Origin of the sequence: Streptomyces sp. NPDC090445, assembly GCF_044769385.1 — a bacterium.
Taxonomy (GTDB): domain Bacteria; phylum Actinomycetota; class Actinomycetes; order Streptomycetales; family Streptomycetaceae; genus Streptomyces.
In genome coordinates, this window is the sequence record NZ_JBIVXV010000012.1 from 169,651 (window position 1) to 227,321 (window position 57,671).

Sequence of the window (57,671 nt, forward strand, 5' to 3'; positions counted from 1 at the left end):
CACGCACGCCCGGCGCGGCCAGCAGCTGGGCCGGTACGTCATCGGCGACCTGGGGCGGGCCGTGCCCGGCCGCTGCCCGTGCGGCAGCCACGCCCCGCGCTTCGAACTGCAGGGCCGCACCGGCGACGTGATGCGGGTGGCTACGTACTCCCTCAACCACCGCCGCTTCGTGTCCCTGGCGGAGGAGCAGGGCGGCCACCGCGGCGAGCTGCAGATCCTGCTCGGCAACGGGGAGGCCCGGGAGCGGCTGACGGTGCGCGTGGAGCGGACCGCCGGGACGGACCCGGAGCGGCTGCGCGAGGTCTTCCTGGCCGGCTACCCGGAGCTCCGCTCGGCGGTGTCGGAGCGGCTGCTGGACCTGGCGGTCGAGCCGGTCGACGGCGCGTCGCTGGACCGCAGCCCCACCAGCGGCAAACTCCGCTCCGTGGTGGACACCCGCCGCTAGGCTCACGTTGCCTGACCTCTGTGGAGAACAACGGGTTGTGATCCAGACCACCGCGACGCGAAGGTGGAGGCCGGCGAGGTAGCTCCAGGGCGTTCAGCTGCCCGCGCTGTGGCACCTCCTGCAGCGCGGGCGGCCAGGACGCCGCCGAATGGCGCACCCCGAAGGACGGAGAGGCAGATGACTGGCGGGACGGGACAGGCGGATCCGGAGCCGGCCGCCTGGCCGGGCTATCGCTCGGCGCCGCCCCGCTTCGGCGGTCCCGGGCAGCGCCTCGTCTTCCCCGCACCCGTCCCCGCCGGGCTGCGAGCGCTCGGGGACGAGGTCCGGGCCGCGCCGTGGCCCGTCCGGCCGGCGTTCCGCTCCTCACGGGTCGCGCTGCTCGACACACTGTGCCGGTGGCAGACCCTGCGCGTGCTGGCGTACCTGCGGGTGCTGGCCGCCGGAGCCCGGTCGGCGGCACCGTCACTCCTCCGCGACCTCGCGACGCCACCCGACCAGGGAACCGCCGCCGATCCGGACACGGCTGCGCTGCTGGCCAGACTGGAACAGGCAGCCCTGGAGCTACCGCCGGCACTGCTGGACGCGGTCGTGTGCGATGCCGGCGGGCTGCTCGCGGACAACCGGTTCGCGGCGTCTGTCCTGGCCGCCGGCCTGACTGCGGACTCGCGCCCCGCGGACACGGACGAGGCGGTCTCCCGTGCGGTGGTACTGACCAGCTACTGGTACGAGCTGCCCGCCCAGCGGGGCGGCTTGGCGCTCGCCTGGAGCACCACCGTGTTCGCCCGCTCCTGGCTGTGGTGGTCGGCGAACTTCACTTACGGGGATCCCGCCGGCGGCATCGGCATCACCAGCGACCCGCGTCCACCCCGGCCCGCTGCGAGCGCTCTTCCCGACTGGGCACAACCCCTGCTCGCCCAGGCCGAACGGGCCGAACGGGCCGACCGCTGACGACACGTCCGCGCACGCAGGCAAGGTCAGCCGGCGTCGGGGCCGTCGGCCGTGATGCGGCGGCGGACCTGGTCCTCCTGGGCCAGGCGCCGCAGCAGTTCGAGGACGGGGGCGGAGAGGGCGAAGACGACGACCGCCTGCTCCGCCAGCGCCGCCGACTCCCGGAAGGCGGCGGCGCGGCGCAGGTCGAGGCGGGCGATGGAGTCGGCCAGCTCGGCGTAGGGGAGGAGGCCGTCGGGCCGGTAGCCGGCGTCGAGCCGCCGGAGCTGCTTGAGCGCGGTGGTGAGCCCCCGGACGTGCGGGGAGGCGGCGGGGACCTGCCAGTCCATGGCCGCGATCAGCTTCTCGACGTCCGCTTCGGCGGCCGCCTCGGCCTCGGCCTCCTGGCCGGAGTCCCCGGCCGGGGCCTCGGCGACCGGTACGGGCAGGGCGTAGCTGATCGCGCCGAGGGCGGCGTCGGTGGTGTCGGCGCGGTCGACCGCGGCGAGCACCTCGCGGGTGGCGGCGATCGACAGCCCGCCCAGGCTGGTGAGCGCCTTGATCAGGCGGAGCCGGTGGACGTGCTCCTCCCCGTACTCGGCCAGGGTGGCGGCCGTGGCCCGGCCGGCGGGCAGCAGCCCTTCCCGGCGGAAGTACTTGATGCTGGCGACCGGCACGCCTGTGCTGCGGCTGAGCTCCGAGATCCTCATGGGCTACCTCGCTGTGGTGCGGCCGGGCTTCCGCCGCCGTCGATTGGACACTCCAAGAAGATACTGCCACTATCTAGTACTGGATACCTTGAATATCCAACTACTCCATGTAATCACCCTGGAGCCGCCATGTCTTCGCCCCAGTCGTCCGCCCCGTCGTCCCCTGCCCCCTCCGAGCCCTCCTCCGTCCTGCGCAGCCCGCGGCTGTGGCTCGGCACGGGCGCGATCCTCGCGGTGGTCTCGACGCTGTTCGCGCTGCTGTACGTCGGCGGCAACGTCAACCCCAAGGGCAACCTGCGCGACCTGCCCGTCGCGCTGGTCAACAGCGACCGGGGCGCCGACTCGGGCGGCAAGCACGTCAACTTCGGCGAGCAGGTCGTCACGGGGATCCAGAAGTCCGCGTCGGCCGGCAAGAGCATCTCCTGGCAGGTGCTCAGCCGCGAGGAGGCCGACAAGCGGCTCGGCCAGGGCAAGCTCTACGGCGCGCTCGTCGTGCCGGAGGACTTCACCACGTCGGTGTCGGCCCTGACCGCACCCCCCGCCCAGACACAGGCACAGGGGCAGGCACAGGGGCAGGCACAGGGGCAGGCCAAGCCCCAGGGTCAGGTGCAGGCCCAGCCGCAGGGCCAGGGGCAGGCCCAGCCGCAGCCGGTCCGCCCGAAGCTGACGGTGCTGACCAACCAGTCGGCCGGCAGCTTCGGCTCCTCCATGGCCTCCCAGGCGTCGCAGCAGGCCGCCCACGCCGCCTCCGCGCAGCTCGGCAAGGAGCTCCTCTCCCGCGTGTCCGCGCAGAGCGCGGCCGCCGCCCAGCTCCCCCCGTCCGCCAAGCTGATGCTGGCCGACCCCGCCGCCGTGGAGGTCGCCGACGGCCACCCGGTCGGCGCGCGCAGCGCGATGGGCCTGAGCGCGTTCTACTACGCCCTGGTGCTGCTGGTGTGCGGCATGCTCGGCGCCAACGTGATCAACTCCCAGGTCGACAACGCGCTCGGCTACCTGCACACCGACTACGGCCCGATCCGCCGCCGCACCCCGGTCCGGCACACGAGCCGCGTGCGCACCCTGGCCATCAGCGCGGTCCTCATGCTGGGACTCTCGGTCGTCATGGGCTCGCTGGTCGAGGCCACCACCGTGGGCCTGCTGGACATGGACGCCTCCCACCTGGGCCTGCTGTGGCTGTACTCGGTGGCCACCATCGCGGTCGTCGGCATCAGCGGCCTCGCCCTGCTGGCCGCCTTCGGCACGCCGGGCATGCTGGTCTCCACCATCGTCTTCATCGCGATGGCCGTTCCGTCCTCCGGTGCGACCGTGCCGCTGGAGGCGCTGCCCGGGGTCTTCCGTACGCTCGCCGAGTTCGAGCCGCTGCGGCAGCTCACCGGCGGTCTGCGCTCCATCCTCTACTACGGCGCGCAGGCGGATGCGGGCCTCACCCGGGCCTGGGCCGCGATGGGGATCGCGCTCGCCGTCTCCCTGGTCTTCGGCTTCGGCACCACCCGCCTCTACGACCGCAGGGGCCTGCACCGCATCCCGCAGCCCGCGCGGTCCGCGGACGCCGCCCCGGCCCCCGCGGCCGCCTGACCGGACGACCGGCTGTATGTCGGGCCGCGCCCTTCCCCAGGGCGCGGCCCGACGCGCGTTCACGGCTCAGCCGCGGGGCGTCCAGAGCTCGACCAGGCGGGCCGCCTTCCATGCCAGGCTCCCCCAGCTGCCGTTCACGGTCAGCACGGCGACGGCGCACGTGGGGAAGGACTCCCCGAGACGGGCCACCAGCGGCTCCGGCCCGTCACCGCAGAGCCCCACGGCGAGCTCGTGCACGGCCGGGTTGTGGCCGACGACCAGCAGCCCGGTCAGCTCGTCGGCCTGTTCCCCGAGTACGCCGAGCAGTTCCTCGGCGTCGGCCCCGTACAGCCTGTCGTCGAAGACGGTGGGCGGCGGGTCGGCGAGCGCGGGGAGCATGAGCTGCCACGTCTGCCGGGTCCGCCGCGCGGGCGAGCACAGCGCCAGGCCCACCGCGAACCCGGATTCGGCGAGCCGGTGCCCCATTCTCGGGGCGTCGGTCCGTCCCCGGTCCGCGAGTTCGCGTTCAAAGTCCTCGACGTCCGCGGTCTCTCTGGGCACCGCCTTCGCATGGCGGACCACCACGATCCGGCGCTCGATGTCCGGCACCGTCCACACCTCCCAAGCCCGGCCCGCCGGTCACCCGCGCGGCCCCCGTTCCGGGCGCTGCTCGTCTTCGGCGGTCCGGGTCCGGAACCGCCCCCCTGCGCCTTCCCCGGCCGGCACCGCCGCAAGCGCGGCCGAACGGGGGACCCGGACGCCGTCCTGAACCCGACCCCGAACGCGCGGCGCCGGGCATGCGGTCGGACGCCCGGGTCCCGACGGACCGGACCGGGCGTCCGACGCGGATGCGGTGGCTGGGGCGGGCCGGCTACCAGCCGCCGGTGCCGATCTCGGTGCGGTCCTCCAGGCCCTTGCCGTTGCCCGCGTAGAGGTAGAGCTTCCCGGTCTGACGCGGATCCGCATCGACCGCGGCGAGGTCCGGGCGGCCGTCGCCGCTGAAGTCGGCACCCGCGTAATCCGAGATGCCGTTCCAGCCGCCCGAACCGATCTCCACGCGGTCGCCCAGCATGTTGAGGCCGTCCCGGCCCGTGTTCGGGTAGAGGTACAGCTTGCCGCTCTCCACATGGACCGCGACCAGGTCCTTGCGGCCGCCCCTGTTGAAGTCACCCCCGACAGCTCCGCCATCCCCGGGTCGAGGGGGACGTCGTCGACGACGGACTTGTTGCGGACGGGGAGGTAGGTGCCGTGTCCGGAGAAGTAGGGGTAGGGATCTTGCGGTGGTGCACACCGCTCGGCGTGAACTCGAAGCCGATGTAGCTGGTGCGGCTGTCGTCGGCCCACTTCTCGAACAGGACCACGTGCCGGTTGGCCGGGGAGCCGTTGTTCAGCAGGGCGTCGCCGGGCTTCAGCTCGTTCTTGGATATGCGCTCGGTCACGCCGCGCGGGCCGAAGGTGTCCGTGGTGAGCGAGGCCCCGAGCTTCCACGCCATGGAGACGCAGCCGGAGCAGTCCATGCGGTGGCCCTGGTAGTAGTCCGTCCAGCTGTACTTGAGGCCCTTGCCGACCCAGTTCTTGGCCCGGCGGATGGTTTCGGTGCGGCTGATCTTCGGTGCGAGCACGCTCGGCTTCGGCGCGAGGCCGCTGGGCCCCCGTGCCTCCACGGGGGTGACCTCGCCTGGCCGCCGCCGCCCGTGTCCGCCGGGGCCCCCGCGGCCTCGGCGGTGACGGGAGCGGTGACGGGAGCGGGGGCGACCTGCGCGGGGGGGCGCGGCGGTCGCGGCGGTCGCGGCCGGGATGCTCGCGGCCAGGGCGCCGCCGGTGAGCGCGCACACCGGCGCGGTGGCGATGGCCGTCTTGCGGACTGGCACGTTGTTCGACAAAGCACTCTCCTGGGTGAAGTGGTCCGGGCACGCCCGATGAGCGGCGATGCCCGGCGAACAGGCCTGTGTCCAGCGGGATTTCGGCCCGCCGGGCACCGCCGGCTCGCTGCCACACCCTCTCGATCACCACAGGTGCTTCACATCCTGCTGAGGTGTCGTTCGAATCTGCCTCGATCGATGATGGTCCGTCATCCCCGCGCAGGAGCAGGCAAGGAGAGCGGGGACGGTCTGTACGGCGAAGCGCGTACTGCTCTCGATGCAGCGTTTTCTCGCCAGTCCCCCGCGTCACGGCCACGGACCGTGCCGAAGGCGTGGTGCCGCCCCCGGACCGGGCGACCCGGTTGGGCCCGTTTGCCTCAGGCGGGGTATGCAGAATCGATTAGCTGCATGGCGTTCGGAAGGACGGGGCCGCCCGTCGCTTACCGTGACCGGGCACCGCTCCACAGCCGCCCCCGGCCAACGTCAGACCCCCTGGAAGGTGATCGAGGCATGAGCCAGTCCACCCGGGCCGCCGGCCGCGGACTCGACGCCGCCGGCGGCACCGCCGCGCCGGCCGTCGCCGGGGCCGCCCAGAACATCCGCTTCCTCGCCACCCACACCCTGCCCGCCTTCGTTCGCGGGTTCGTCAACGCCCGCCCCACCGTCATCAAGATCTATGCCGCCGTCGGCCAGCCCGCCTGGTCCGCGGCCACCCTGCGCGCGCTGCGCGCCCGCCACGGCGGGGCGCCCGTACTGCTCAAGGGCATGTCCGGGCCCATGCTGGTCCTCCTCGACGAGCCCGAACTCCGCCGGTTCTACGCCGAACCCGTCCGTACGCTGGCCATGGACTCCCCCGACAAGACCGCCGGCCTGTCGATCCTGGAGCCCACCGGGGTCATCTGCTCGCACGGCGAACTCCGCGAACAGCGCCGTACGATCAACGACGAGGCCGTGGCCGCCGCCGAGCCGGTCCACCCCTGCGGCCGGGAGTACCTCGCCGTGGTCGCGGACGAGGCCCGGCGGCTCACCTCCCGCAGCGTCCTCGACACGCCGACGCTCGAACGCGCGCTGCAGCGGGCGGCCCGCCGCATCGTCCTGGGCGACGCGGCCGCCGACGACCGGCAGCTCACCCAGTGGCTGTTCTCGCTGCGCAACGAGGGCAACTGGATGGGCAAGCGCAAGAAGCAGGCCCAGGCGGCGCGGAAGCTGTACGCCCAGGCCAACGCGCGGATCGCGGCGTACGCGGCCGAGGCGCCCGCGCACACCCTGGCCGCACGGGCCCTCACCCACCCGGACCCGGACGGCACCCTCGACCCGATCGGCCAGACCCACCACTGGTTCCTCGCCCTGGACGGGCTCGCGCCGGTCGCCGCCCGCACCCTGCTGCTCATCGCCACCCACCCGGCCGAGCAGGACGCCGTCCTCGCCGAGGTGTCCACGGCCGGCGGTCCGCTCCTGCCCCGGCTGCAGGCCTGCGTCCGGGAGTCGCTGCGGCTGTTCCCGCTGGTCCCGGACCTGGTACGGGTCACCCGGGCCGAGACCACCTGGCGCGGCGTGTCCTACCCGGCGGGCACGTCGGTGCTGGTGCCCGCCCTGTTCCACAACCGCGACGCGTACCGGGTCTCCGCGCCCGACGCGTTCGTGCCCGGCCGCTGGCTGGCCCCGGGCGCGACCGGGATCCTGCAGTTCGCGCCGTTCAGCCACGGCGGCGGCCGCTGCCCCGGCGAGAACCTGGGCCTGCTGGTCACCACCGCCCTGTGCGCCGAGCTGCTGCGCACCAACCGCCTCACCGGGGCCCGGCCCGCACTGCCGTCCTCGGGGCCGCTGCCGCTGATCGTGGACACCGCCGGCATCCGCCTCGGCCTCGTACCCCGCTGACCTCCGCCGACCTCCGCCGACCTCCCCCGACGCCACCCGCTCGCTCCTTCCCGCTCTTCGATCGCCGAGCCGGAGACCGCCGGCCCGGCCGAGACCACGAGGCCCCGATGACCGACACCGCCCGCACCGCCCGCACCGCCGCCCCCGCACGCCCCGAGACACCGCCGCAGCCCAGCAGTTGGGTGACCGCGCCCTACGGGCCCGCCGGACTGCTGGAGCGCCTCGGCTCGGCCGCCTTCGCCGGGATCAACAGCCGCTGGGAATGGCACGAGCTCCCGCTGCCGCTGGCCCTGCTGAACCTGCGGACCCTCCGCGAGGACCTGCGCCGCAAGAACCTGTACGACACCTTCGGCGCGGGCGGCGAACGCCCCCGCCGGGCCACCGACCACCTGCAGCCCTACCGGTCGTACGACGGCTCCGGCTGCGACCCGTACGACGAGGACATGGGGCGGGTCGGCACCCGGCTCGACCGCAACGCGCCGCTGGAGATGGCCTACCCGGAGACGGACGCGGAGCTGATGACGCCCAGCCCGCGGGAGATCAGCCGTCAGCTGCTGGCCCGCCGCTCCTTCGTGCCGGCCACCACGCTGAACCTGCTCGCCGCGGCCTGGATCCAGTTCCAGATGCACGGCTGGGCCAACCACGGCGACAACACGTCCGTGGAACCCTTCACCGTGCCCCTGGCCCAGGACGACGACTGGGAGGCGCAGGGCGGCACGTGCCCCATGCGGATCAACCGGACCCAGCCCGACCCGGTCGCCCACGCCACGCCCGACGCCCCGCCCACGTACGAGAACACGGTCACCCACTGGTGGGACGGCTCCCAGCTCTACGGCAGCGACGAGGAGCGCTGCCGCTCGCTGCGCACCGGCGAGCACGGCAAGCTCACCCTCGGCGAGGACGGGCGGCTGCCCGCCGACCCCCGCCCGGGCCGGGACTGCCTGGACTGGACCGGGATGAACAGCGACTACTGGGCGGGCCTGTCGGTGCTGCACCACCTGTTCACCAAGGAACACAACGCGATCTGCGACATGGTCCGCTCCTACCACCCCACCTGGGACGACGAGCGGATCTTCCAGACCGCGAGGCTGGTCAACAGCGCCCTCATCGCGAAGATCCACACGGTGGAGTGGACGCCCGGCATCCTCGACACGCCCGCGCTGCACTTCGCGATGAACACCAACTGGTACGGCATGCTGCCCCGCTGGGTGAGCAAGCGGTTCGGCCGGATCGGCTCGGGCGAGATGCTCAGCGGCATCCTCGGCTCGCCCACCGACCACCACGCCGCCCCGTACTCGATGACGGAGGAGTTCGTCTCCGCGTACCGGCTGCACCCGCTCATCCCCGACGAGCTCGCGATCCACGACCACCTCGGCGGCCGGCTGCGCCGCACCATCGGCTTCGACGAGATGCAGGGCCGCACCACGCGGAAGGCCGTCGACGAGTTCGGGATGAGCGACCTCCTCTACACCTTCGGCACCTCCCACCCCGGCGCCCTCGTCCTGCACAACCATCCCGACGCGCTGCGCAACCTGGTCCGGCTGTCCGGCGAGCACATCGACCTCGGCACCGTCGACATCCTGCGCGACCGCGAGCGCGGCATCCCCCGCTACAACGCCTACCGGCAGATGCTGCGCAAGCGCCCGGTGGCGTCCTTCGAGGAGCTGACGGGCGGGCACCCGGACGACACACCGCTGATCAGGGACCTCTACGAGGGCCGGCTCGACCGGGTCGACACCCTCGTCGGCAATCTGGTGGAGCCGCGGCCCGAGGGCTTCGGCTTCAGCGACTCGCTCTTCCGGATCTTCATCCTGATGGCCAGTCGGCGGCTCAAGAGCGACCGCTTCTTCACCACCGACTACCGGCCGGAGGTGTACACCGCCGAGGGCCTGGAGTGGATCGACCGGAACAGCATGGTCAGCGTGCTGCTGCGGCACCACCCCGAACTGGCCCCCTCCCTGGACGGCGTCGCCAACGCCTTCGGCCCCTGGAAGACCGTCTGAGGCACCCTCCCGCCCGGCCCGCAGGCACCCCTCCCCTCCCGGCCTGCAGGCACCCTCCCTCCCGGCTTGCGCAGCCACCGCGGCCGGCATCGCACGCGGCCCGTCGGTCACCGTACGCGGCCCGGCGGCCACCGTGCGTACGGGCGCCCGGTGGGCCGTGCGGGGCGGGCGGGGGGACCATGGGGGGTGTGGAGGATCGTCGTCCGGATCCGGTCCGGGTGGGTGGACCATGCGTGAGCAGACCTCGATAGAGGAGCTGATCAGCGGCGCCGCGCAGGACGCCGGCGGCTGGCTGGGCGCCCTGCCGGTGGCCCAGGTGGCCACGGGCTCCGACGGCCGGATCGTCCGCTGGAACCACGCCGCCCAGGAACTCCTGGGGTACCCGCCGCCCGAGGTGCTGGGGCGGCACATCGCCGACCTGCTGCACCCGGGCGCCGACCGCAGCCTGGGGCGGGCCCTGTGGGAGACGGCCGCCACGGGGCGCGGGGTGATGGGCACGGTGACCGCCTGGCACCGCGAGGGGCATCCGCTGGAGCTGGAGATCTGGGCGTGCCCGGTCCCCGACCGGAAGGGCTCGACGTCGGCGGTGCTGGTGTTCGCCGCCGACGCCCACGCGGCGCGCCGCGTCCGCGGGTCGTCGGCGGTGTGGGAGGGGCTGTTCGCCCGGTCGCCGGTGGGAATCGGCGTCCTCGACACCCAGTTGCGCTTCCTGAGCGTCAATCCGGCCCTGGAGCGGATGAACGGCCTGCCGGAGTCCTCCCACATCGGGCGGCGGCTCGCCGAGGTGCTGCCCGAGGTGAACGCCGCCGAGATGGAAGAGGCGATGCGGGAGGTCCTGGACACCGGGGAGCCGCTCCTGGACCGGCGGCGCAAGGGGCGTACACCGGCGGACCCGAGCCACGACCGGGTGTGGTCGTGCTCCTACGTCCGTGTCGAGGACCCGATGGACCGGCCGATCGGCGTGATCGCCACACTGGTGGACGTCACCGAGCAGCACCGCGACCACACCGCCGCCGAGGTGGGCCGGCGCCGGCTCGCCCTGCTCAGCGAGGCCAGCGTACGGATGGGGGCCAGCCTGGAGCTGGAGCGGACCGCGCAGGAGCTCGCCGACCTCGCCGTGCCGCACCTCGCCGACGTGGTGACCGTCGACGTCCTGGAGAGCCTGGCCCGCGGAGGCGAGCCGGGCCTGGGCCTGACGGCGGGTGCGGAGCTGCGGCGCCTGGGCAAGTCCCCGCTGGCCGGCCGGGCCCTCGGCGATGTCGTCGCCCCGATCGGGAGGACCCTCGTGTTCCCGTCCGGCGCCCCGTACACGCAGGCCCTGAGCGTCCGCCAGCCGTACGTCCTCGCCCGCTTCGACCAGCGGGCCGTCGCCCTCGCCGCCCGCCGCACCGACAGGCCGGCGCAGCTGCTCAAGGCGGGGGTGCACTCGTTCATGATGGTCCCCCTCGTCGCCCGCGACCTGGTCCTGGGGGTGGCCACCCTGTACCGGATGCGGCCCATCGGCCCGTTCGGGTCCGACGACGTCGTCCTCGCCGGCGAGCTCGCCGCCCGCGCCGCCATCAGCATCGACAACGCCCGCCTCTACCAGCACGAGCACGAGACCGCGGTGCTGCTGCAGCGCAGCATGCTCCCGCAGCACATCACCGCGCCGACCGGTATCGAGGTGGCCCACCGCTACCTGCCGGCCAGCGACATCAACGAGGTGGGCGGGGACTGGTACGACGTCCTCCAGCTCCCCGACGGCAGGGCCGCCCTGCTGATCGGCGACGTCATGGGGCACGGCATGCCCGCGGCCGCGGTGATGGGCCGGCTGTCCGCCAGCGTCCGGGCGCTGGGGCGCCTCGACCTGCCGCCGACGGACATGCTGCACCAGCTGGAGGCGGCCCTCGCCGACCTCGCGGAGCCGATGCTCGCCACCTTCCTCTATGTCACCTGCGACCCGCGCACCGGCGATTGCACCGTCACCCGCGCCGGACACCCCCCGCCCGTGGCGGTCCAGCCGGACGGCCGCACCTGGGTCGTCAGCACGCCGCCCGGCGTCCCGCTGGGCGTCGGCGGGATCGACTTCACGACCACCCGCCTGCCGCTGCAGCCGGGCTCCCTGCTGGTCCTCTACACGGACGGGCTCATCGAAGCCCGGGGCACCGACATCGACGACCGGCTCGGGGAGCTCACCCGGCTGCTCGCCGAACCCAACCGCCCCCTGGACCACCTGTGCGACACCCTCGTCACGGGCCTGGTCCCCGCGTCCGCGGACGACGACATCGCCATCCTCATCGCCCGCATCGGCGTCTGACCGGCGGCGACCGGCGGCCCCGGGGGAGCGGCCGCGGTCGCGCCCGGCCCGGGCCTAGACGAAGTCGACGTCGCAGACGCTGACGAAGAACTCGCCCTTGGAGCCGGGGCCGGCGTCACCGCCGCCCCAGATGTTGACGATGGCGTGCCGTCCCTGGCGGAGCGGCAAGGCCTCGGTGGTGTACTGCAACTCCCGGTCGGCGTGCGTGCCGCTGCCGTGGTACTCGACCATGAACGGCACCGGCTCCAGCGCCTCCCACGAGATGCCCTGCGCCGGGTCCCAGCCCTCCTTGGTGATGAACCACTGGTGCGTCCACTTCGGGCCCAGGTGGTTCTGCTCGTAGCGGTAGGTGAAGGTGTGCGCCGCCACGTCGGACTTCATCGTGGTGGCCGGCCAGTCGCCGAACCCGTTCGCGCTGGGCAGGTCCAGTCCCCTGAAGTCCGGGTTCGCGGCCGACGCCACGTCCGCGCCGCGGAAGAACTTGCGGTACTCCAGGTAGCCGCGGGCCTCGTTCCACGGCGGGTTCGCGGCCGTGTCGGGCGGGACGACCTCCTGCCAGGTGGTGGAGCTGTTCAGCCGGCGCGCTTCCTGGCAGATCGGCGCGTTGTCGCCGTCGCGGATGGCGCGGATCGCCCGGCTGACCGGGAACTGCTGGCTCCCGTGCCGTGCGTCGACGCGCTGCTGCTCGTCCGCCGCTCTCGCGGGGACGGGCACGCTGTAGGGCCGGGAGTTGGACGTGTCCACACTGATCTCGTCTGTGAACCGCCCCCAGCTGCCGTCGGCGTTCCGGGCGCGGATCCTCACCCGGTACTCCCGGGCCGGGGTCTCCCCCAGGCACACCCAGTGCCGGTTCGCCGACTGCCAGTGCGGGTACCAGGCGGCCCAGTACAGGTCCACCGTCTGTGCCACCCGGCCGTTCAGCCAGACCTCGTAGTGGTGGGGATAGTCCGGGCGGCCGCCGTTCCAGTCGGACGGCTCGGCGGTGCCCTGGTCGGGGGAGTTCTCGCCGATCTTCCAGGTGAGGGAGATGCCCTCCAGCTTGACGTCGCCGTCGTCGCGGTGGGTCGCCATCGCGCGCAGGCCTTCGGGGTGGGGCTGCTGCACCACACGGACTCCTCGGTTCGCGGCAGAGGGGAAGCAGGGGGCCTGCCTCCCCGCCGGACCGGCCGGACCGGCCCGACCCTGCATGCATACCCTCCGTGACGATCGACTACACAGGGTGAATGAATGCTTTTCGGGGCGGCCCCCGACAGGGGGCGTCGGCCCGGCCGGCCGGGCAGCAGGGCGAGCCGCGGCCGCGGCCGCGGTCACCGTGCGCGGGTGTCGCGCCGGTCGATGAGTGCGGCCAGGCCGTCGAGGATGCGCTGCAGGCCGAACTCCCACGCCTGGTCCTGCCCGTTGGACTCGACCGCGGACGCCAGGGCTGCCGTGAGCGCGGGAAAGCGGTCGCCGTGCGCCTGCATCAGCTCGCCCAGGATGGCGCCCAACTGCGCTTCGGCGTCACCCGCGGGGCCCGCGGCCCGGGCCTGCCGGGTGAGGGCCCGGATGTGACCGGCCAGCAGGGCGGCGGCGTCCATCCGCTCGGCTCCGCTCAGCCCCGTGCCGTCGAGCGCGGCGACGGCCCGCTCCAGCCAGGACAGCTCCGCGGGCCCCATGACCCGCGGCCCGACGGTGGCCTCCAGGACCCAGGGGTGCCGGGCGAAGCCCTCGGCGAGTCGGCGGGCCCATTCCTCCAGCTGCCCGCGCCAGCCGCCGGACGCCCCCTCCGGCACGGGGCAGGGGCCGATCGCGGCATCGGCCATCAGCGCGACCAGTTCGGCCTTGCCCGGCACGTACCGGTACAGCGCCATCTTGGTCACGCCGAGGTGCGCGGCGACCCGCTGCATGGACACGTCGGCGAGGCCGTCCGCGTCGGCGATCTCGATACCGGCCCGCGCGATGCGCTCCAGGTCGAGCGTCGGCCTGGGGCCCCGCGCGCGCTTGGGGTGCGGACCCCACAGCAGCCGCACCAACTCGGCGTGCCGACCATCCATTCCCGCCGCTCCTCTCCTGCGTCCTGCGCTTGCCGAACCAACTGCGTCTACGGTACACAGTAATTATCCGTGTCCGTGGGACACAGTTTCAGTTTTCAGTTTCAGAGCGGAGAAGACCGACCGTGAAGAAGACCCGGAACAAGACCGTCCTCGTCTCCGGCGCGAGCATCGCCGGCCCGGCCCTCGCCTACTGGCTGGGACGCCACGGCTTCGAACCCACCGTCGTCGAACTGGCTCCGGCCCTGCGCCCGGGCGGTCAGGCCGTCGACTTCCGCGGCGCGGCACACCTGACCGTGCTGGAACGGATGGGCCTGCTGTCCGAGTTGCGCCGCATCCAGACCGGCGGCAGCCCGATGCGCTTCGTCGACGAGCACGGCCGAACGCTGCTGCACCTGCCCGCCGCGTTCGCGGGCGGCGAGCTGGAGGTGCTCCGCGGAGTCCTGGCCCGTGTGCTGTACGAGCACAGCCTCCCCCACACCGAGTACGTCTTCGGCGACTCGGCCACCCGCCTCACCGAGTCGGCCTCCGGCGTGCGGGTCGACTTCCGCAGCGGCACCTCGCGCGAGTTCGACCTGGTCATCGGGGCGGACGGACTGCACTCCAACGTCCGGCGCCTCGCCTTCGGGCCGGAGGAGGACTACGTGCGCCACCTCGGCTATTACGCCGCCACGTGGCAGTTGCCCATGCCCGGCCACCTGGAAGTGGCGAAGGGCTCGGTCGGGTACAACGTGCCCGGGCGGCTCGCCTCCGTCGGCGCCGACCACCGGGACCCGGCGCGGGCAAGGGCCTTCTTCGTCTTCGCCGCGCCCGAGCTGTCGTACGACCGCCACGACACCGCGCAGCAGAAGCGGCTGATCGAGAACGCGTTCTCCGGTCTCGGCTGGGAGGTGCCCCGACTGCTCGACTCACTGCGCCAGGCCCCCGACCTGTACTTCGACTCGATCAGCCGGGCGGACGTCAGCACGTGGTCCGCGGGGCGGGTGTGCCTCCTCGGCGACGCGGCCTGCGGGGCCACCATCGGCGGCATGGGCACGGGAACCGCGGTGGTCGCCGCGTACGTGCTGGCCGGTGAGCTCGCGCGGGCCCGGGACGACCACCGGGCGGCCTTCACCCGGTACGAGACCAGGCTCCGGGCGTACGCCGAGGGCTGCCAGGCCGGCGGCGACCGCACCGGCAAGTTCCTCGCCCCCGGCACCGCGACCGGCATACGGCTGCGCAACACGCTGCTGTCCCGCCCCCTGCTCATGAGCTGGATGCTGAAGACGGGTGAGCGCGTCAGCAGCACGGTGGACCTGCCGGACCATCCCGCCGAGCCGGGCCACGTCAGCCGGGCCGGCCGACTTCAGTGCCCTCCAGCGCCGGTTCGGCTCGGAGCCGTGGGGGAGCAGCTCCGAGCCGACGGCCTCGGGCCGGCCGACACCCGGCCCGAGGCGGACATCGCCCGGGACATCGTCACCGCCGGCCCGTCGGCCGGCCCGTCGGCCGACCCGGGCGACAGCGAGGGGCCGGTGTCGAGCGGTCGGTTCTGAGCCCGGTCAGGGCTTCACGTACGCCGCCAGGTGCTCGCCCGTGAGGGTGGAGCGGGTGGCGACCAGATCGGCAGGGGTGCCCTGGTAGACGATCCGGCCTCCGTCGTGGCCTGCGCCGGGACCGAGGTCGATGATCCAGTCGGCGTGTGCCATGACCGCCTGGTGGTGCTCGATGACGATGACCGACTTTCCGGAGTCCACCAGCCGGTCGAGCAGGCCGAGGAGTTGCTCGACGTCGGCGAGGTGCAGGCCGGTGGTCGGCTCGTCGAGGACGTAGACACCGCCCTTGTCGGCCATGTGCGTCGCCAGCTTGAGCCGCTGCCGCTCGCCGCCCGACAGGGTGGTGAGCGGCTGGCCGATGGTGAGGTAGCCGAGCCCGACGTCGGTGAGCCGCTGCAGGATCCGGTGCGCGGCCGGGGTGTGGGCTTCGCCGGCGGCGAAGAACTCCTCGGCGTCGGTCACCGGCATCGCGAGCACCTCGCTGATGTCGCGGCCGCCGAGGCGGTACTCCAGTACCGCAGGCTGGAACCGCTTCCCGTCGCAGTCCTCGCAGGTGGTGGAGACTCCGGCCATCATCGCCAGGTCGGTGTAGATGACGCCGGCGCCGTTGCAGGTGGGGCAGGCGCCCTCGGAGTTGGCGCTGAACAGCGCCGGCTTCACCCCGTTGGCCTTGGCGAAGGCCTTGCGGATCGGGTCGAGGAGCCCGGTGTACGTGGCCGGGTTGCTGCGCCGGGAGCCGCGGATCGGGCTCTGGTCGACGGAGACCACGCCCTCGTCGGCCGGGATGGACCCGTGGACGAGGGAGCTCTTGCCGGAGCCGGCGACGCCGGTGATGACGGTGAGGACCCCGAGCGGGATGTCCACGTCGACGTCGCGCAGGTTGTTCGCCGTGGCGCCGCGGATCTCCAGCGTGCCGGTGGGCTCGCGGACCGCGTCCTTGAGGGCGGCCCGGTCGTCGAGGTGGCGTCCGGTGACGGTGCCGCTGCCCCGCAGCGCCTCGACGGTGCCCTCGAAGCAGACGGTGCCGCCCTCGGTGCCGGCGCCGGGGCCGAGGTCCACGACGTGGTCGGCGATCGCGATCGCCTCCGGCTTGTGCTCGACGACGAGCACCGTGTTGCCCTTGTCCCGCAGGCGCAGCAGCAGGTCGTTCATGCGCTGGATGTCGTGGGGGTGCAGGCCGATGGTGGGCTCGTCGAAGACGTACGTGACGTCGGTGAGGGAGGAGCCGAGGTGGCGGATCATCTTCACGCGCTGGGCCTCGCCGCCCGACAGCGTGCCCGACGGCCGGTTGAGGGAGAGGTAGCCCAGGCCGATCTCCGTGAACGAGTCGAGGGTGTGCTGCAGCGCGGTGAGCAGCGGGGCGACGGAGGGCTCCGCCATGCCGCGGACCCACTCGGCCAGGTCCCGGATCTCCATCGCGCAGGCGTCGGCGATGCTGATCTCGCCGATCTTCGACGAGCGGGCTCCCTCGCTGAGCCGGGTGCCGTCGCATTCGGGGCAGGTGGTGAAGGTGACCGCCCGTTCCACGAAGGCGCGGATGTGCGGCTGCATCGCCTCCTTGTCCTTCGACAGGAACGACTTGTGGATCTTGGGGATGAGTCCTTCGTAGGTGAGGTTGACGCCGTTGACCTTCACCTTGGTCGGCTCGCGGTAGAGGAAGTCCTGCATCTCCTTCTTCGTGAACCGGCGGATCGGCTTGTTCGGGTCGAGGAAGCCGGATTCGGCGTAGATCCCGACGGTCCACACGTTGTCCGACTTCCAGCCGGGGATGGTGAACGCGCCCTCGGCGATCGACTTGGAGTCGTCGTACAGCTGGGTGAGGTCGATGTCGGAGACCGTGCCGCGCCCCTCGCAGCGCGTGCACATGCCGCCGGTGCGCTCGTAGGTCGCCTTCACGGTCTTGGTCTTGGCGGCGCCGCGCTCGACGGTGAGCCCGCCGCTCGCCCGGACCGAGGCGGTGTTGAACGAGTACGCGCTGGGCGGGCCGATGTGCGGCTTGCCGAGTCGGCTGAAGAGGATGCGCAGCATCGCGTTGGCGTCGGTGGCGGTGCCGACGGTGGAGCGGGGGTCGCCGCCCATGCGCTGCTGGTCGACGGTGATCGCGGTGGTGAGGCCGTCGAGGACGTCGACCTCGGGCCGGGCCAGGGTGGGCATGAAGCCCTGGACGAAGGCGCTGTAGGTCTCGTTGATCAGCCGCTGCGACTCGGCGGCGATCGTGTCGAAGACCAGCGAACTCTTTCCGGAGCCGGAGACCCCGGTGAAGACCGTGAGCCGGCGCTTCGGGATCTCGATGCTGACGTCCTTGAGGTTGTTCTCGCGGGCGCCGACCACGCGGATCAGGTCGTGGCTGTCGGCGGCGTGCTGCGCGGGCTGCTTCGGGTTCTTGCTCGTGGCCATGCTCTCGGTTGTCTCCATCTCTGAGGCCGTCCGGCCCGGTCGGACGGTCAGGCCAGTTCCTGGATGCGGATCAGGTTGCCGGCGGGGTCGCGGAACGCACAGTCCCGGATGCCGTACGGCTGGTCGGCGGGCTCCTGGACGACTTCGGCGCCGTCGCCGGCCACGCGCTCGAAGGTGCCGTCGACGTCGGCGGTGGCCAGGAGGATGCCGGCGTAGGTGCCCTTGGCCATCATCTCGGTGATGGTGCGGCGCTCGTCGTCGGTGACGCCGGGGTCGGCGGCCGGGGGGTGCAGGACGATGGAGGTGCCCGGCTGGCCGGGGGGGCCGACCGTGATCCAGCGCATGCCGCCGTATCCGACGTCCTTGCGGACCTCGAACCCGAGGGTGTCGCGGTAGAAGGCCAGGGAGGCCTCCGGGTCGTCATGGGGGAGGAAACTCGCGTGAATCCTGATGTCCATGACCGTCACGCTAGCCGCGGCCGGGTGCCGGCGCTTCTCGTTTCCTGATCGGCCTGGTGACCTGCTTCGCCACGCACGACGGAATGCCCTCCGCCGCGCCCGCCGCCTCGCGCCGGTAGGCGCTGGGCGGCATGCCGACCAGCTCGGTGAAGCGGGTGCTGAAGGTGCCCAGGGACGAGCAGCCGACGGCGAAGCAGACCTCGGTGACGCTGAGGTCGCCGCGCCGCAGCAGGGCCATGGCGCGCTCGATGCGCCGCGTCATGAGGTAGCCGTACGGGGACTCGCCGTAGGCGCGCTTGAACGCCCGGCTGAGGTGCCCCGCCGACATGTGCACGCCGCGGGCGAGGGCCTCCACGTCCAGCGGCTGCGCGTACTCGCGGTCGATCCGGTCGCGGACCCTGCGCAGCAGGGCCAGGTCGCGCAGGTGCTGCGCGGCGGCCGCGTCGGGTTTTCCGGTCATCCGGAAAATCGTGCCACACCGGCGTCCTTGCCCGCGGCGGAGTCCCGGGCGGCCGCGCCCTCGGCGGCCTTGCCCTCGGCGGCCTTGCCCTCGGCCGTCGTGCCCTCGGCGGCCGTGCCCTCGGCGGGTTCCGTGTCGAGCCGGTCGACGAGGATGACCGCGACGTCGTCCGCCAGGGAGCCCTGCGTGTGGCGGACCAGTCCCTGGTGAAGGCCCTCCAGGAACTCCTGCCCGGTGCAGGCGGGCATCGCCTCCATCGCCTCGGGCAGCGCGAAGAAGGCGTTGTCGCGGTCGCGGGCTTCGATGACCCCGTCGGTGTGCAGCAGCATCCGGTCCCCGGGGGCGAAGGGATAGCTGTCGGCTTCGGTGGGCGGGTCGGTGATGAACTCCTCCAGGCCGAGCGGCGGCATGGGGGAGGCGGGTGTCAGGGCGCTGACCTTGCCGCGGCTCAGCAGCAGCGGGGGCGGGTGGCCGCGGTTGACCACCTCGGCGGCCGGCCCGTCCCGCACCTGGACCACGACCGCGGTGACGAACCCCTCCAGGGCCCCGTCCCCGCCGGCCGTGCCCGCCACGGCGGCGTCGCGGCGCAGGGCCTCCCCGCAGTGGTTCATGACCTCCACGAGGTCGTCCTCGTAGTGCACGGCCTCGCGGAACGCGCCCAGGACGACGGCGGCGGCCCGTACGGCGGGCAGCCCCTTGCCCCGGACGTCACCCACGATCAGCCGGACCCCGTACCGGGTCTGGACGGCGTCGTAGAGGTCGCCGCCGATCTGCGCCCCCTTCTCGGCCGCCAGGTAGAGGCTGGCCGCGCGTACGGGACCCAGCCGGTCCGGTACGGGGCGCAGCAGGACCTCCTGCGCGGCGGTGGCGATCCGGCGGACCTGGTTGAGCTCGTTCTCCTGGCGCGTCCGCGCGGCACGGCTCGTGGTGAAGCCCGCCACCGACACGAGGAGCAGCGCGAAGAAGTTGGTGTAGACCTGCTGGCTGCCCCAGGCCTGGTTGTAGGTGGCGGTGGTGATGCTCACCCCGACGGCCACCAGCACCGCGGCGAGCGTGCCCACGGGGCCCATGGTCACCGCGGCCAGGGCCGGCGTCGCGACCAGCACGGGGCCGGTGTAGATGAAGTGCGCGGGGGTGAGTTCGATGGCGACCACCAAGAGCGCGATCACGAAGGGCACGCACTGCGCGAGCACGAAAAACACCTGGTGTTGGCCGCCGCCTCCCGGTCTGGGGGGCAAACGGAGGAGCGCCCTCATGGCTCAAGCCTGCCTCGCCGGAGCGGATCGCTGCCAGTCGCAGCCCCTGGACGGCGCGGTCCGACGCGGGCCGGGCCGGGGGCGGCCGGGCGCGGCCGGGGCCCGCGCGGCAGCAGCCGCAGGGCCCGACCGGGGTCACAGGACCGGACGGATTGGCACGAGCCGCAGGATGCGGCAGTGGCGGCAGGGGCGTAGGAGGTGTGGGGGACGGGCATGGGCTTGGGTAGGGGCGTACGGGCGTCCGGCACGGACCCGGTGCCCCGGGGGGCCGATCCGCATGTCGAGCGCTGGAGAGCACCACGGATGAGCACCAGCCCCCCGGACGTACCGCCGCCCGCGCCACCGCCCGCAGGCCCCGATTCCGGGCCGCCGGTCTCCCGGCGGGAGTTCGACGCCCTCTTCGCCGCCGTGCGGACCTGGGGCCGCTGGGACGCGGCCGACCGCGGCGCCTGGAACCGGGTCACCCCGGAGCACGTGCGGCGGGCAGCCGCCCTGGTCCGCTCCGGGAGGACGGTGCGCCTGGGGCTGCCCTGGAACACCCGGCCGGAGCCCGACAACGACAAGCCCGCGCTGCACTACATGTCCGACCTCGGCGATGTGGAGCCTCCCGAACCCGCGACGCACAAGGACTTCCTCGGCGTCGATTACCACGGCAAGGCCGTGAGCCACCTGGACGCGCTGTCGCACGTCGCCTACCGGGGACTCCTCTACGGAGGGCGCCCGGCCAGCGAGGCCGTGGACGCCGGGGGTGCGCGCTTCGGCGCGGTGGCCGCCCTCGGGCCCCTGGTCACCAAGGGGGTGCTGCTCGACCTGCCTGCCGTCCTCGGGGTGGAGTGGCTGGAGCCCGGGCGGGCGGTCCGCGCGCGGGACGTGCTCGCCGCCGAGGCGGCACTGGGCGTACGGATCGACGACGGCTGCGCCGTACTGCTCCGCTCCGGCCGGTTCCGCCGCCGCCGGGAGCTCGGCCCGTGGGACGTCGGCGCCGCGAGCGCGGGCCTCCACGTGGACGCGGTGCCGTTGCTGGCCGAGCGCGCCGTGAGCCTGCTGGGCGGCGACGGGGACAGCGACCTGCGGCCGTCGCCGGTCGAAGGCGTCCACTCCCCCGTCCACGCCCTCGCCGTCGCCGCGATGGGGGTGCCCCTGCTGGACAACCTGGATCTGGAGGCGCTCGCCGCAGCCTGCGCCGTGGCGGGACGCCACGAGTTCATGATCGTCGTGGCGCCGCTGAACGTGCCCGGGGGGACCGGCTCTCCCGTCGATCCGGTGGCGGTCCTGTGACGGGCCCGCGGCGGCGCGTGACCCTGTCGCAGGCCCGCCGCCTGCCACGGCATTCCGGGTCAATCGCCGGGAATATACTCAAAATGCACTGGCGCGATGCAACCATCCTGAACGGGTCGACACCCGGCAAAGGGAAGTGATGCAGATGGGGGTCACGGGAGACCAGATCGGCCCCGCACGCTCCCGTGAGCGGTTCATGCTGGGCGAGCCCGTCGAGGGCGGAGTCCGCAGCCCGATCCTGAGCTCGTGGGAGCGCTGCCGGCTGCTGGGGCTCTCGCCCGACCAGAGCGAGCTCCCCTTCCGGGACGACTTCGATCCGGACAGCCGGCTCGTCCGTGCGGCCGCGCCGGTGCTCGACCAGCTGGCCTCCCGGTTCGCGGGCAGCAGGATGAACGTCTGCCTCGCCGACGGGAACGGAACGGTTCTGCTGCGGCGTTTCGGCGATCCCTCACTGGCCCGGAGCCTGCCGCCCATCCAGGCCGTGCCCGGATTCGTCTTCGCCGAGCGGGTCGCGGGGACGAACGGGATCGGCCTGGCCCTCGCCGAGCGCCGGCTCGTCCAGGTCTACGGCGCCGAGCACTTCGCGGAGCGCTCCCAGACGAACGCCTGCTCCGCCACCCCCGTCCGCGACCAGCTCAGCGGCTGCGTGGTCGGCGTCCTGTGCTTCGGGTACCCGCACTCCTACGAGGACCCGGCGCTGCCCGTCCTGGTCCGCCGGGCCGCCGAGACCATCGAGCGGCGGCTGATGGAGCAGAGCTCGGCGCGGGAGCGCGGGCTGCTGCGGACGTACCTCGACGCCCGGGAGCGCACTCGGGCGGGGACCGTCGGAGACGGGCACCCGGTCGGGCTGGACGAGCTGTCGGACGGCGCGCTCGACGCGCACGACCAGCTGATCCTCAAGGAGAGGGCCACCGAGCTGATCTCCTCGGCCCAGCGGGCCTCGGTCGAGGTGCCCCTCCCCCACGGCCGCGGGGTCACCCTGTTCAGCAACCCGGTCACGAGCAGCTCCGGGGTGGAGGGCGTCGTCGTCGAGGCCGTCCTCTCCGGGGAGGCCCTGCCCGCACACCACCTCGCCACCGCCCCGCTGCCGCTGCACCCCGGGCTGCCGCATCCCGCCGGGCACCGGACCGGGGCGCCCGCCGGCCCCCTCGCGCAGGCCGTCGCCCCCGCGGCGCCCGGCGGAGGCGCGGGACCCGGCGTCAACGGCCCGGGCATCGACGGCCCGGGCGTCGTCAGGCCCGGCGCCGTCGGGCCCGGCCACGGCGGCCCCCGCGACGGCGGCACGGTCCGGGGACTGGTGCTCGTCGGCGAGCCGGAGGTCGGGAAGTACGCGGTCGCGGCACGCCGCCGGCTGGAGCTGCTGGCCGAGGCCAGCACCCGCATCGGCACCACCCTGGACGTGACCCGCACCGCCTGGGAGCTCGCCGAGATGGCGGTGCCGCGGGTGGCCGACCACGTCACCATCGACGTACCCGAGGCCGTGCTCCGCGGCGACGAATCCCTGGACCCCGGGGCCGACCTGCAGCGCCTGGTGGTGCACGGCGTCCACGGCGACGCCCTCTTCGACCCGGTCGGCAAACGGCTGGACCTGCACCCCGGCACTCCCCACATGCGGTGCCTGGCGAGCGGGCAGCCGGTGCTGGAGCGCGACCTCGCCTCCGCCGTCGGCTGGATCACCCAGAACCCCGCACAGGCCCGGCGGATCCTCGCCCAGGAGGTGCACTCGCTCGTCTGCGTCCCGCTGCTCGCCCGCGGCCTGCTGCTGGGCATCGCGAGCTTCTACCGCTCGGCGGACACACCCCCCTTCGGCGACGACGACAGCCGGCTGGCCCAGGAACTCGCGGCCCGCGCCGCCCTGTGCATCGACAACGCCCGCCGCTACACCCGCGAGCACAACCTCGCCCTGGCGCTCCAGCGCAGCCTGCTGCCGCGCGGCCTTCCCGAACAGAGCGCCGTCGAGGTCGCCCACCGCTACCTGCCCGCTGAGTCCGGAGTGGGCGGCGACTGGTTCGACGTCATCCCCCTCTCCGGCACCCGCGTCGCCCTGCTCGTCGGCGACGTCGTCGGACACGGCCTGCACGCGGCCGCCACGATGGGCCGGCTGCGCACCGCCGCACGCAACTTCGCCGAACTCGAACTCGCCCCCGACGAACTCCTCACCCACCTGGACAACCTCCTGGTCCGCCTCGACCGGGAGGAAGGCGGCGGCGACGGACCGGACAGCACCGGCATCGTCGGCGCCACCTGCCTGTACGTCATCTACGACCCCACGACACGCGAGTGCACCATGTCCCGGGCCGGCCACCTCCCCCCGGCACTGGTCCACCCGGACGGCACCGTCACCTTCCCCGACCTGCCCGCCGGACCCCCGCTCGGCCTGGGCGGACTGCCCTTCGAAACGGTCGGGATCACCCTCCCCGAGGACAGCACGCTGGTCCTGTACACGGACGGCCTCGTCGAGGGCCGCCACCGCGACATCGACGACGCCCTCAGCCAGCTGCGCGGCGCCCTGGCCCACTCCGGCCGGGCACCCGAGGACACCTGCCAGGCGGTCATCGACGCCGTGGCACCCGAGCACCCCGCCGACGACATCGCGCTGCTGGTCGCCCGCACCCACACCCTGCCCGCCGACCGGATCGCGTCCTGGGACCTGCCCGCCGACCCGTCCCGCGTCGGCGAGGTCCGCGCCGCCGCCACCCGCACCCTGGAGGAGTGGGGCCTGGACGAGCTCGGGTTCGCCGCCGAGCTGATGCTGAGCGAGCTGGTCACCAACGCGGTCCGCTACGGGGGCGAGCCCATCCAGGTGCGCCTGATCCGCGACCGCACCCTGATCTGCGAGGTCGCCGACGGCAGCAGCACCGCCCCGCACCTGCGGCGGGCGGCCAGCACGGACGAGGGCGGGCGCGGCCTGTTCCTCGTCGCCCAGCTCTCCCAGGCCTGGGGCACCCGCTACACCGGCCAGGGCAAGGTCATCTGGGCCGAATGCGCCCTGGACGCGGCATGACCCCCGCACGCGGCCGCGGCACCCGGCCGCCGCACCCAGCCGCCCCAAGCGGCCGCCCCACACGGCCGCCCGGTCGACCGTGCCCACTCGACCATTGGGACCATAGATGGCGACGGTTTGCCCGATATAGCCCCATCTCCCCGATTAACATCGCCCCCATCCCTTATCGATGAGGGAGGAACTTCCCAGGCCGGCCCCGGAGACGTCCGTGCATGACACTTCCGCCCCCTCGGCGAGCCCGGTTCCGCGCCGCCCCGGCGCGGAACCGCTCGTCCGGATACGCGGTCTCGGCAAGCGGTTCGGCGGGACGGTCGCCCTGGACGGGGTCAGCCTCGACATCCACGGCGGCAGCGTCCTCGCCCTGCTCGGCCCCAACGGCGCCGGCAAGTCCACGCTGATCAAGGTGCTCGCCGGGGTCCACCACGCCGACGCGGGCGAGGTGACGGTCGCCGGGCACCCGCTCGGCTCCGAGGCGGCGTCCGCGAAACTGTCCTTCATCCACCAGGACCTCGGCCTGGTGGCGTGGATGACGGTCGCCGAGAACATCGCGCTCGGCACCGGCTACCCGCGCCGCCGCGGCCTGATCTCCTGGCGGCGGACCCGGGAGCGGTGCGCCGAGGCGCTGGAGATCGTCGCCGGACACCTGCACCCGGACGCCCGGATCGCCGACCTCTCCCCCGCCGAACGCTCGCTGGTCGCGATCGCCCGCGCCCTGGCGAAGCAGGCCGAGCTGTTCGTCCTCGACGAGCCGACCGCCACCCTGCCCGCCACGGACTGCACCCGGCTCTTCGAGGTCCTGCACGCCCTGCGCGACCGGGGGCACGGCGTCCTCTACGTCAGCCACCGGCTCGACGAGGTGTACCGGGTCGCGGACACGTTCGCCGTCCTGCGCGACGGCCGCCTCGTCAGCCAGGGCCCCCTCGCCCCGTACCACCCCACCCGCCTGGTGCGCGACATCACGGGCAGCGAGCCGTCCGGGCGGCGGCCCGCAGCCGTCTCCCCGGTCCCTGACGTCTCCCCGGTCTCCGGTGTCTCGGCCGTCTCGGCCGTCCCTGCCGGCCGGCCGCCCGTCCTCAGCCTCGACGGCGTGACCACCGACCGCACCGGCCCCGTCAGCCTGGACCTGCGCGCCGGCGAGATCGTCGCCCTGGTGGGGCTCACCGGCGCCGGACACATGCACCTGGGCCGCGCCCTCGCCGGCGTACTGCCCGTCCTCGGCGGGCGGGCGCTGCTCGACGGCCGCCCGTACCGCCCGCACACGGTCGCCGCAGCCCTGGGCAGCGGTGTCGGGTTCGTCGGCGGCAACCGCCAGGAGGAGGGCTGCGCCGCCGAACTGACCGTACGGGAGAACTTCCTGGCCAATCCGCGGGCGGCCGGGGTGCCGGCGTGGCGCTGGGTCCGGCCGCGCCGGGAGCGTGCGGAGGCCGCCGCCCTGGTCGAGCGGTTCGCGGTGCACCCCCGCGACAGCGAGGCCGTGATCGGGACCCTGTCCGGCGGCAACCAGCAGAAGGTCGTCGTCGGCCGGTGGCTGACGGGGCGTCTGCGGCTGCTGATCCTGGAGGAGCCGACCGCGAGCGTGGACGTCGGCGCCAAGGCCGCGATCCACGGCCTCATCGACGACGCGCTCGACGACGGCCTCGCGGTCCTGCTCATCTCCTCCGACTTCGAGGAGGTCACCGGCCTCGCCCAGCGCGCCCTGGTGTTCGTCCGCGGGGCGGTGGCGGCCGACCTGAGGGGGGAGGCCCTCAGCGTCAGGGAGCTCACCCGTACCGCCTCGGCCATGCCCGCGATCACCGGCGGAAGCACGACGGGCCGGTGAGCCGCCCGCCCACGCCCCGCTCCCTGCCGGGACACCTGCGCGGGCACTTCATCGGCACCTACGGCCTCCTGGCCCTCACCGTCCTGCTCCTCCTCGTCTTCTCCCTCACCCTGCCGGACACCTTCCCGACACTGGACAACGTCTCGGCGATCCTGTCCAACCAGTCGATCCCCGCCCTGCTCGCGCTCGGGGTGACGATCCCCATCGCCACCGGCAAGTTCGACCTGTCCATCGGCTACGGGCTGGGGCTCGCGCACGTCCTGGTGATGTACCTCATCGTCGACGCGGGCCGGCCCTGGCCGCTCGCCTGCCTCACCGTCGTCGTCGGCATGGGCCTGATCGGCGCCCTGAACGGCGTCATCGTCGAGTTCGCCCGGATCGACTCCCTCATCGCCACGCTCGGCACCGGCAGCATCATGTACGCCGTCACCGGCTGGCTCACCGACGGCAGCCGGATCGTCCCCGGGCCGGACGGCCTTCCGCCCGCCTTCACCGGCCTGTACGACTCCCGGTTCCTCGGCCTGCCCGTCCCCGCCTTCTACGTCCTGGCCGTCGTCGTCATCCTCTGGGTGATGCTGGAGCGGCTGCCGTTCGGCCGGTACCTGTACGTCATCGGGTCCAACCCCCGCGCCGCCGGGATGCTCGGCATCCCCACACGGGCGTACTGCGTCTACGCCTTCACCGGATCGGGCCTGGTCGTGGGCTTCGCCGGAGTGCTCCTCGCCGCGCAGCAGCAGATCGGCAACCCGAGTGTCGGCCTCGACTACCTGCTGCCCGCCTTCGTCGGCGCACTGCTCGGCTCCACCACGATCAAGCCCGGCCGCGCCAATGCGGTGGGCACCCTCGTGGCCGTCACCCTGCTCGCCGTCGGCCTCGCCGGCATCCGGCAGCTCGGCGCCCAGTTCTGGGCCACACCGCTGTTCAACGGCGCCACCCTGCTCATCGCGGTCGGCCTGGCCGGCTACTCGTCCCGCAGAAGGCTGCGCACCGCGGCCGGACCGGGCCGCCCCGACGGTCCGGGCGGTCCGGGCGGTCCGGGCGGTCCGGGCGGCTGCGGCGCGGTCAGTGAGCAGCGCGGTGAGTGAGCACGCCGTCAACGAGGACGCCGTCAGCGAGCGGCGCAACCTGCGACAGGAGCACCGTGTACCCGAACCGGAAGACCGCCGTCGCGTCCGCGGCCATGTGGGCGGTGGCCGCCGGCCTCCTGGCGGGCTGCGAGAGCGGCCCGGCGGATTCGAACGCGACCGCGACCGCGAGCGGACGCGCGACGGCGACCGCGCCGTCGCCCGGCGGCTGCCTCGACGCCCTGCGGAAGGCGAAGGCCGCCGTGCAGGCGGCCGAGAGCACCGACACCGCCTGGAACGGCCCGCGGAGCGGCCCCGCGGCCGTACCGGGCAAGACGCTGGTCTACGTCGCCCAGACCATGACCAACCCGGGCGTCGCCGCTGTCGCGAAGGGGGTCGAGGAGGCCGCGGAGGCCATCGGCTGGAACGTCCGGGTCATCGACGGGGAGGGCACCCCGGCCGGCATCCAGGCCGCGTTCAGCCAGGCGGTCACCCTCAAGCCGTCGGGCATCGTCATCGGCGGCTTCGACCCCCGCCTCACCTCGCAGCAGGTGGCGCGGGCCGAGGCGGCGGGCATCCCGCTGATCGGCTGGCACGCGGTGAGCTCCCCCGGGCCCAGCACCAGCCCCAGGCTGTTCACCAACATCACCACGAAGGTGGAGGACGTGGCACGGATCAGCGCCGACTGGGTGATCGCCCGGTCCGACGGCGACGCCGGCGTCGTCGTCTTCACCGACGACTCGATCCCGTTCGCGCGGAACAAGGCCGAGCTCATCAAGCGGCAGCTCGCCTCCTGCCCCGGCGCGAGGCTCCTCGCGTACAAGAACATCCCGATTCCGGACGCGAGTCAGCGCACCCCCCAGGAGATCTCCTCGCTGCTGTCCCGCTTCGGGAAGAAGTGGACGCACTCCGTCGCCATCAACGACCTCTACTTCGCCGATGCCGCCCCGGCCTTCCGCGCCGCCGGGAAGCCCGGGGCCGGGCCCCCGTTCAACATCGGCGCGGGCGACGGCGACCCCTCCGCCTTCCAGCGCATCAACAGCGGCCGGTTCCAGGCCGCCACCGTCCCCGAGCCGCTCACCCAGCAGGGCTGGCAGATCGTCGACGAGTTCAACCGCGCCTTCACCGGCAGCCCGCCCAGCGGGTACGTCGCCCCCGTGCACGTGGTGACGGCCGACAACAGCGGCGGGGGCACCTCCTGGGATCCCGAGGGCTACCGGGAGGCGTACGAGCAGATCTGGCGCGGGCGCGGGTGACGGGCGGACGCGGCCGTGCGCGCGGCGGCGGGAAAGCAGGCAGGTCGGCGCGGGTTCCCGGCCCGGCTTGACTGCCGGGCGGCGCGACCGGTAGCAAAAGGGCAGCACCCGCGCACGGTGCGGAACGGGGGTGCTCACACATGAATCCGCTGGGACCGGGCGATCCGGCCTCCGTCGGCGACGGCCGCTACCAGTTGACCCACCGGCTCGGCCAGGGCGGCATGGGCGTGGTCTACCTGGGCCGTTCCCCGTCCGGGCGGGCCGTGGCCGTGAAGGTCGTACGCCCCGAACTGAGCACCGAGCCCGGCTTCCGGCGCCGCTTCGCCGACGAGGTGGCGGCGGCGCGCCGCGTCGGCGGCTTCCACACCGCTCCCGTCGTCGACGCCGACCCCGACGGCGACCCGGCCTGGCTGGTGACCGCGTTCGTACCGGGGCCGACGCTGGCCACCGTCCTGGCCCGGGTCACGGCCCTGCCGGTGGACACGCTCACGGTGCTGGCCGCCGGGCTCGCCGAGGCGCTGGAGGCGATCCACCGGGCCGGGGTGATCCACCGCGACTTCAAGCCCGCGAACATCATCATCGCGGAGGACGGCCCCCGGGTCATCGACTTCGGCATCGCCCGCGCGCTGGACGGGACGTCCCTGACGCAGACCGGCATGCAGGTGGGCACCCCGGGATTCCTGTCGCCCGAGCAGCTCACCGGGGGTGCGATCACTCCCGCGGTGGACATCTTCGCCCTCGGCGTGGTGCTCACCCAGGCCGCGGGCGGCTCGCCGTTCGGCAACGGCCCGGCGACGGCCCGGCACTACAAGGTGGTGTACGAGGAGCCGGACCTGAGCGCGGTCCCCGGCGAGCTCCGCGAGCTCGTCGCCGACTGCCTGAGCAAGGACCCGGCGGGCCGGCCGGCCTCGGGGGAGTTCCTCCACCGGCTGACCGTCCGCTGGCCCGCGGAGGGCTGGCTGCCGGACGCGGCGATGGCCCTGCTGCACCGGCAGGACCCCGCGCCGTCCGCGGCCGCGGGGCGGTTGCCGGCCCCGGTCCCGACGCCGACGCCGGTCCTGGACCCGGAGCCGGAAGCGGAAGCGGAACCCTCTGGGGCACCGTCCCCGGCTCCGGCCCCGGCGGCCGACCGGGCGGAGACCGTGGCGGACCCGGGCGCTCCGGCCGTGGCGGCAGCGGCGGAAGCACCGGATGCGGACGCCGCCTCGCTGCGGACGCCCACGGCGGCGGGCTCGCCCGGCCCCGAACGGCCGACGGATGCGCAGGCCCTCACCCAGACCGGAGCAGGTCTCGGAGCCGGAGCCCGGGGCACGGCCGGAATCGCTGCGGCAGCCGGAATCGTTGCCGGAGCCGGAGCCGGGGCCGGGGCCGGGGCCGGGGCCGGGGCCGGGGCCGAAGCCGGTCCCGGGGCCGAAGCCGGGGCCGGGGCCGAAGCCGGTCCCGGGGCCGAAGCCGGTCCCGGGGCCGGAGCCGGGAGCGGAATCGTTGCCGGAGCCGGGATCGGGACCGGGGCGGCCGAGGTCACCGCGGCCGGGGAGCCGGCCGGGCGTCGGCCCGGACGCGGCACCGCCGTGCGCGCGGCGGCCGTCCTGCTCGCCCTGTCCGCGGTGGGTCTCCTGGTGTGGCGGCCGTGGTCCGGCTCCTCCCAGGACCACGGTGCGGGAGGGCCCGACAGCCCTTCGGCCTCCGCCGCCGCCTCGCCGTCCGCGTCCGCGGGCCCGGCCGCCTTCCCCACCGCCCCGGTGCTGGTCCGTCAGGACACCGCCGCGGGCTGGCCGCAGGACTGCCACGGCGTGATCTCCCGCCGCGACCCGGGTGCCGCGGCGCCGGTACGGCTGACCGCCGGGGACGCCTGCGCCATGCTCCCCCAGTGGTCCCCGGACCGGCGGTCGTTCGCCTACACCCAGGTCACCGCGCAGGGCACGGCCGTCTGGACGGCCAACGCCGACGGCTCGAACCCGCGGCGGATCGCGGCCATCGCCGGCGGGCGGGTGTCCTGGTCCCCCGACGGGACCCGCCTCGCGGTGCTGCGCGCCGAGAAGGGCGTACAGCAGCTGTTCGTGGTGAACGTCGCCGACGGCTCCGCCCGTCAGGTGACCACCGGCACCGGCCAGGTGGAGGACCCCGCGTGGTCGCCGGACGGCAAGCGGATCGCCTTCTGCATGGCCTCCGGCAAGGACGACTGGCAGATCCACGCAGTGGACGCCGACCTTCCGGGGGCCGCCCCGCAGCAGCTGACCCGCTTGCCGCATCCTGCGCTCGACCCGGTGTGGTCGCCGGACGGCCGCACGTTCGCGTACACCGCGGGGACCTACGGGCGGGGGACGCAGGGCGACATCCGCGTGGTCGGCGCCGACGGGACGGGCGACCGGGCCGTGGTGGCGACGGACGCCCACGAGATGGACCCGGCCTGGTCGCCGGACGGCAGCTGGCTGGCCTTCGTACGGGGCCCGTACGAGAAGCCGGTGATCTGGGCGGTCCGCGCGGACGGCACCGATTCCCGCTCCCTCACCACCGCCTCGGCGACCGAGGGCCATCCGGCCTGGCGCTGACCAGGCGCCCGCCGCGGGCGTCGGGTACCCGGCACCGTAGGGTCGCGATCATGCCGGATGCAATCGACGACATCGACTGGGCCGCGCTGGAGCACGCGTACGGTGCGGCGGACGACGTGCCGGACCTGCTGCGGGCAGCCGGCTCGGCGGACCCGCAGGTGCGCGACGAGGCGTTGGAGGAGCTGGTCTCGTCGCTGTGCCACCAGGGGTCGGTCTACTCGGCGACGGCCGCGGCCGTACCGTTCCTGGCCCGGCTCGCCCTGGACGGGCCGGGTGACCGGCTGCGCCTGCTGTGGCTGCTGCACGGGGCGGCCGACGGGGCGGGCCCGGAGTGGCGGCAGGTACGGCGGGCAGTCGCCGCGGCGCTGCCGCCGCTGCTGGCGCTTGCGGACGACGAGGACCGGTCCGTGCGGCGCACCATGGTGTGGATCATCGCCGCCTGCGAGGAGGCGTCCCTGCCGCTGATGCCGCTGCTGCGGGCCCGGCTGGCGGAGGAGGACGACGCGGAGGTGCGGGCGGACCTGGTCACGGCGCTCGGCCTGCTCGACGTCTCCCCGGAGGCGAGGGAGGCGCGCAACCGGGCGCTGCTGTCCGAGGCGGAGCCGCTGGTCCGCGGGGCGGCGCTGACGGATCTGCTGCGGACCGCGCCCCTGCCGCTGCCGGCGGCATGGGTGGACGCGGCGCTCGACGTGTGCGGGCCGGTGTCCGACCACCACGGGGACCATCCGTGGCCCGCCGGCTACCGGCCGCTCGGGCAGCGGCTCATGGACGATCCGGAGGCCGCGCTGCGGGCGGTGCGGCGCGGCGCGCCGCTGGCCTGGGAGCTCACCCAGACGTGGCGGGACCGGGAGCGGGACGCCCTGCCGTGGCTGGCGGCATCGGCCGTGGACGCGGCCGTGGACGGGGATGTGGAAGGCCTGTACCGGGTGGCGAGGACGGGCGCCGCGCTGGAGGGCGGTGCGCCCGCGCCGTGGCTGGAGCCCGCGCTGCGGTCCGACGACCCGGCCGTGCGGGTGGCGGCGGTGCATGCCGCGGTGCGGCTGCGGGTGCCCGGCGCGGTCGGGCTGGTGCTGCGCCTGATGGACGAGTTCCCGGAGGAGACGGCGACGCTCGCGCCGACCCCGGTGTCCGCTCCCGGCACGGTGGTCCCGGCGGCGGTGGAGGTGTTCGGGGCGGCGGCCCTGCCGGTGGCGCGCCGGGTCGCGGCCCGGCCGTGCCACGGGTGGGTGGACGCGCTGCTGCCCTTCCCCGAGCTCGCCGCCGGCTGTGCGGCGGACCTGGTCGGGCTGCTGCCGGCCGCGGCCGGGGTGCTCGCCTCACTGGGCCCGGCCTTGGGCGCGGGAGCGGTGGCGGCCCTGCGGGCCGGGGCCGACGCCGGCGACCTGGAGGCGGCGACGGTGCTGGCCCGGGTCACCGGGGACGCGGGGCCCGCGGTGGCCGTGGTGCGGGCGCTGCCCGACGCCGTGGCCCGGCGCAGGGCGGCCGTGCGGGTGGCCGGCGAACTCGGTCCGGCCGCGGCGGCCCTGCTGCCGCTGGTGGAGGAGCGGCTCCTGGCTCCCGACCGGGAGAGCCGGGCGGACGCGGCCGCCGCGATCTGGCGCGTCACGGGCCGTACGCACGACACCGCGCCGGTCATCGCGGACCAGCTCGCCCGCAGCCGCGACCGGCACGAGCCGCACCTGGGTGCGCTGCGCGCCCTGGTGGCGATGCGGCTGCTCCCGGAAGCGGCCCGGACCGCGGTGGAGCACATCGCCCTCTCCCCGCGCCGTGTCGTCTCCGGCTTCCTCCCGTGCGACGGGACGCCGCACCCGGACCTGACGGCGAGGAGCCTGGCCCGGGAGCTGCTGGAGCTGCCCGGCTGACGGTGTGAGCCGGTTGCCATCCTCCCTGCCGGCGGCAGGGGTTGTCCTCCCCCGCACGGGGGAGACGTCCTCCCCGCACGGGGGATCCGCGGCGGGGGTCGGCCGGGGTTTCCTGAAGACATGAAGACGACGATGAAACGCCTGGTCACCGTGGCCGCGGTAGCGGTTCTGGCAGCGACCGGCCTGGCCGCTCCGGCCGGGGCCGCGCCGCAGGACGACGGCATCCGGGCCCGGGTCGGGGCGGTTCCGGGGATGCGGTTGACCGGCGAACGGCCCGGGGCCGACGGGCAGACCGTCCTCGACCTCGCCTTCCGGCAGCCCGCCGACCACCGGCATCCCGAGCGGGGGTCGTTCGAGCAGAGGCTGACGCTGGTGCACAAGTCGGTCGACCGCCCGATGGTGCTGTACAGCAGCGGTTACGACCTGGGGTCCGCGCCGCAGCGCCTGTCGGAGCCGGCGGCGCTGCTGGACGCCAATCAGATCACCACCGAGCAGCGGTTCTTCGGGACGTCCCGGGGCGCGGACCAGGACTGGTCCACGCTGACCGTCTGGCAGGCGGCGAGCGACCACCACCGCCTGATCACCGCGCTCAAGCAGCTGTACCGCGGGGCGTGGATATCGACCGGGGGCAGCAAGGGCGGGATGACGGCCGTCTACCACCGCCGCTTCTACCCGGACGACGTGGCCGGCACGGTCGCCTACTCCGCGCCCAACAACACCGACGACCGGGACGACCGCGCCTATGACGCCCGCCTGGCGCAGGTCGGCACCGCCGAGTGTCGGGCCGCCCTCATGGAGGTCCAGCGGCAGGCGCTGATACGCCGTGAGGCGATGACGCAGCGGTACGGCCGCTGGGCGGAGGAGCAGAAGGCGACCTTCGGGACCATCGGCAGTGCGGACCGGGCGTTCGAACTGGCCGTGCTGCGCCTGCCGATGATGTTCTGGATGCACCAGCCTGCGGACGGCTGCGCCGCGGTGCCCGGCGCGGACGCGTCCGACGACGCCCTCTACGCGTGGGTCGCCAAGGTGACGCTGCTTCCCGTGTACACCGACCAGTCGCTGCGGCCCTACACGCCGTACTTCTACCAGCTGGGCACCGAGCTCGGGTACGCGACGTTCGCCGCCCCGCACCTGGAGGGGCTGCTGCGCCACCCGGGAGTGCAGGAAGTCCGGTCGTACGTACCGCGGGAGATACCCCTGCGCTTCCGGCAGGGGGCGATGGCGGACATCGACCGCTGGGTGCGGCTCCACGGCCGGTCGCTGATGTTCGTCAACGGCGAGAACGACGTGGCGGTCGCGGAGCCCTTCCGCCCGGGCAGGGGCACGCGCGACTCGTACCTCTTCGGGGTGCGCGACGGCAGCCACCACATATCCATCACGGGCCTGCCCCCGGCCGACGCCGAACGGGCCACGGCCGCGCTGCGCCGCTGGGCCGGGCAGGCCGGGGTCAGCCGAGGGTGAACTGCCAGTAGGCGGTCTCGCGGTATCCCTTGTCCGGCGGACAGACCTGGACGGTGACGGTCATGCCCTTCCTGCTCGGCTTCACGCGCACCGGCACGGTACGCGTCCCGTCCTCGGCCAACGGCGGCATGAGGGCGGCGGCGGACTCGTCGAGGTTCAGCCACCGGACGCTGTCGGGGGCGTAGTCGTCCAGGGAGCGCCCGGCGCGCACCACGACGGGCGCGGGCCCGTCGTACTCGGAGGCGGCGGACTCGGCGGACTCGCCGCCCGGGTGCTGCTCCTCGTCCGTGCCGTTCCGGTAGGTGACGGTGAAGCGGTAGGTGCCGTCGGCCTCGGGGCGGGGCCTGCCGACGGTCACCTTCAGGCCGTCCTCGTAGCGGGCGGTGGCGCCCGGACCGAGGGGGTCTGCGACGCCGCCGTCGGCGCCGTCGATCTGCTCCAGCTGCCCGTACCCGTCGAGGCCCTTCTCCACCTCGTCCAGCGCCCACAGGCCGAGGCCGGCCAGGGCGGCGAGCACGAGGAGCGTGATCCAGCACCCCTTGAGCCACACCGGGGTCCGCGATCCGGTGCCGGAGGCGGCGCCCGGGTGGCCGGCGTGGGAGTCGGGGGGTGTGGCGTTCGCTGTCATGCCGCCACCGTAGGAGGGCGCGGCCGCCGGATCATGAGCGGTGGTACTCACCACCGGCTGAGTAGCGGCCCGTCAGGGGTGCGCCGGTCCGGCCGGTGTCCGGCGGCACATCCAGTGGCCGCCGGTGCTCCAGCCGAGGAAGCGGCGGGCCAGGCCGCCCTGTGCGGTCCCGTCCGGGCCGAACGCGCCGCCCGCGGCAACCATCCGCAGCCCGGCCACGGCCGGGGCGAGGCGGGCCGCGGTGTGCCACGGCTGCCGGGCGGCCTCGGCTGCCGCCCACTCCACGACGGCCGCCTGCCGGTCCGGGGTGCACAGCGACAGGTGGAAGAGCATCTGCCGCCACGCGTAGGCCGCGTCCTTCACCGTGCCCAGCGGGCGCGGGTGCCCCTGCACCTGCGCGACCAGCCGGCACACGGTGGTGAAGCAGGCCCGGGCCAGCGCCTCCCAGCCCGCCGCCGGGGCGATACCGGCGTGCCGGACCAGGACGGCGAGGTTGTGGGTGGTGAGGATCTGCGCCTGCTCGATCACGGTGCCGTTGGCGGCGGGCGACCACGACCGGGTGGTACCCGCGGAGTCCGCGGGCCGGCTCTGGGCGGCGTCGGCCCGCTCCGCGCACATCCCGGCGAAGGAAGGCGCGGTCGCCGGCGCCGTGCGGGCTCCGCTGGCGCGGGCGAGGCGCTCGGCGGCCTGGACCACCGCCATGCTCCGCACCGCCGCGCAGTCGATCCCGTAGTAGCGGGCGTACGGGCTGCCGTCCAGGAGGTCGGCGGCGACCCGGGCGGCGGTCAGGAACTTCGGGGTGAAGGCCCCCATGAAGATGTCGGCCGCGAGCTCCTCCACGAACGGCGCGTCCGACAGCTCCGCCTGCCGCGCCAGCTGGGACAGTTCGCGTACCAGCGAGTTGGGCAGCAGCGTCCCCGGGAACGCCCCGACCGCCAGCCCGCCGAGCTGCCGCAGGGCCTCCCCGGCCGCTCCACGGGCGCGCTCGGCCGCGTCCGCGTCGGTGCCGTGGGCGGCGAGCGCCCGCACCCAGGGCAGCTCGTCCACCCGCACCTGGTGCGCGAGGTTGAGCAGCAGCAGCGAACGGCGGTTGCGGAAGGCGCGGTACGTCGCGGCCGCCAGGGTGCGCAGCGCGGGGTCGCGGTAGCGCAGGGCGGTCGCGGCAGCCACCTGCTGCGGCACCAGCTCGGCCAGGACCTCGGCGGACGGCACGACGCCCCGTTCGACCAGGGTCTCCAGAGGGGCGCTCAGCGCGGAGCGCACCGTCTGCCGCAGCCGCTCCGGGACGGCGGTGCCGGCCGGCAGCCCGGAGGGGTCCGACTCGGCGGCGGTGACCGGGGCGACGGGCGATTCCACGTCGGGCGTGCCGTCGCGCTGGTCCAGCGGGGCGAGCCGCTGCGCGACGAGCGCGGCGATGCGGTGGTGCGGGGGCAGGGCCGCCTGGCGGGCCTGGATCCGGCGCAGCCGCGTGTGTTCGGGGGACCCGGGCAGGCCGCGCTTGGCCACCATGGAGGTCACCGCGTGCTGCAGCAGCCCGGCCAGCCGGGCGGGCAGCGGCCGCCCGGCGGCCGTCTCCTCCAGGGCCCGGCGCAGGATGCCCGCGTTCGACTTGGGGTTGCGGTGCTTGCCGCACAGCGGGTGGGCGGCGGCGAGCTCCCGGTAGCGTTCCAGCAGCGCGGCGGCCTCCGCCCGGGAGGGGTCGCCCGCCCGGGAGGAGGTGTCCGCCCGGGCGGGGTCGTCCGCTGTGTCCGGGCCGTACCGCAGCCAGTGGGCGAGCAGTTCGTCCTCGAACGGCCGCCACACCGCCAGGGCCTCGCGCTGCGCCTCGATCGCCGCCTTGGGCTGCCTGGCGGCGAGCCGTCCCGACACCTCGCCGACGCTGCGGCGGTGCACGGCGGCCGCGTCGGGGGCCGGCCGGTCCGCCGGGCGCGGCAGGAAGCGCAACCGGTCCGCGAACGGCTGCAGTTCGGCGACCAGCACGGCGGCCGCGTCGACGTCGCCGGCCCGCACCAGCCAGGCCACGGTCAGCAGCGCGGACTCCTCCGGCAGCGCCACCTCGTAGTGGCCGCTGTCCAGGAGCTCCCACAGCCCGGCGAGGCCCTCCTCCGACAGGGCGTGGGCGAACAGTCCGGCGCGGGTGGCGGGGATGCCGGCGCGGCGCGCGGCCTGCTCCTCGTACGGGGCCAGCGGGCCGCCCGCCGCGGGCGTGCCGGTGGCGAAGCCGCCCCGCACCACCTCGGGGGTCACCCAGGCAGGCAGTCCGGCGACGGGTGTGCGGGAGCCCACGGTCAGCTGCCCGGTGGCGATGCCGGACAGCACGGCCCGCCACTGCCGCATGCGGCCGTCGGCACGCTCGCGGGTGGCCGGGTCGGGGTGCGCCGCGAAGGTGCGCAGCGCCCGCGCCCATGAGGCGGCGGCATAGGCGGGGGACGCCGTGGCGGTGTGCGCGTGCGGCGCCGTGCGGGGCGTTGTCGGCTGCTGGTCAGCGTTCTCGTCCATAAGCCGGCGTGGCAGGTTCTGCCCCTGCGCCCTCCGGATAGGCAGTCCGGTGCTCTGGCTGGCTGAGCTACACGCCGTCGGTGCGCACGACCCTAGGGAGGCGTACGCCGTCCGGGCAAACGAATTCGGAGGTGTGGCGGCCGCCCGGGAGGGCCCGGTCGCCCTCGGCCGGGAAGACCCCGATAATGGCGTATATGGCACAGAAGGCCTCAGCGGGTCACCAGCCGCCGACCTTGACCGTCAAGGGCCGCGACGTGCGGCTGCGCACCATCGGCTTCGTCGTCCTGGCCGCCCTCGCCATCTGGTTCATCGCCGTCAACACCGGCCCGGTCACCGTCAGGTTGTGGGTCCCCACCGTCACCATCCCGCTCTGGGTGGTCCTCACCGTCACCCTCTTCGTCGGGATGGTCCTCGGCGTGTTCCTAGCGCGCCGCCGTGCCGCCCGCCGGTAGCGGCGCACGGCACGGGGTGCGGGGTGCGGGGTGCGGGCTGCGCGGTGCGCTACCGGCCGCGCTCCACCGGGCGGCGGCCCAGCGGCAGCAGGTACTGCAGCGGTTGCTCCAGGTCGTCCAGGCCCAGGAGTTCGTGCGCCAGGTCGTCGTGGAAGCCGCCGAGCGGGGTGCCGCCCAGGCCCAGGGCCGAGGCGGTCAGGAGCAGGGTCTGGGCCAGGTGGCCGGTCTCCAGCAGGGCCAGGCGCAGGGCGCGCAGACCGTAGCGGCGGCGCAGCACGCCGAGGTTCGCGTACACGGCCAGGACGGCCGGCGCTGCGTCGATGCCGATCCAGTCCGGGTCCGTCGACGGTCGGGACAGGTACGTCGACAGCGCCTTGATCCGGTCCACCTCGGGCACCGGGCCGATCCGGCGCAGCGTCCGGCGTTCCGGCACGCAGTCGTACGTGCCGGCGGGGACCCCGGCCACGTCGAGCACCAGCAGCCGGACCCGGGCCGTGTACAGGGCGCCCGCGCTCGGATAGGCGCGGTGGACCAGCGTACGGGCCGTGCCGTCGGCCAGGAGCTGCTCGGAGCGGCTGCTCTCGGAGAGGGAGTTCCACAGCAGCGCGCCCAGCGTGCCGGCGTCCAGTGGTCCGGCGAGGGTGCCGCGCAGCGAGGACCGGTCGGCCAGCGCGGCGCCCAGCGGCACCTCCGGGAGCGGGTCCGCGGGCAGGGCGAGCTCCGGACCCGCCGCCGCATGCCGCGGGGCGGGCAGCGACCGCAGCGCCGTGTCCTCGCCGCGGCCGATCTGGAACTTGCTGCGCTCCAGGTACTGGACGTCGGCCGCGGTGTGCCCCTGCGGGAAGAAGCCCGGCGGCTCGTCGGTCTCCAGCAGGGTCCGGGAGGCGAGCCGGCACACCGCCCGCTCCTCGTCGGGGGTGATGCCGAGCCGGTTGAACAGCATGTGGAGCTGCGAGGCCCAGATCCATGCCGTCGTGTCGGGTGAGGTGTCCGGTGCGCTTCCCGCCGGGGCGGTCGCGGCGCGCAGCAGCGCGTCGGCCTCGCGGACCCGGTCCGCCCACCGGCCGAGCCGGCCGCCCGCGGTCCCGGTCCCGGTTCCGGTCCCGAGGCGTTCGCGCACGGCCGCCGCGCGCCGTGCCAGGCCCGTACGCTGCGCCGCGTAGACGGAGTTGACCCGCGCGTGCACGGAGGCGCCCGGCAGCAGCGGCACGTCGGTGACCCACCGCCAGCCGGCCGCGTGGCGGCGCAGCCAGCGTGCCGCGGTCAGCCGGTCCATGCCGAGGGCGTACGCCGTGGTGTGCGCCAGGTCCGCGGCGAGCGCCAGCCGCACGGCCGCCCCCGCCCCCGCCCCCGCTCCGGCACCGGCACCGGCACCGGCGTGGAGGTCCCGCAGGGCGTCCAAGGCCGCCCGTGTGGACGCGGCGAAGACCTCCTCGGCGACCGGGAGGGCCTGCGGACCGCCGTAGCGGTCGGTCTCGGGCACGTACGGGACCTCGCGGACCTCCCCGTGCCCGGAGGGCCACGGGCCCGGCACCGCGGGCACCTCCTTCGCCGCCCGGGCCAGCTGCTGCGCCAGGTCCGCGGCGGCCGGCCCGCTCAGCCCTCGCACCCGTATCCGCAGGTGGGGGCCGTCCTCGCCGTACCGGATGTAGAACCAGGACGCGGCGGCCCCGCCGGGTGCGGTGAGGCGGTCGAGCAGCGGGGCCGCCTCCCGGAGGAGGAAGCGGTCGGTGTCCTCGGTGTCGGAGTGCAGGTAGAGGTGGAGGCTGTGCCAGGTGTCGGTGGTCATCGCGTGGGGTCCTCGTTCGCGGCCGGGGCGGTCAGGGGAAGGGGTGCGGGTGGAGGGCCAGGTCGTCGTGGCGCGGCGGGCGGCCGGTGCGGCCCAGCCGGTACGGGACCTCCAGCAGCCGGGTCAGTCCCCGGGTCCGCCGGTTGACGTGCCCGAAGGTCATCGGCAGCGAGCCGGGGACGACGACCTTGACGCAGTGCAGGCCGAGCCGGTCGCGCAGCCCCGGTTCGGTCTGGTCGACGGTGATCACCTCCAGGCCGGCCCGGGCGAGCCGCTCCACGGTCGTCCCGAGCAGGCCGGTCAGGTCGCCGACCGGTTCGGGCGCCCCCGGCCAGGCCTCGGCCACCGGCACACAGGGCGTGTCGGCGAAGAGGAACTCCAGGCGCGGGCCCGCCTCGGGGAGGGTGTTCAGCCCGACGTGGTCGTCGAGGCCCACCACCAGTTCCGGCTGCTCCAGCATCGGCCGGAGCCGCTCGGGGTCGCGTCGCCCGTCCTCGGCGAGCGAAAGGTGTGCGGACTCCAGCACGTTGGTGACGACCTCGGCCACCGCGGACCTGATCGCGGCGCGCGGGTCGTGGTGGGCGCCCGCCGCGAGGAACATCCGCGGCGCGTCCGGGTGGGCGCCCTCGTACCGGCAGACGGCGACGACCGCGGGGATGCCGAAGTCGTTGGTCGCGTCGAGCAGCGACAGCCGGTAGCCGGCGAGGGCCGCCCGGTCCGCGAGCATGGCCGTGCCCGTGTCGCCGGGCGGCGGCTGGACGCGGCGCAGCGGGGTGGCCGCGTACCAGGCCATCAGGAAGGCGTCGCGCTCGGCGACCTCGAACAGGCCGTAGAGCGCGGCTTCCTCGGGGCTGTTGCCGAGCCCGCAGCCGTTCGAGGACTCGTACACCACGCGCGGCCGGCCGGGGCCGGGCACGTCCCAGTAGGCGACGTGCTCGGGGACGGCGACGGCCCGCCGGCGGGTGAGCGACCAGCCCTGCACCCAGTCCAGTTCCAGGTCGGGGGTGTACGGGACGGTCGGCGAGGCCGGGTGGCCGTGGTGGGCGGGGTCGGGCAGGCCGAGTCGCTCCGGGTCCACCGCCCGGTCAGGACCGAGGGCGGCGAAGGAGGCCCTCAGGTCGGTGCGGCGGCCCGTGGGGCGCATGCCCGCGTACCGCTCGACGGCTTCGAACAGGGCGATCCGCTCGCTGTCGGCGAAGTCGCGGGCCCGGCCGTATCCGCCGTCGTCCAGGGCCCTTCCGTCGGTCACGATGGCGGTGGTCAGGGAGAACGCCGAGTCCTCGGAGCGCATCAGCCGGCGCACCGGCCCGAACCGCTCGTCGTACAGCGCCGCACGCAGGCCCTTCGCGCTGGTACGGGAGTTGGGGGCGCGCAGGACGTACGGGTCGGGCAGCGGTCGGGGCCCGGAGGGCAGCGGGGCCGCCCCGGCGGCCGAGTCCGAGGGCAGGGGGCGGCACACCGGGCAGCCGCCGACGGGGCGGATGCGGTGGGTCGACCAGGTGCCGCGGCCGAGGTGGACGACGTACACGACGGCGGTTTCCGCAGTACCGGCCGGCCCGCCGTCGCCCGTGAGGCCACCCTCGCCGTCGGCGCCACCGTCGGCGCCACCGCCACCGCCACCGTCGGCGTCGCCGTCGCCGTCGCCGTCCAGCAGGTTCTGTGCGAGGGCGCCGACGCAGTCCGCGAGCGCCGGGGACAGTACGCCGGCCAGCTCCAGCTTCGGGCTCCGCCACGGCACCCGGCCGCCCGCCGTGGCCAGCCTCTGGTACTCGGCGCAGCACAGGCAGGCCGCCGCGCCCGGCCGCAGCACGGGGCCGACCACCGCCAGGGCGCCGTCGAGCCGTACGGGGGCCAGGGACACGGGGTGGCCGAGCGCGTGCCGGCTCAGCTCCTCGGCCAGGCCCGGCGTCCAGCGGGGCAGCAGGACCGCGGCCCGTCCGGAGACGGCCGCGGCGGCCGCTCCGGCGTCGAGCACCGGTACCGCCAGTGTGTCGCCGAGCGGCCCGGAGGCGTCCGGGGGGCGGGGTACGGCGGGGACGGGCGCCGCCTTCGTCATCGTTCCTCCTCCGGGGTGTGCAGGACGGTGAAGCCGAAGGCCCGCAGCCGGTCGGCGAGTTGCCGGGCGGCCGGCGGGAGCGGAGGCTCCGGGCGGCGGGCCGCACCGGGGCGGCCCGCTCCGGTCAGGCGGCGCAGCGCGGCCTGGAAGGCGGCTTCCCGTCCGGCCAGATCCGCCAGCCAGCCCCCGGTCCAGCCGGGGTCCTCCCAGGCGGCCGTCCGCACCCCGGCGGCGGCCAGCGGGGCGACGGCGCCGCCGGACGGTGGCGGGCTGTCGGCCGGAAGCCCGGCCTCCTGCACGCAGAGCGCGGTCACCGCGGCGAGCGCGGCGAAGGCCGCCGCGTCCCCCGGGGTGGCCTCGACGGCTTCGCCGAGCACCGGGCGGGCCGACGGGCCGCTGCCGTGGACCACGGCGTGGTACGCCTCCGCTCCCGGGGCGGCCCGGAACACCTCCAGGCGCGCGGACACCCCGAGACGGACCGTCAGCGTGGTCCACCAGTGCCGGGCCTGCGGGTGGGCGCCCCACTCCCCCGGGGCCTCCTGCGTACGGCCGGTCGAGCGCCCGAGGCGGTCGGCCGCGGCGGCGCGCAGGGCCCGGCCCCGGGCGTGCCCCGGATCGGCGCCGACGGTGAACCCGGCCCCGCCCAGCCGGAGTTCGGCCGCCCGGCAGAACACCTCCAGGCGGGCCAGGTCCAGCCGCGGCGCGCCGGAGACCGGACCCGCCGGGTCCGGAGGGCCGTCCGCCGGGTCCGGAGGGCCGTCCGCCGGGTCCGGAGGGCCGTCCGCCGGGTCCGGAGGGCCGTCCGCGGCCCCGGCCGCAGGCGTCGTACAGGCCGCCAGCGCCACGGGGAGCTGCGGCAGGTTCCCCGGGAGGGGCTCGGGCAGCACCCCGCACCGCCGGTCGCCGAGGACCGTGACCCGGCGCAGCGCCTCGGCGAGGGTGCCGGCCGGTTCCAGGCCGCTCCGCCGGTCGGCATCGATGCGTTCGGGGCCGAGCCAGCTGCGGTACTCGGCCCGCGGCGGCCGGGCGTCGGCGAGGAGCACCGCGGGCAGGCCGGGCAGCAGGCGCCCGTCCTCGCCCTCGTCCGCGGGGTCCGGAAGTCCGGCCGCGGCGCACAGCAGCCGGTGCGCAGCCGCGCCGGCCACCAGCGTGGCGAGCAGACGCGGCGGGGCGGCGGATGCCGCCGGCACCGGGGTGAGCCGCGGTTCCAGGGCGGCGGCGTCCGAGCGGATCTGGGCGGCACTGCCGGGCGCGGTGGCGTAGCCGTGCCCACCGCACAGCCCGGCCGCGATGCCCCGCTCCGGGCCGGCCCCGCGGGCGTACAGCAGGACGCGCCCCTCGGGCAGGGCCGGATCGGCGGTGTACGAGACGGGCAGCCCGCCCGCGGCCAGTGCCCGTCCGGCGGCCCTGGCGAGCGGCCCGTCGGGGGCTCCGGCCACCACCTCGGCCCGCACCGCGGCCAGCACCGCGGCCGCGCCGGCAGGGTCCTCCCCGGTGGCTTCGAGCCACCGGGCGACCGGGCCTGCCCCGTCGGCGGACTCGGGGAATTCGGTGGGGCCGGCGAGTTCGGCAGGGCCTGTGACGAGCAGGTCGTGCTCGTCCAGCCGGGCCAGGAGCGTGTCCACCGCCCTGCGCACGGCCGAGTCCGCCTCCATGCCGTCCAGCAGGCGTTCGAGCCCGCCGTCCCGCAGCGGCTCCTCCAGCAGCCGCCACAGGGCGGGCAGCGCCTTGCTGCCCTCCAGGGTGACGCTGCCGCGCCGGCCCCTCAGGTGGAGGCCGTCCCGCAGCACGGTGACGGCGGCTCCGGGACGCAGGCGGCGTACGGACGCGGCCGGGGCAGCAGAGGTGGCAGGGGCAGCAGAGGCAATGGGGGCCGAGGAGGCGGCAGGAGTCACGGGGGTGGCAGGGATGTCAGGGGTGTTGGGGGTGTCAGGGGTGGCGGCCCGGGTGGTCGTCACGACCGTGCCTCCACCGCGTCGATGACCGCGTCGATCTCCGCCCGCCAGTCGCAGCCGGTGAGTGCGGGAACCGTACCGATGACCAGGTGGGCGGCCAGGTAGCGTTCCAGCGGCCGGATGTCGCAGATGGCGAAGAGCCGGTACAGGGCGTTGGTGCAGGCCCGGTACACCAGGTAGTCGGGCCGGCTCCACATCGCACCCTGCGGGTCGGAGCGGCGCAGCAGCCGGTGGAACTCGCTGTAGCGGGTGCGGATGTCCTGGTTCCAGCGGGCGTGGACGTCCTCGTCCCCGGTGGCGGCGGCCCGCGCCCGGTATTCCAGTGGGACGCCGTGCAGGTCGGCGCCCGCGTCGTACCGGCTCTGGGCCAGCTGCCAGGCTCCCGCCGAGAAGTCCGCCCAGGCCTGCTCCCAGCCCTGCGCGCCGCCTTCGGCGATCCGGCCGACGAGCGCGGTGACCGAGTCGCCGGCGCGTTCCGCGTGGCGCCGGAAGCTGCTGCGGATCCGCCCGTCCGGGTCGTCGTGGACGAGGAAGTCCTCCAGGTGGGACACGTACGAGAAGTGGCCGCCCGCCAGGCCGCCGGGATGGGCGCAGGCGTGCGCCGCGAGCGCGGTGACGGCGAGCCGGAGCCGTGCCTGCGCGGTGTCGCCGCGCTCCCCGAGGAAGTCGGCTCCGGCCTGCAGCGCGCCGAGGCCGGCCCGCAGCAGGTCGTCGCGCAGGTCCGCGCCGTCATCGCCGAGCAGGCCGATGAGGGAGGAGCGGTCGACGGCCTCGATCCGGACCGTGTTGTCGGGGACGATCGGCCCGTAGGGCGGCGGGATGAGCTCGCTGCGTCCGGCCGCGACAGCCCGCTCCAGCAGCTCGGCCTCGGTGAGGTCGCCCACGGAGGGGTGCAGGCGGAGCCGGTCGCGGATCCGGGCCGCGGCGGCCTCGGCGGCGGCGGCGACCTGTACGGCCGGTCCCTGGAGGCGCAGCCGCAGGTGGGGGCCGTGCAGCCAGTGCCGTTCGATGTGGGCGGCCAGTCCGTCCGCCGTGCAGGACCGGGCGAGCGGGAGCATGACCTCCCTCAGCAGCGGCGCCTTGACCGGGTGGTGGTGGTAGGCGACCACATCGCGGGCGCCGGTGTCCTGGGGCTGCACTCCTGGCACGCTCCCTTCCTCATCGTCTGTCGTCTGTCGTCTGTCGGCGGGTCACCGCTGCGTGCGCCCGTCCCGGTAGACCTCCAGGACCAGTTCGACCGCGCGGGTGGGGACGGCGAGGCCGCCGGGGGCGGGCAGTGCCTCCTCCAGGACGGCCCCGTCGCCGTACCGGGAGAGCCACTTGGGCAGGCAGCGCAGGTGCAGGGCGTTGCCGAGGTCCACGAGCTGGGGCTTCGGCCGGTCGAATCGGGCCAGGAAGTCGTCGGTGGCGCGGCCGGTGGGGGCGGTGGCGGCCGGGTGCAGGAAGACCTGCTCGGGGAGGTCCAGCAGGGCGCGCCAGCGGGCCGCGGCCTCCGCGGGGACCGGGCCGGCGGCGCCGAGGTCGGCGCGCAGCTCCCGTACGACGCCGGGCGGCAGCAGCCAGCGGCGGCGGCCCAGCACGACGTGGCGGTGGCGCAGCCGGGGGGTGACGGCGACACGGCCGCCGGGCGCGCTGAGGGTGTGCCGGGGGGTGAGCTGCCTGAAGTCGACGACGCCGTGGGGCTGGTCGCACAGGTGGGCGCCGATGCGGCGCGGGAGGAGGACGGGGGCGAGGAAGCCGAGGTAGAGCACGTCGAGGTGTTCGCCGGTGTTCTTGAGCCGGATGCGGACCTGGTCGGCGGCCGGGTCGTGGACGAGTTCCAGGTCGGCCTCGGCGAGGGAGGCCCGGCTGCGATCGGGGCCGATCTCGTCGGGCACCAGCAGCGGGTGGAGGTTGGCGTTGAACCCGCCGACGGGCCGGATCTGCGCGGCGCGGGCGGCGGGCCCGAGGCCGCGCCGGATCTGCCGGGACACCTCGGCGGCGGCCCGCGGGTCGAGGGCGTCGAGGAACCGGCTGGTGAAGCGGCCCCAGCCGCCGTACACGTGGTTGACGCACAGCAGGCCGCGGGCCGGGTCCCGCTGGAGGAAGTAGGCGTAGCTCAGGGGCCGTTCGACGGCCCAGCCGGGGAGGCGTGCGCCGAGGCCGCGGAGCAGGCCGGCCGGCAGCACGAGCTCTTCGGCCGCGGCGGCCTGCTCCTGCCCGCCGGCCTGCTCCGCGGCCTCCCGGACCCGGTCGGCCACCTCCGTGCGCAGCCGGGCCAGTTCGGCGGTCCCGGTGGGCAGGGCGTCCCGGCCGGCGGGGTCGAGGAGGGCGAGGCGGCCGGCGGTCTCCCAGGCCTCGGCCACGTCGGTGCCGAACTCCCACGGGTGGGCGCAGCGGCCGCCGGGGCCGTACCGTTCGACGAAGCGGTCGCGGATGACGCGGCGTACGAGATGCCCGAGGTCGAAGAGTTCGGCGAGCGCGGTGACCTCGCCGAGGGCCTCGTGGTCGGCGGTGTCGAGGAAGCCGTCGAGTGCCAGCGGGTGCGGGGCGACGACGTCCTCCGAGAGCACGGTCAGCGGGGCGGAGACGGCCGGGACGGGGCGTCCTGCGTCGGCCAGCTCCGCCTTCCAGCGCTCGGACAGGGTGGCGAGGAGTGCGGGGCGCCGGGCGGCGGGGGCGTCGCCGAACGCGGCGGTGTCCCGGCCGAGTCCGGCGATGCGGTCGGCGCGGGCGGCGTCCGCGGCGTGCGCCGGGTCGTCGGGGCGGGCGGCGGCGATCTCCCGCAGCCATGCCGCGAGGGTGTCGAGCGGCTCGTCGTCCTGCGGCGGGACCGGGTCGCCCGGCACCAGCAGGCCTGCCTGCCCGAGGCGGTCGAGGAAGGTGCCGGCCGCGGCGGACGCGTCGCCGCCCGCCCCGTTCAGGGCGGCGGTCAGCAGCCGCGTCAGCTCGTCCAGGGGCACGGCGCCGGTTTCGGTGTGCTCGGTGACCAGGCGCAGCGGGCCGGTGTAGGCCAGTTCGGCCTCGTCCTCGCCGGGGACGAGGTAGCGGCCTCCGGCGAAGGTCGCCCGGTCGCGGGAGTACGTGGCCCGCCCGTCGGTGATCCGGGCGGTGCTGGTGGCGCGGTGCGGGAGGGTGGTGCGGCGGTGCGGGCAGTCGAGGAGGGCGAGGGTGAGGGCCGCCGTCAGGGTGCGGTTGGGCCGCACCAGGGCGCGGAGGGGGCCGTCGAACTGCGGCCCGGCACCCCAGGACGGCACCGGACCGGCCGGGGCCGCGGCGGCCGGGCCCGCGGCGGCAGGGGGCACGGCGGCCGGGGGCGCGGCGGGCTCCGGGCCGGGGCCGACGGGCCCCCAGCCGACGGCGGTGAACCAGGACAGCGGGCTGGTCTTGGTGCTGGCCCGCAGGGCGTAGCGCAGCACGGCGGCCTCCTCCTTGCGTGCCCGGCGGTCGGCCGCGCCGGTGGCCGCGCGTTCCAGGGCCCGGTGGAGGTCGGCGCTGGTGAGGGCGACGGCCTTGGCGAGGGCCGGCTCGCGGCACAGGCCGGCGAGGGCGAGGCGTTCGGCGGCGAGGGCCTGTTCGGCGGCGGCGCCGAGCCCGTCGAGCAGGGCGCGGCGGCTCTCGCGCAGGGCGGTCCAGGCGGCGAGCCGGGGGATCCGGTCGGGCAGGTCGCCGAGGCGGGCGAGCAGGGCGGGCCGGGGCTCTCGCCCGTTGTGCAGGGCGCGGCGCAGGGGGAGGACGACGTCGCGGTGGAAGTCCGCGGGATGGCCGTCCCGGCTGTCGTACAGGTCGTCGCAGAGCGGCCCGGTGGTGTGCAGCAGTCGGGTGTCGAGCCGGTGCAGGCGGGCGAGCAGGGCGCGGAGGGCGGTCGCGGCCGGCTGCTCGGCGGGATGGGCGAGTACGGTGGCGCGGGCCAGTGCGTAGGGCGCCGACCGCACCCGGTAGGCACCGCCACCGACGCGGTCGCCGACGCCGGTGGCGGTGGCGGCGACGGCCGTGGAGTACGGCTGCGGCATGGGGTTCCCCGTCCTCTCGGTGGTGGTGCGCGGGCCTCCCGCCGCACGCGCGGTGCGGCGGGAGGCTCTGTGTGCGCGTACGGTGCTGCGGTTACAGCGGCAGTTCCGGAGTCTGCGGGTGGGCGCAGGACGAGGAACCGCAGGAGCAGGAGCTGCCTCCGTTGGACGCCCCGCCCTCGGGCAGCGCGATGGTGTCCTGCATGGAGGTCACGGTGAGGTCTCCGAGGTCGAGGTCCTCGACGTCGAAGGCCGTGGCGCCGCTTTCACCGGTCATGAATGTGTCCTCTCGTTGAGTTCCGGCTGATCGTGGTCGGTGCGGTGTGCGGGCGCGGGTGGGCGTCAGCCCACGATGACGCCGGAATCCAGGTGCGGCTTGTTGCAGGAGGACGACGCCTGGCAGGAGCAGGAGCCGTGGGACGCCCCGCCCTCGGGCAGCGCGGCGGAGTCGCGCATGGAGGTGACGGTGAGGTCGCTGAGGTCCAGGTCCAGGTCCTGGAGGTCGAATTCAGACATGCGTATCTCCCGGGATTTGGGGACGGAATACCGAATGCGCCATGCATGAAATGCCGCAGCCCACGAGGGACGAAAACGTCGGCATTCGGGGCTGCTTTCGAGCAGATTAGACACTGCCGGATTCACCGCGCGATCACAAGAGATCACAGAATAAACACAAATAGATTGTCAGGTCCAAATACCGGCTGGCCTGTTCTATTCGACCGGAAGCAATCCGGGTCAGGAAAACAAGAACTCCGCATTCCGCATTCCACTCCCCCCGCCCGGACGACGACGAACCCCCGCCCCTTCCGCGAGGAAGGGGCGGGGGTTCGGCGGGAAGGCCACGCTCACAGGTCGCGATCGCCGACCAGGACGGCGCGGTGCAGGGCTACCGGAATCCACCCGGCGAAGTGGGGACGGCGCTGGGGGTGCACCCCGTCAAGGGCCGGCGGTTCCACGTTTTCGCACCCGCCCCGGGGCGCGTCATCCGGCCGGGGCGCCCTCGGCCTCCCAGCGCAGCAGGTCGCCCGGCTGGCAGTCGAGCACCTCGCAGAGCGCTGCGAGCGTCGTGAAGCGCACCGCCTTGGCGCGGCCGTTCTTGAGTACCGCCAGGTTGGCGGGCGTGATCCCCACGCGGTCCGCGAGCTCGCCCACGGACATCTTCCGCCGGGCCAGCATCACGTCGATGTCGACGGTGATCGGCATCAGATCACCTCGTCCAGCTCGGCCTGCATCTGCGTCGCCTCGACGTCGCGTGCGACGGCCTGGGCGAGCAGCATCCGCAGCACGAGCACGATGAGGGCGACCCCCAGGATGGCCACGCCGACCCCGCCCATGATGAGGGTGACGCCCGGGTCGTCCCGCTGGCCCGGCGCGTTGACGGCCGTGACCGCGAACCACACGAGGGCAGCCGCCACGATCGCGCCGATCACACCGTCCACGTACCGGAAGGCGGCGGGGGAGAACACGGTTCCGCGCCGCACCATCGCCACCAGCCGCCCTACGCAGACCAGCGCGACCTGGGCCGACACCATGCCCAGGATCGTGATCAGGCGCAGCGGGGTCAGCGGAAGCGACCCGTCCTCCGGGTCGGTGAACAGCGCCCACACCATCAGCACCTGCACGAACACGGTGCCGAGGAGCACCACCGCGAGCACAGCGCGCAGCGCACCCACTGTCAGCTTTCCCATGGGCCATCCTTCCATCGAGTTACGATGGAAACCTATCGATTTTCGATAGGCGCCGCAAGGGCTGCGACGGCCTCCCCACGGAGCCGGTGCCGTACGGGGTCGCTGAAGCTCCCCGACGGCACCGGCCCCGTGGGGTCGGCGGGCGGTCTACCAGCGGCTGTGCGACGGCGTCAGGCTGAGCTTGGCGCTGAGCGCCGAGAGGAAGATCGGGAGCTTGTCGACCATGGCCCTGGGGACCGGGGTGGTCTGGACGGTGCCCCGCCTCACGTCCTGGACGACGAGCGTGTAGGCGCCGTTCTCCTCGACGAGTTCGGCGGCGTAGAGCAGTGTTTCCATCGAGGTTTCCATCGGAGGTCCTAGGCCTGGGTGTCGTTGAGCCAGACGGTCCACGCCTTGGTGGCCTGCTCCTCGTCGGCGTCCTCGGCGAACAGGTGGTGGCCCAGCCAGACCGGCGCGCGCCAGGTGCTGCCGTTGAAGAACCGGTACAGCGCGTCCGGGCCGCGCAGGCCGACGAAGTCGCGGCTGAGCCAGTCCACGACCACCTCCTCCGAGCCGCCGTCCGTACCCGGGAGGTCGAGCTTCAGCCGGTCGCCGACGGCAGCGTCGTCGGCGAGGCCGAGGCGTCGGCGCAGGGCGGCGAAGCCGGCGGGGTCGGCGGTGGGTTCGGGGCACAGGGCCTTGACGTAGACGGCGGGGCGGCCGGCGAAGTGCCGCAGGTACTCGGCGAGGCCGTGCTGGTAGAAGTCGACGTGCTTCTCGGCCGCGTCGGACTTGGTGTCCCAGTTCCAGCTGTCGTCGACGACGCCCGTGTGCACCCAGTGGATTCCCATCCGCAGGTGGCTCGTTCCGCCGGCGCCCGGCTCGATGTGGTAGCTGAGCGTATTGGAGAACCCGCCGTCCTGGGTCGCCCGAACGGCGAAGTGGCTCGGCGGCTCCCAGGCCACGACGGTGGATTCACCCCGGGTGGTCTTTCCGCCGACGCGCGGCTCGACGTCCATGGGGTAGAGCCAGCCGAGGTTGCCGGCGCCGGTGGCGACCGCGTCCCAGACCTGCTCGGGTGTGGCGGGCAGGTCCTGCTCCCGGCGGACCTCGAACTCTCGGGCCATGGTCAGTTCTCCTTCGTCGTCGTTCAGTCGTTCGTGTGTCAGTAGGTGAGCGGGAGGGCGCTCAGCCGCCGTTGCAGCGGGTTGGGCCGCCATTCGAGGGCGGCCCCGCCGACGGCTTCGTCGGCCAGCCGCAGCTGCGGGAGCCTGCGGACCAGCGTGCCGATGGCCACCTCCGCCTGGAGCTTGGCCAGCGGGCCGCCGAGGCAGAAGTGCGGGCCGTTGCCGAAGCTCAGGTGCCGGTTGCCGGGGCGGGTCAGGTCGAGCCGGTCGGGGTCCTCGAAGCGCTCGGGATCCCGGTTGGTCGCGGCGAGGAACAGGTACACCAGCTCGCCCTCCCGCAGCGTCCGCCCGCCGATCTCGAGGTCCTCGGCGACGACCCGGACGATCGCCTGGGTCGGCGTGTCGTAGCGGGACAGTTCCTCGACGGCGGTGCGGATCAGCGCCGGGTCCTCGCGCAGCCGGGCCAGCTGGTCGGGGTGGCGCAGCAGGGCGAGGGTGCCGTTGCCGATGAGGTGGGTGGTGGTTTCGTCGCCCGCGGTGATGAGGACGAAGCAGGTGGACAGCAGTTCGGAGTCGGTGAGCCGGTCGTCCTGCGCCTGGGTGGTGACCAGGGCGCTGATCAGGTCGTCGCCCGGATCGGCGCGCCGTCGGCGGACGAGCCGCGCGAGGTACTCCTCGTACTGCTCGATCGCCGCCTCGGACTTGTCGATGTCCTCGGTCAGCCGGCCGAAGCGGCGGAACCAGGTCTTGACCTGCGGGCGGTCCTCGGGCGGGATGCCGAACAGTTCGCAGATGACGGACATCGGCAGCGGGGAGGCGACCGCCTCGACCAGGTCCATGGTCGGCCCGGCCGCGAGCGCCTCGTCGATGAGCCGGTCGACGATCCGCTGGATGCCGTCGCGCAGGGCTTCGGCGCGCCGGGCGGTGAAGGCGCGGTTGGCCAGTTTGCGGAGCCGGGCGTGGTCCGGCGGGTCGGTGTTGGTCATCACCCGGCCGAGCCGGTCGGTGAGCCGGCTTAGGGCTTTCAGGTCGCCGCCCAGCGCGCCGAGGGCCCTGGTCATCCGGTCCCGGTCGATGGACAGCCGCGGGTCGCCCAGGGCTGCCTCGACGTCGGCGTACCGGGTGAGGTGCCAGATGCCCTGGGCGCTGCGGTGCACGGGGCTCTCGCGCCGCATCCGGGCGTAGAACGGGTACGGGTCCCGCCGGGCCTCGGGGGTGAGCAGGTCCGCGGCGAGGTCGTGGGGCGGGGCGAGGCCCGCCGTGGAGCGGGCCTCGTCCGTCGTGTCGGTCAGGTTCACTGCGGGCCGCGCTACCGCTGGGCGTTCATGGCGTCGGCGAGGCTCTTGGGCCGCATGTCGGTCCAGGCCTGCTCGATGTACTCCAGGCAGGCGGCGTGGGTGCCGGGGCCGTGGGCGACCGTCCAGCCCTCCGGGACGTCCGCGAACTGCGGCCAGAGCGAGTGCTGGTTCTCGTCGTTGACGAGCACGAGGAAGGTGCCGTCCTCGTCGTCGAAGGGGTTGGTCATGGGAATCAGTCCTCCTGGTGGGAAAGGGTGGTGTCACCGGTGGCCTCGGCGAGCCCGGCGGCCAGGATCGGTCCGATCTGGGCCAGCGAGCCGGCTTCGGTCATCCGGTCGTGCCGGGTGGTGATCTCGTGCGATGCGATCCGGCCGGCGATGTAGGGGCGCCAGGTGCCGGGCCCGGTGTTGTCGTCGGTCCGGTCGATCGTGGAGTTGAACAGCAGCAGGTCTCCGTCGAACCTGCCGGGGACGAAGGCGACCGCCAGCTTCGCGTTGTTGATCATGATCTGGACGATGACCTCGATCTGCTGCTCCGTCAGGCCGGCCAGAGCGCTGCCCCGCCGGTTCAGCACCTCGGCCACCTCGCCGTAGGTCAGCGCCCGGTCGCCCAGCTCGTCCGGGTCGACGTCGAGCACCCCGGCGAGCACGTCCCGCTCGGTGGGCACGGGCATCTCTTCGAGCTGCACGTCCTTCACCGGGTAGGCGTCGAGGATCGCCAGCACGGCGGTCCGCTCGCCGCGCGCCTGCAGCTCGCAGGCGAGCGCGTGGGCGATCAGCCCGCCGGCGGACCAGCCGAGGAGCAGGTACGGGCCCTCCAGCTGGATCTTGCGGATCTGGTCGGCGTAGTCGGCCGCCATCTCCTCGTAGGACGCCGGCAGGGGTTCGGGCCTGCCGAGGCCGCGGGCCTGGATCGCGTAGACCGGGTGCTGAGGACCGACGTGGTGCAGCAGCCCGCTGTACGACCAGCCGATGCCGCCACCGGGGTGGATGCAGAACAGCGGAGTTGCGGTCCCGGTCGAACGCAGCGGCAGCACCACGTCCAGCGCGTCGTCGGGATTGTTCATGACCAGGCGTTCGGTGAGCCCGGCCACGGTCGGTGCCTCGAACAGCATGCGCAGGCCCAGCTCCACGCCCAGGGTCTCGCGGGCCCGGGACGCCAGGCGGGCGGCCAGCAGCGAGTGCCCGCCGAGGTCGAAGAAACTGTCGTCGATGCACACCTGCTCCCGGCCGAGGACCTCGGCGAACAGGCCGCACAGCAGCTGCTCCTGCGGTGTCCGGGGGCCTCGCCCGGCGCCCGGCGCCCCGTAGTCGGGGGCCGGCAGAGCGGCCCGGTCCAGCTTCCCGTTGGCGGTCAGCGGCAGCGCGTCCATCGTGACGAACGCCGACGGCACCATGTACTCGGGCAGTTCACGGCGCAGCCGATCGGACAACTCGGCCGCCTCGGGTGCGCCCGGGGGAGCCGGTACCAGGTAGGCGACGAGCCGCTTGTCGCCCGGCCGGTCCTCGCGGGCGATGACGGCTGCCCGGGCAATGCCGGGGTGCGCGGCCAACGCCGCCTCGATCTCACCGAGCTCGATCCGGAACCCTCGCAGCTTCACCTGATCGTCGGCACGGCCGACGTACTCCAGTTCCCCGTCGGCACGCCGACGCACCAGATCCCCGGTGCGGTACATCCGCGCACCCGCCGGTCCGAACGGGCAGGCGACGAACCGCCCGGCCGTCAGGCCCGGCCTGTTCAGATAGCCGCGCGCCAGGCCCGCGCCCGCGACATACAGCTCCCCCACCACTCCGGGCGGCACCAGCCCCAACAGCTCGTCCAGCACGTACACCCGCGCGTTGGTGATCGCACGGCCGATCGGCGGCACACTTGCCCCGGGCGAGAGCGGGTCGCTCATCGTCGCGCACACCGTCGTCTCCGTCGGACCGAAGGCGTTGATCATCCGGCGCCCGGGCGCCCACCGGGCCACCAGCTCCGGCCCGCACGCCTCGCCCGCCACCACCAGCGTCGACACGCCCACCGCAGCCTCCGGCAGAGCCGCCAGGACGGACGGAGGCACAGTCACATGCGTGACTCCCAGGCGCGGCTCGGTCAGCGCGACCACCGGATCCCCCGCGGGTGGCAGGACCAACGCCGCCCCGCACAACAGGGCCGTGAAGATCTCCGACACCGACGCGTCGAAACTCGGCGAGGCGAACTGCAGCACCCGACTGCCCGGCTCGATCGCGAACCGCTCGATCTGCGCGGCCACCAGACTCGCCATACCGCCGTGACCGACCAGCACGCCCTTCGGCCGCCCCGTCGAACCCGAGGTGTAGATCACGTAGGCCGGGTGCCGGACGTCGAGGGCGACCTTCGGATCGGTGTCCGGCCATTCCGAGACCTCGGCCGCCATCGCCGGATCGTCGACCACCACCGCCGGCCGCGCGTCGTCCAGCATGAACGCGATCCGTGCTTCCGGGTACGACGGATCGACCGGCAGGTACGCGGCCCCGGCCTTCAGCACGCCCAGGACCGCCACCACCGACTCCACCGACCGCGGCAGCGCCACCGCCACGACCTGCTCCGGCCCCACACCACGCGCCAGCAACGCATGCGCGAACCGGTTCGCCCGCGCATCCAGCTCCGCGTACGTCAACTCAGTGTCACCGCTGACGAGCGCGACCGCGTCCCGGGTCGCCGCCACCTGCGCCGCGAACATCTCCGGCAGGGTTCCGGCGACCGCACCGCCCTCGGCGGCAGGCAGCAGCTCGCGGCGCTCCCCGGCGGACAGCAGGTCGATCCTGCCGATCGGCTGCTCCGGAGCAGCGACGACCGCGGTCAGCAGCCTGGTCCACCGGACGAAGAGCGTCTCCACCGTCGAACGGTCGAACAGGTCGGTGGCGTACTCCACCACGCCGACGATCCCGGCCGGGCTTCCGTCCGGCCCGAACCGTTCGGCGAGGCTCACACCGAGGTCGAACTTGGCGGTTCCGGCAGCCACCGGGTAGGCGGCCACGTCCAGGCCGGGCAGCGCGAACTCGCCGCCCGGCGCGTTGTGCAGGCCCAGCATGACCTGGAACAGCGGGTGGTGCGCGAGCGACCGCGCCGGGTTGACGACCTCGACCAGGTACTCGAACGGCACGTCCTGGTGGCCGTACGCGGTGAGCGCCTTCTGCCGGACCCGGCCGAGCAGTTCGGCGAAGGCGGGGTTGCCGCTCGTGTCGGTGCGCAGCACGAGGGTGTTGACGAAGAAGCCGACGAGCTCGTCCAGCGCCTGGTCGGTGCGGCCGGCGATCGGGCTGCCGATCGGGATGTCCGTGCCGGCGCCGAGCCGGGTGAGCAGCGCGGCGAGTCCGGCCTGGAGCACCATGAACATACTGGCGCCGCGCGCGGTGGCCAGGTCCCGCAGCGCCCGGTGCAGTTCGGCGTCCAGCCGGACCGCGACCTGGCCGCCCTGCTGGGAGGCCACCGGCGGCCGGGGCCGGTCGGCGGGCAGCTGCACCTGCTGCGGCAGCCCGGCCAGCTCGTCCTTCCAGTAGGCCAGTTGCCGAGCGAACAGGCTGTCCGGGTCGGCGGCGTCGCCGAGCAGGTCGCGCTGCCAGCAGGTGTAGTCGGCGTACTGCACCGGCAGCGGGGACCACTGCGGTTCCTCGCCCCGGCAGCGCGCCGCATAGGCCGCCGCGAGGTCGCCGGTGAGCGGGCCCATCGACCAGCCGTCGGCGGCGATGTGGTGCACCACGACCAGCAGCACGTGCCGGTCGGGCGCGAGCGCGTACAGCTCCGCCCGGACCGGCGGTTCCGCGGCCAGGTCGAAGCCGCGCCGGGCCGCCTCCGCCAGCCGCTCGGCCAGCCGGCTCTCGTCGAGCTCGACCACCGGCAGCGCCGGCTGCGCCTGCGAAGCGCTCAACACGACCTGGTACGGCACGCCGTCCGTCTCGCGGAAGACCGTCCGCAGGCTCTCGTGCCGGGCGACCACGTCCGCGAGCGCGGCGTGCAGGGCCGACCGGTCGAGGCCGCCGGTCAGGCTCAGCGCGAACGGCATGCTGTAGGTGGCGCTCGGCCCGTCCATCCGGTTCAGGAACCACAGGCGGCGCTGGGCGAAGGACAGCGGCACCCTCCCCCAGCCTTCGGCCGGGGGTACCCCCATGGGCCGCGGCCGGGCGGTCAGCGCGGGCCGCGCCGTTCCGGACCCGTCCAGGCGGGCCGCAAGCCCGGCCACGGTCGGGGCCTCGAACAGGGTGCGGACTTCCAGCTCCGCGCCGAGGGTCGCCCGGACCCGGGAGGCCAGGCGGGTCGCCAGCAGCGAGTGCCCGCCCAGGTCGAAGAAGCTGTCCTCGACCCCGACCCGGGCCAGGCCGAGCACCTCGGCGAACAGCTCGGCGAGGAGCTGCTCCTGCGGGGTGCGCGGCGCCCGCCCGGTTCCGGCCGGGCCGAGGTCGGGAGCGGGCAGCGCGCGGCGGTCGAGCTTGCCGGCGGCCGTCAGCGGCAGCGCCTCCAGCGCGACGAACGCCGACGGGATCAGGTACTCGGGCAGCCGGCCGCGCAGCCAGTCGCGGAGTTCACCGATGAGGGCACCAGTGCCCCGGCTGCCCGTCGGGCGGTTGGTCAGCGACGACAGCGCCGTCCCGGTGGCCCCGGTCGGCCGGTACGGCTCGACCGGGGAGCCGTGAGGGGTCCGCGGGTCGGCGAAGACGACGTCCACGGCGTCGGCCGCGGTGGCCGACCAGGCGACGCCCACCCAGCGGTCGAACTCCAGCCCGAGGGCGTGGAAGTCGTCCGGGTCGGGGAGGTCGCTCTCCTCCGGGGCGTGCAGCCGCTCCAGCAGCTCGGCGAGTGCACCGTCCCCGGCCTGCACCGCCCGGGCCAGGTCGGACTCCCGCACCACGCGGCGGTTCGGGACTCCGGTGATCCGCAGCATGTCCGCGTGCGGCCGGGCGAGCAGCTCGCGCAGCTCGGCCGGCCCGGCGACCTGACGACCCCACTCCAACTCGACGGGCCGGCTCGGGGCCGCCGGGCTGACAGGCGTCTTGTGCAGTGTCACGTCGTAGCGGTAACGGGTCAGTTCGTTGTGGTGGCGGCCGCGCTTGACCTCCACGGCCACCGCACCGATGTCCGTGCCGCGCTCCCGCAGGACGGTGAAGAAGTCCGGGTCGACCAGGAGCTCCTTCTCCACCCTGACGGCCTGGTCCACCGCGCGGCGCACGGCCGCGAGGTCGGCGCCGTCGCCGGTCCGGTGCAGCTGGACGGCGGTGGCCAGAGAGCGCAGCAGCCGCAGGTTGCGCACGTCGCCGACGAAGAGCGCGCCGCCGGGGGCGAGCAGCGCCATCAGCCGTTCGATCACGTCCGCGAGGTAGTCGGCGGACGGGAAGTACTGCACCACCGAGTTGATCACGATGGTGTCGAACTGCCCGGCCGGCAGTCCGTCGGTGTCATGCGCCGGGCGGGTCTGCAGTACGACGCGCTCGGCCAGGTCCTCCTGCCGGGCGACCTGAGCGGTCAGCGCGTCGATCGCGGTGGCGGAGAAGTCGGTCGCCCAGTACGACGCGCAGTGCGGTGCGATCTGCGAGAGCAGCAGACCGGTGCCGACGCCGACCTCCAGCACCCGGCGGGGGCGCAGGGCCAGGATGCGGGCCACGGTGGCGTCCCGCCACTCCCGCATCTGCTCCACGGGGATCGGGCACGCGTCGTAGCTGCTGTTCCAGCCGACGAAGTTCCGGCCGAAGACGGCTTCCCCGGGGGTGATGGGCAGGGCGTCGTAGATGTCCTGCCATTCGCCGACGTGGTCCGCTTCGAGGCCGCTGTCCCGGGCCGTGTCCTGGCGCGGGACGACGTAGCCGGTCAGCCGGTCGTCCTGGGCGAGGACGGCGGCCCGTGCGACGGCGGGGTGCTCGGCCAGCGCCGCCTCGACCTCGCCGGGCTCGACCCGGAAGCCGCGGACCTTCACCTGGTCGTCGGCGCGGCCGACGTACTCCAGCCGGCCGTCGCCCAGCCAGCGCGCCAGGTCGCCGGTGCGGTACATGCGCTCACCGGCCCCGAACGGGCAGGCGACGAACCGTCCGGCCGTCAGTCCCGGCCGGTTCAGGTAGCCGCGCGCCAGCCCCGCGCCCGCGACGTACAGCTCCCCC

Annotated in this window: 41 protein-coding genes, 1 tRNA gene and 1 pseudogene (2 of these 43 only partly in view); 16 read left to right on the top strand and 27 right to left on the bottom strand. The window is 74.5% G+C overall.

What is annotated here, in order from left to right; translation table 11 throughout:
* A protein-coding gene (locus tag ACIQUT_RS23300) for an acyl-CoA reductase (RefSeq protein WP_403565277.1) crosses the window boundary here: on the top strand, positions 1 to 445 show its 3' end. 2,165 nt of this gene lie to the left of the window's left edge; the window shows 445 of its 2,610 coding nt (coding positions 2,166-2,610); its start codon lies off the left edge, out of view; it ends in the stop codon at positions 443 to 445.
* Positions 446 to 622: 177 nt separating this feature from the next.
* Positions 623 to 1,393, top strand: a complete 771-nt coding sequence (locus tag ACIQUT_RS23305) for a hypothetical protein (RefSeq protein ID WP_403565279.1) — start codon at positions 623 to 625, stop codon at positions 1,391 to 1,393.
* Positions 1,394 to 1,419: 26 nt separating this feature from the next.
* On the opposite strand, the gene ACIQUT_RS23310 is transcribed toward ACIQUT_RS23305, so the two are convergent.
* Complete coding sequence (locus ACIQUT_RS23310; RefSeq protein WP_403565281.1) at positions 1,420 to 2,082, bottom strand: MerR family transcriptional regulator; 663 nt, start codon at positions 2,080 to 2,082, stop codon at positions 1,420 to 1,422.
* A 129-nt stretch (positions 2,083 to 2,211) separates the two neighbouring features.
* Here ACIQUT_RS23310 and ACIQUT_RS23315 point away from each other — a divergent pair, with 129 nt between their 5' ends.
* Positions 2,212 to 3,657 carry a DUF3533 domain-containing protein gene (locus ACIQUT_RS23315; protein WP_403565283.1) on the top strand — a complete coding sequence of 482 codons (1,446 nt, stop codon included), beginning with the start codon at positions 2,212 to 2,214 and terminating at the stop codon, positions 3,655 to 3,657.
* Positions 3,658 to 3,723: 66 nt separating this feature from the next.
* On the opposite strand, the gene ACIQUT_RS23320 is transcribed toward ACIQUT_RS23315, so the two are convergent.
* The 3 genes and pseudogenes from ACIQUT_RS23320 to ACIQUT_RS23330 form a co-directional block, all read right to left on the bottom strand.
* A complete protein-coding gene (locus ACIQUT_RS23320; protein ID WP_403565284.1) occupies positions 3,724 to 4,245 on the bottom strand; it encodes a SixA phosphatase family protein in 522 nt (173 codons plus the stop codon).
* Between the two features lie 262 nt (positions 4,246 to 4,507).
* Positions 4,508 to 4,792: pseudogene (locus ACIQUT_RS23325) on the bottom strand (ATP/GTP-binding protein); the annotation flags it as partial.
* Between the two features lie 10 nt (positions 4,793 to 4,802).
* Complete coding sequence (locus ACIQUT_RS23330; protein WP_403565286.1) at positions 4,803 to 5,519, bottom strand: hypothetical protein; 717 nt, start codon at positions 5,517 to 5,519, stop codon at positions 4,803 to 4,805.
* A gap of 489 nt (positions 5,520 to 6,008) precedes the next feature.
* On the opposite strand from ACIQUT_RS23330, the gene ACIQUT_RS23335 reads away from it, so the two are divergent.
* The 3 genes from ACIQUT_RS23335 (at position 6,009) to ACIQUT_RS23345 (ending at position 11,675) form a co-directional block, all read left to right on the top strand.
* A complete protein-coding gene (locus ACIQUT_RS23335) occupies positions 6,009 to 7,376 on the top strand; it encodes a cytochrome P450 (protein ID WP_403565288.1) in 1,368 nt (455 codons plus the stop codon).
* A 107-nt stretch (positions 7,377 to 7,483) separates the two neighbouring features.
* Entirely contained in the window at positions 7,484 to 9,379 is a 1,896-nt protein-coding gene (locus ACIQUT_RS23340; protein WP_403565289.1) for a peroxidase family protein, read from the top strand.
* 229 nt (positions 9,380 to 9,608) lie between these two features.
* Positions 9,609 to 11,675 carry a SpoIIE family protein phosphatase gene (locus ACIQUT_RS23345; RefSeq protein ID WP_403565290.1) on the top strand — a complete coding sequence of 689 codons (2,067 nt, stop codon included), beginning with the start codon at positions 9,609 to 9,611 and terminating at the stop codon, positions 11,673 to 11,675.
* Positions 11,676 to 11,729: 54 nt separating this feature from the next.
* On the opposite strand, the gene ACIQUT_RS23350 is transcribed toward ACIQUT_RS23345, so the two are convergent.
* Positions 11,730 to 12,782: a lytic polysaccharide monooxygenase auxiliary activity family 9 protein gene (locus ACIQUT_RS23350; RefSeq protein ID WP_403565292.1), complete on the bottom strand. Its 1,053-nt coding sequence runs from the start codon at positions 12,780 to 12,782 to the stop codon at positions 11,730 to 11,732.
* 200 nt (positions 12,783 to 12,982) lie between these two features.
* On the bottom strand, positions 12,983 to 13,708 hold the full coding sequence (locus ACIQUT_RS23355; protein ID WP_403565293.1) for a TetR/AcrR family transcriptional regulator: 726 nt from the start codon (positions 13,706 to 13,708) through the stop codon (positions 12,983 to 12,985).
* 122 nt (positions 13,709 to 13,830) lie between these two features.
* Between ACIQUT_RS23355 and ACIQUT_RS23360 the strand changes: the two genes are divergently transcribed.
* Positions 13,831 to 15,237 (top strand): FAD-dependent monooxygenase, encoded by a 1,407-nt coding sequence (locus tag ACIQUT_RS23360; RefSeq protein ID WP_403565294.1) that lies wholly within the window; start codon positions 13,831 to 13,833, stop codon positions 15,235 to 15,237.
* 6 nt (positions 15,238 to 15,243) lie between these two features.
* Here ACIQUT_RS23360 and ACIQUT_RS23365 read toward each other — a convergent pair whose 3' ends face one another.
* From ACIQUT_RS23365 to ACIQUT_RS23380, 4 genes are read right to left on the bottom strand one after another with little or no spacing between them, the layout of a single operon-like run.
* Complete coding sequence (locus ACIQUT_RS23365) at positions 15,244 to 17,634, bottom strand: ATP-binding cassette domain-containing protein (RefSeq protein ID WP_403565296.1); 2,391 nt, start codon at positions 17,632 to 17,634, stop codon at positions 15,244 to 15,246.
* 47 nt (positions 17,635 to 17,681) lie between these two features.
* Entirely contained in the window at positions 17,682 to 18,092 is a 411-nt protein-coding gene (locus tag ACIQUT_RS23370) for a VOC family protein (protein ID WP_403565298.1), read from the bottom strand.
* 10 nt (positions 18,093 to 18,102) lie between these two features.
* Positions 18,103 to 18,552, bottom strand: coding sequence for a helix-turn-helix transcriptional regulator (locus ACIQUT_RS23375; protein ID WP_403565300.1), 450 nt, complete (start codon positions 18,550 to 18,552; stop codon positions 18,103 to 18,105).
* Positions 18,549 to 19,745 (bottom strand): PP2C family protein-serine/threonine phosphatase, encoded by a 1,197-nt coding sequence (locus ACIQUT_RS23380; protein ID WP_403565302.1) that lies wholly within the window; start codon positions 19,743 to 19,745, stop codon positions 18,549 to 18,551. Before ACIQUT_RS23380 ends, ACIQUT_RS23375 begins: the two co-directional genes overlap by 4 nt.
* A gap of 366 nt (positions 19,746 to 20,111) precedes the next feature.
* Between ACIQUT_RS23380 and ACIQUT_RS23385 the strand changes: the two genes are divergently transcribed.
* From ACIQUT_RS23385 to ACIQUT_RS23420, 8 genes are all read left to right on the top strand, one after another.
* A complete protein-coding gene (locus tag ACIQUT_RS23385; RefSeq protein ID WP_403565304.1) occupies positions 20,112 to 21,086 on the top strand; it encodes a cyclase family protein in 975 nt (324 codons plus the stop codon).
* Between the two features lie 145 nt (positions 21,087 to 21,231).
* A complete protein-coding gene (locus ACIQUT_RS23390) occupies positions 21,232 to 24,090 on the top strand; it encodes a SpoIIE family protein phosphatase (protein ID WP_403565306.1) in 2,859 nt (952 codons plus the stop codon).
* Positions 24,091 to 24,298: 208 nt separating this feature from the next.
* Positions 24,299 to 25,909: a sugar ABC transporter ATP-binding protein gene (locus ACIQUT_RS23395; RefSeq protein ID WP_403565308.1), complete on the top strand. Its 1,611-nt coding sequence runs from the start codon at positions 24,299 to 24,301 to the stop codon at positions 25,907 to 25,909.
* Positions 25,906 to 26,994 (top strand): ABC transporter permease, encoded by a 1,089-nt coding sequence (locus ACIQUT_RS23400; protein ID WP_403565310.1) that lies wholly within the window; start codon positions 25,906 to 25,908, stop codon positions 26,992 to 26,994. Before ACIQUT_RS23395 ends, ACIQUT_RS23400 begins: the two co-directional genes overlap by 4 nt.
* Before the next feature lie 95 nt (positions 26,995 to 27,089).
* Positions 27,090 to 28,229, top strand: a complete 1,140-nt coding sequence (locus ACIQUT_RS23405) for a substrate-binding domain-containing protein (RefSeq protein WP_403565359.1) — start codon at positions 27,090 to 27,092, stop codon at positions 28,227 to 28,229.
* Between the two features lie 140 nt (positions 28,230 to 28,369).
* Positions 28,370 to 30,781 (top strand): protein kinase, encoded by a 2,412-nt coding sequence (locus tag ACIQUT_RS23410; protein ID WP_403565312.1) that lies wholly within the window; start codon positions 28,370 to 28,372, stop codon positions 30,779 to 30,781.
* A gap of 50 nt (positions 30,782 to 30,831) precedes the next feature.
* On the top strand, positions 30,832 to 32,643 hold the full coding sequence (locus ACIQUT_RS23415) for a hypothetical protein (protein ID WP_403565314.1): 1,812 nt from the start codon (positions 30,832 to 30,834) through the stop codon (positions 32,641 to 32,643).
* A gap of 120 nt (positions 32,644 to 32,763) precedes the next feature.
* Positions 32,764 to 34,104 carry a S28 family serine protease gene (locus ACIQUT_RS23420; RefSeq protein WP_403565316.1) on the top strand — a complete coding sequence of 447 codons (1,341 nt, stop codon included), beginning with the start codon at positions 32,764 to 32,766 and terminating at the stop codon, positions 34,102 to 34,104.
* On the opposite strand, the gene ACIQUT_RS23425 is transcribed toward ACIQUT_RS23420, so the two are convergent.
* From ACIQUT_RS23425 to ACIQUT_RS23435, 3 genes are all read right to left on the bottom strand, one after another.
* Positions 34,091 to 34,732, bottom strand: coding sequence for a hypothetical protein (locus ACIQUT_RS23425; protein WP_403565318.1), 642 nt, complete (start codon positions 34,730 to 34,732; stop codon positions 34,091 to 34,093). The two genes, ACIQUT_RS23420 and ACIQUT_RS23425, sit on opposite strands and share 14 nt — an antisense overlap.
* Positions 34,733 to 34,804: 72 nt before the next feature.
* Complete coding sequence (locus tag ACIQUT_RS23430) at positions 34,805 to 37,231, bottom strand: hypothetical protein (protein WP_403565320.1); 2,427 nt, start codon at positions 37,229 to 37,231, stop codon at positions 34,805 to 34,807.
* Between the two features lie 3 nt (positions 37,232 to 37,234).
* Positions 37,235 to 37,308, bottom strand: a tRNA-Gly gene (locus ACIQUT_RS23435).
* A gap of 117 nt (positions 37,309 to 37,425) precedes the next feature.
* On the opposite strand from ACIQUT_RS23435, the gene ACIQUT_RS23440 reads away from it, so the two are divergent.
* The gene (locus tag ACIQUT_RS23440) at positions 37,426 to 37,683 is read left to right on the top strand and encodes a LapA family protein (protein ID WP_403565322.1); all 258 of its coding nucleotides are present in this window, start codon (positions 37,426 to 37,428) and stop codon (positions 37,681 to 37,683) included.
* A 49-nt stretch (positions 37,684 to 37,732) separates the two neighbouring features.
* Here the strand turns inward: ACIQUT_RS23440 and ACIQUT_RS23445 are convergent, their stop codons facing one another.
* From ACIQUT_RS23445 to ACIQUT_RS23510, 14 genes are all read right to left on the bottom strand, one after another.
* Positions 37,733 to 39,472 carry a thiopeptide-type bacteriocin biosynthesis protein gene (locus ACIQUT_RS23445; RefSeq protein ID WP_403565324.1) on the bottom strand — a complete coding sequence of 580 codons (1,740 nt, stop codon included), beginning with the start codon at positions 39,470 to 39,472 and terminating at the stop codon, positions 37,733 to 37,735.
* A gap of 31 nt (positions 39,473 to 39,503) precedes the next feature.
* Positions 39,504 to 41,528 (bottom strand): TOMM precursor leader peptide-binding protein, encoded by a 2,025-nt coding sequence (locus ACIQUT_RS23450; RefSeq protein ID WP_403565325.1) that lies wholly within the window; start codon positions 41,526 to 41,528, stop codon positions 39,504 to 39,506.
* On the bottom strand, positions 41,525 to 43,486 hold the full coding sequence (locus ACIQUT_RS23455; protein ID WP_403565327.1) for a hypothetical protein: 1,962 nt from the start codon (positions 43,484 to 43,486) through the stop codon (positions 41,525 to 41,527). Before ACIQUT_RS23455 ends, ACIQUT_RS23450 begins: the two co-directional genes overlap by 4 nt.
* A complete protein-coding gene (locus ACIQUT_RS23460; RefSeq protein ID WP_403565329.1) occupies positions 43,483 to 44,631 on the bottom strand; it encodes a hypothetical protein in 1,149 nt (382 codons plus the stop codon). The genes ACIQUT_RS23455 and ACIQUT_RS23460 overlap by 4 nt, the downstream gene beginning before the upstream one ends.
* Positions 44,632 to 44,673: 42 nt before the next feature.
* A complete protein-coding gene (locus ACIQUT_RS23465) occupies positions 44,674 to 47,475 on the bottom strand; it encodes a lantibiotic dehydratase (RefSeq protein WP_403565331.1) in 2,802 nt (933 codons plus the stop codon).
* A 91-nt stretch (positions 47,476 to 47,566) separates the two neighbouring features.
* Positions 47,567 to 47,749, bottom strand: a complete 183-nt coding sequence (locus ACIQUT_RS23470; RefSeq protein ID WP_403565333.1) for a thiazolylpeptide-type bacteriocin — start codon at positions 47,747 to 47,749, stop codon at positions 47,567 to 47,569.
* A gap of 65 nt (positions 47,750 to 47,814) precedes the next feature.
* Positions 47,815 to 47,988, bottom strand: coding sequence for a thiazolylpeptide-type bacteriocin (locus ACIQUT_RS23475; protein ID WP_403565335.1), 174 nt, complete (start codon positions 47,986 to 47,988; stop codon positions 47,815 to 47,817).
* 465 nt (positions 47,989 to 48,453) lie between these two features.
* Positions 48,454 to 48,675, bottom strand: a complete 222-nt coding sequence (locus ACIQUT_RS23480) for a helix-turn-helix domain-containing protein (protein ID WP_403565337.1) — start codon at positions 48,673 to 48,675, stop codon at positions 48,454 to 48,456.
* Positions 48,675 to 49,160 (bottom strand): DUF2975 domain-containing protein, encoded by a 486-nt coding sequence (locus tag ACIQUT_RS23485; protein ID WP_403565339.1) that lies wholly within the window; start codon positions 49,158 to 49,160, stop codon positions 48,675 to 48,677. Before ACIQUT_RS23485 ends, ACIQUT_RS23480 begins: the two co-directional genes overlap by 1 nt.
* 147 nt (positions 49,161 to 49,307) lie before the next feature.
* Positions 49,308 to 49,496 (bottom strand): hypothetical protein, encoded by a 189-nt coding sequence (locus ACIQUT_RS23490; RefSeq protein WP_403565340.1) that lies wholly within the window; start codon positions 49,494 to 49,496, stop codon positions 49,308 to 49,310.
* 20 nt (positions 49,497 to 49,516) lie between these two features.
* Complete coding sequence (locus ACIQUT_RS23495; protein WP_403565342.1) at positions 49,517 to 50,266, bottom strand: SRPBCC domain-containing protein; 750 nt, start codon at positions 50,264 to 50,266, stop codon at positions 49,517 to 49,519.
* 38 nt (positions 50,267 to 50,304) lie between these two features.
* The gene (locus ACIQUT_RS23500; RefSeq protein ID WP_403565344.1) at positions 50,305 to 51,564 is read right to left on the bottom strand and encodes a cytochrome P450; all 1,260 of its coding nucleotides are present in this window, start codon (positions 51,562 to 51,564) and stop codon (positions 50,305 to 50,307) included.
* Positions 51,565 to 51,575: 11 nt separating this feature from the next.
* Entirely contained in the window at positions 51,576 to 51,791 is a 216-nt protein-coding gene (locus tag ACIQUT_RS23505; protein WP_403565346.1) for an MbtH family protein, read from the bottom strand.
* 5 nt (positions 51,792 to 51,796) lie between these two features.
* Positions 51,797 to 57,671 carry part of the coding region annotated (locus ACIQUT_RS23510) for an amino acid adenylation domain-containing protein (protein WP_403565348.1) on the bottom strand (this coding region is incomplete at its 5' end). 824 nt of the annotated region lie beyond the right edge of the window, so 5,875 of the 6,699 annotated nt are shown.

Bases quoted from the DNA above. Each gene is read 5' to 3' on its own strand.
- ACIQUT_RS23340 (WP_403565289.1), top strand. From the start codon at position 7,484: ATGACCGACACCGCCCGCACCGCCCGCACCGCCGCCCCCGCACGCCCC.
- ACIQUT_RS23335 (WP_403565288.1), top strand. From the start codon at position 6,009: ATGAGCCAGTCCACCCGGGCCGCCGGCCGCGGACTCGACGCCGCCGGC.
- ACIQUT_RS23385 (WP_403565304.1), top strand. From the start codon at position 20,112: ATGAGCACCAGCCCCCCGGACGTACCGCCGCCCGCGCCACCGCCCGCA.
- ACIQUT_RS23420 (WP_403565316.1), top strand. From the start codon at position 32,764: ATGAAGACGACGATGAAACGCCTGGTCACCGTGGCCGCGGTAGCGGTT.
- ACIQUT_RS23315 (WP_403565283.1), top strand. From the start codon at position 2,212: ATGTCTTCGCCCCAGTCGTCCGCCCCGTCGTCCCCTGCCCCCTCCGAG.
- ACIQUT_RS23480 (WP_403565337.1), bottom strand. From the start codon at position 48,675: ATGCCGATCACCGTCGACATCGACGTGATGCTGGCCCGGCGGAAGATG.
- ACIQUT_RS23495 (WP_403565342.1), bottom strand. From the start codon at position 50,266: ATGGCCCGAGAGTTCGAGGTCCGCCGGGAGCAGGACCTGCCCGCCACA.
- ACIQUT_RS23490 (WP_403565340.1), bottom strand. From the start codon at position 49,496: ATGGAAACACTGCTCTACGCCGCCGAACTCGTCGAGGAGAACGGCGCC.
- ACIQUT_RS23305 (WP_403565279.1), top strand. From the start codon at position 623: ATGACTGGCGGGACGGGACAGGCGGATCCGGAGCCGGCCGCCTGGCCG.
- ACIQUT_RS23430 (WP_403565320.1), bottom strand. From the start codon at position 37,231: ATGGACGAGAACGCTGACCAGCAGCCGACAACGCCCCGCACGGCGCCG.
- ACIQUT_RS23310 (WP_403565281.1), bottom strand. From the start codon at position 2,082: ATGAGGATCTCGGAGCTCAGCCGCAGCACAGGCGTGCCGGTCGCCAGC.
- ACIQUT_RS23410 (WP_403565312.1), top strand. From the start codon at position 28,370: ATGAATCCGCTGGGACCGGGCGATCCGGCCTCCGTCGGCGACGGCCGC.
- ACIQUT_RS23470 (WP_403565333.1), bottom strand. From the start codon at position 47,749: ATGACCGGTGAAAGCGGCGCCACGGCCTTCGACGTCGAGGACCTCGAC.
- ACIQUT_RS23425 (WP_403565318.1), bottom strand. From the start codon at position 34,732: ATGACAGCGAACGCCACACCCCCCGACTCCCACGCCGGCCACCCGGGC.
- ACIQUT_RS23370 (WP_403565298.1), bottom strand. From the start codon at position 18,092: ATGGACATCAGGATTCACGCGAGTTTCCTCCCCCATGACGACCCGGAG.
- ACIQUT_RS23345 (WP_403565290.1), top strand. From the start codon at position 9,609: ATGCGTGAGCAGACCTCGATAGAGGAGCTGATCAGCGGCGCCGCGCAG.
- ACIQUT_RS23405 (WP_403565359.1), top strand. From the start codon at position 27,090: ATGTGGGCGGTGGCCGCCGGCCTCCTGGCGGGCTGCGAGAGCGGCCCG.
- ACIQUT_RS23505 (WP_403565346.1), bottom strand. From the start codon at position 51,791: ATGACCAACCCCTTCGACGACGAGGACGGCACCTTCCTCGTGCTCGTC.
- ACIQUT_RS23390 (WP_403565306.1), top strand. From the start codon at position 21,232: ATGGGGGTCACGGGAGACCAGATCGGCCCCGCACGCTCCCGTGAGCGG.
- ACIQUT_RS23475 (WP_403565335.1), bottom strand. From the start codon at position 47,988: ATGTCTGAATTCGACCTCCAGGACCTGGACCTGGACCTCAGCGACCTC.
- ACIQUT_RS23415 (WP_403565314.1), top strand. From the start codon at position 30,832: ATGCCGGATGCAATCGACGACATCGACTGGGCCGCGCTGGAGCACGCG.
- ACIQUT_RS23375 (WP_403565300.1), bottom strand. From the start codon at position 18,552: ATGACCGGAAAACCCGACGCGGCCGCCGCGCAGCACCTGCGCGACCTG.
- ACIQUT_RS23365 (WP_403565296.1), bottom strand. From the start codon at position 17,634: ATGGCCACGAGCAAGAACCCGAAGCAGCCCGCGCAGCACGCCGCCGAC.
- ACIQUT_RS23465 (WP_403565331.1), bottom strand. From the start codon at position 47,475: ATGCCGCAGCCGTACTCCACGGCCGTCGCCGCCACCGCCACCGGCGTC.
- ACIQUT_RS23440 (WP_403565322.1), top strand. From the start codon at position 37,426: ATGGCACAGAAGGCCTCAGCGGGTCACCAGCCGCCGACCTTGACCGTC.
- ACIQUT_RS23450 (WP_403565325.1), bottom strand. From the start codon at position 41,528: ATGACGAAGGCGGCGCCCGTCCCCGCCGTACCCCGCCCCCCGGACGCC.
- ACIQUT_RS23445 (WP_403565324.1), bottom strand. From the start codon at position 39,472: ATGACCACCGACACCTGGCACAGCCTCCACCTCTACCTGCACTCCGAC.
- ACIQUT_RS23355 (WP_403565293.1), bottom strand. From the start codon at position 13,708: ATGGATGGTCGGCACGCCGAGTTGGTGCGGCTGCTGTGGGGTCCGCAC.
- ACIQUT_RS23485 (WP_403565339.1), bottom strand. From the start codon at position 49,160: ATGGGAAAGCTGACAGTGGGTGCGCTGCGCGCTGTGCTCGCGGTGGTG.